Raw genomic sequence first — 57671 nt, 5'->3', positions numbered from 1 at the left:
CCGACAACCGAACGGCCCGTGCGGGACCAGAGGTCCCCACGGGCCGTTCAGCGCTGTCCGGACATCCCTCCGGAAGGGGGTCTCACGACCTGACGGGCGACACCGCTCAGACGGCGGCGAACGCGCCCTCCAGGATGTCCATGCCCTCGGCCAGGAGGTGCTCCGGGATGACCAGCGGCGGCAGGAAGCGCAGCACGTTGCCGTAGGTGCCGGCGGTCAGCACCACCAGGCCCTCGGCGTGGCAGGCCTTCGCGATGGCCGCGGTGGCCTCCGCGTTCGGCTCCTTGCCGCCCGGCTTCACCAGCTCGACGGCGATCATCGCGCCGCGGCCGCGGACCTCGCCGATGATGTCGAACTTCTCCTGCATCGCCCGCAGGCGGCCCAGCATGATCTCGCCGATCCGCTGCGCCTTGCCGTTGAGGTCCTGCTCCTTCATCGTCTCGATGGCGCCCAGCGCGGCCGCACAGGCCACCGGGTTGCCGCCGTAGGTGCCGCCCAGGCCGCCCGCGTGCGCGGCGTCCATGATCTCGGCGCGACCGGTCACCGCGGCCAGCGGCAGGCCGCCGGCGATGCCCTTCGCGGTGGTGATCAGGTCCGGGACGATGCCCTCGTCCTCGCACGCGAACCACTGGCCGGTACGGCAGAAACCGGTCTGGATCTCGTCCGCGACGAACACGATGCCGTTCGCCTTCGCGTACTCCACGATCGCCGGCAGGAAGCCCTTGGCCGGTTCGATGAAGCCGCCTTCGCCCTGGATCGGCTCGATGATGATCGCGGCGACGTTCTCGGCGCCGATCTGCTTGTTGATGATCTCGATCGCCTGCGCGGCGGCCTCGGCGGCGCAGTTCTCCGCACCCGTCAGCCAGCGGTACGGGTAGGCCACCGGCACCCGGTAGATCTCCGGGGCGAACGGCCCGAAGCCCTGCTTGTACGGCATGTTCTTCGCCGTCAGGCCCATGGTCAGGTTCGTGCGGCCGTGGTAGCCGTGGTCGAACACCACGACGGCGGTGCGCTTGGTGTAGGCGCGGGCGACCTTCACCGCGTTCTCGACCGCCTCGGCGCCCGAGTTGAAGAGCGCGGTGCGCTTGTCATGGTCGCCCGGGGTCAGCTCGTTCAGCTGCTCGGCGACGGCCACGTAACCCTCGTACGGGGTCACCATGAAGCAGGTGTGGGTGAAGGCGGCCAGCTGCTCGCTCGCCTTGGCCACCACGGCCTCGGCGCTGTTGCCGACGTTGGTCACGGCGATGCCGGAGCCGAAGTCGATCAGCGAGTTGCCGTCCACGTCCTCCAGCACACCGCCGTTGGCACGGGACACGTACACCGGCAGGGTGGTGCCGACGCCGGCCGCCACCGCACCCAGCTTGCGGGCCTGCAGCTCCTGCGACTTCGGACCGGGGATCGCGGTGACCAGGCGGCGCTCCTGCGGGAGCGGCGTTGCGGCGCTCATGGGGTTTCTCCAGACTTCTCGGCTCGGTGCTTCGCAGGCTACGGCCGCCCTCCCCGGCCGGGCATGCGCCACTCGGTAGCACTGGGCCGTCCGACTTGTCCGGCACGGCCAGCGCGGGTGGTGAGACTACCCGCAGGTCCCGCTCCACTACATTGAGCGCGGGCGTGTCGCCGGTACGGCGGCATGGGTATGGCGGCACCGACGGCGGTCGGGCCGGGCGGGCGAGGGAGCGGGGCCGTACATGGCGCAGGACGGGGCACACCACCACACCGATCGGACCACCACCAGATCCCCGGCCCCGATGCCCCACCAACGGCCCGGTACCCGCGCCGACGGGCCCCCCGCCTTCGACCTCCCCACCTGGGCCGCGGCCCCGCGCCCGGAGGCCGAGCCCGGCGTCTACCGGCTGGGCTACCGCCGGATCGACCCGGAGCGGGCGGAGGCGGCCCGGGTCGCGGCCTGGCCGCTGCTGCTGCGGGCGGGGCTCAACGCGGTGGTGGGGTGGTTGGTCTACGTCTACGGCGTCGAGCTCGCGGAGGCCGGGGCGACGGTGATCGGCGTCCTCCCGTCGAGTTCTGAGTTCGTCGCGACATCGGTCGTGCTGACCCTGAACGTCCTGGTGGCCGCGCTCGTCATCAAGCTCTTCGGCCGGATGGGCCGCTGGCCCGAGGTGTGGCGCCGGTACGTGGCGCCGCTGCTGTCACGGACGGTGACGCAGGAGCAGCCCGCCGAGGAGGCCCGGGTGGCGGCGGAGGTGACCCGGGGGACGGACCCGTGGGACGGGCTGCGGCAGGGCGGGGCGGCCGAGGCGGCCGGGCGCCTGGAGCGGGAGGCGGTCGGCGACGTCGACTACGTCCGGATCCAGCGGGCGTGGGAGTCGGCGCAGGCGGACCCGGCGTTCGTGCCGGCCTTCGTCGAGCAGGTGGCGGCGCGGGGTGGGGCGGCCTTCGCGCACCCCTCGGAGTCGCGCGAGCTGGCGGGCCGCGCCGAGCGGCACGACCTGCTGCTGGGTCAGGTCTGCCTCGGGACCGCCCAGGACGTGCCGAAGAACCCGTTGAGCCACCGGGCGGCCGGCTTCGCGCTGGATCCGGCGGTGCTGGGCACCTCGCTGCTGGCGGTGGGCCCGGCGGGGACGGGGAAGACGGCGCGGTTGGCGCGGCCGGTGGCGGAGGCGCTGTGCCTGCAGGCGCTGGCCGGTACCGCGTGCGCGGTGGTGGTCGGGGCGGCGGACGCCGACCTCGGCCCGGACGCCTGGTACGACGTGGTGATCGCGCCCGGTGACCCGGCGTCGGTGTACGGGCTGGACCTCTACGGCGCGGCGCAGGATCCGGACGAGGCGGCCGCCCGGCTGGCCGAGGCGCTGCTGCCGGACGAGCTGACGGCCCGCGCGGAGAACGCCCGGACGGCGCTGCAGCAGGTGGTGGGCCCATTCCACGCCGCGTACGGCCGCTATCCGGGGGTCCGGGAGCTGCGGGCGCTGCTGGCCGGGGAGCCGGACGCGCTGGCGGCCCTGGTGAAGGCGCTCGGGGTGGCCGGCCGGCTGGCCGTGTACGAGCGGGACCTGGAGCACCGGGAGCGCCAGCGCGGCCGGGCGGACGACCCCGGCGCGCTGCTGGCGGATCGGCTGGCACTGCTGGACCGGCCGGCCTTCGAGGGCGCCTTCGCGACGGACGGCACCGGCCGGCCCCCGTTCGCGATGCGGGTGCTGGACCATCCGCTGCGGGTGCGGGTGAAGCTGCCGGAGCGCAGCCACCCGGAGGCCGCGCGGATGCTGTCCCGGCTGGTGGTGGGTCAGTTCGTGCAGGCGGCGGGGGCCCGCGAGGACCGTTCCCTGTTCGCCGGCCTGGTGGTGGACGACGCCTCGGCGGCGCTGGACGCGACCGCGGTGCGCGGGGTGCAGCGGATGCGCGGGGCGAACGCGGGCGCGGTGCTGCTGCTGCGCACGCTGGTGGACCTGCCGGAGGCGCTGCGGGCGCCGCTGTTCGGCGCGGTCGGCTGCCGGATGGTGTTCCCGGGGATCGCGCCGTGGGACGGGCGGATGTTCTCCGAGGCCTGGGGGACGCATCTGGTGTCGGAGACCGCGGTGACCCACACCCCCGACACCTCCGGCGGCGTGGTGCGGCGGGCCGGCCGGCTGGGGCGGCGGGCGCTGTCGGGGACGGCGGCGCAGACGGAGTCGGTGACGACGCGGGAGGTGGAGCGGCTGCGGTGGTCGCCGTCGGATCTGGCGCACGCGCTGCCGGCGGGGCACGCGGTGGTGTCGTTGACGGCGGTGTCGGGGGAGCAGGTGCCGCCGCTGCTGGTGGATCTGCGGGGGTGACGGGGCGCGAGGCCCAAGCTCGCCTTCGAGGTGGATTCGGCAGTGCCGGTTGTCCGGTGCGTCCATAATGAAGGGGAGAGACTCTCACTTGTCCCATTGCCCTCTCCTCGCCCGGCCGCAACGGCGCGGTCAGGTCGATCCCCCGAAGGTGCCATGCCCCCCACACTCGCCTCCGTTGTCCGCAACAGCTCGCTCCATCTGACGGTCCTCGCCGGCGCGGACCACTTGGAGCGGCCGGTCCGCTGGGTGCACACCAGCGAGCTGGACGACCCGACGCCGTTCCTGGAGGGTGGCGAGCTGCTGCTCACCACCGGGATCAAGCTGGGCCGTACGGCGGCGCGGCTGCAGGCGTACGTGCACCGGCTGGCCGACGCCGGGGTGGTGGGACTGGGCCTGGGGGTGGGGCTGTCGCACACGGAGGTGCCGCAGCCGCTGGTGGACGCGGCCGCGCAGCGGGGGCTGCCGCTGCTGCGGGTGCCGGAGCCGACGCCGTTCATCGCGATCAGCAAGGTGGTGTCGGCGGCGCTGGCCGCGGAGCAGTACGAGGCGGTGACGACCTCCTTCGAGGCGCAGGAGGAGCTGACCCGGGCCGCGCTGGGCAAGGACGGCACGACGGCGGTGGTGCGCCGGCTGGCGGCCCGGCTGGGCGGGTGGGCCGCGCTGTACGACGGGTCGGGGGCGCTGTCGGTGGTGGCGCCCGACTGGGCGGCGCGCCGGGCGGGGCGGCTGGCGGCGGAGGTGGACCGGCTGCGCCGGCGCCCGGCGCCGTCGAGTGCCGCGCTGCAGGGGCGGGCGCCGGGGATAGACACGGCGGACGAGGACTACGTGGTGGTCCAGTCGCTGGGGGCGGACCGGCGGGCCCGGGGCTTCCTGGCGGTGGGGACCGAGGACCGGATCACCCCGACCGAGCGGTACGTGCTGAACGCGGCGGTGGCGCTGCTGACCCTGACGCTGGAGCGCTCGCGCGAGCTGCGGCAGGCGGAGGAGCGGATGGGCGCGGCGCTGCTGCGGATGGTGCTGGCGGGAGAGGTGGCGACGGCCCGCCAGGTGGCGGTGGGGCTGTTCGGCGGCCTGCCGGAGGGGACGATACGGGTTCTGGTGGCCGGGGCCGGGCCGAACGCGGAGGCCGCGGAGGCCCTCGGGGAGCTGGGGGACCGGGCCGAGCAGGCGGGCGCCCGGGTGGGCGAGAAGCTGCTGGTGGCGCGGGAGGAAGGGGCGCACGGGCCGCGGCTGATGGTGCTGGCGCTGGACAACGGCGCGGTGCACCGGGCCTGTCTGGGCGCGGTCGAGGAGCACGAGGGCCTGTCGCTGGGCGTGTCCGCGCCGGCCGCGCTGGAGGAGGCCGGGACGGCGCACGCGCAGGCCGAGCGGGCGCTGGCGGTGGCGCTGCGCGGCGGCCGGCGGTCGGTGGACCACGAGGAGGTCGGCGCGGGTTCGCTGCTGCCGCTGCTCGGGGAGGACGCCGTGACGGCGTTCGCCGAGGGGCTGCTGCGGCCGCTGCGCGAGCACGACCGGACGGCCCGCGGTGATCTGGTGGCCTCGTTGCGGGCGTGGCTGTCCCGACACGGGCAGTGGGACGCGGCGGCGGCCGATCTCGGGGTGCACCGGCACACGCTGCGCTACCGGATGCGCCGGGTCGAGGAACTGCTGGGGCGTTCGCTGGACGACACCGACGTGCGGATGGAGCTGTGGCTGGCGCTGCGCTCCGGCGAGGAGTGACCGCAGGCCCTGGACGGGATGGAGTGGCCTCGGAGTCGAACACTCCTGGTCGGCCAATCCGGTCGGCCCGCCGCCCCACCTACCCTCGGGTTCGGGTCCCACTCCCGTGGGCCTGACGACGACGAGGAGAGGGCCGGTACCACGGTGACCACCACGTACGATTTCTGGCTGGCCGGCCGCCGGGCGAGCGGCGACGCCGACTTCGAGGTGCACAACAGCTGGGACGGCCGTCTGGTCGGCACGGTGAGCATCCCGACCGAGGCCCAGGTCGAGGAGGCGCTGGACGCCGCCGTCGCCGCGCTGCCGGTGTTCGCCGCCACGCCCGCGCACCAGCGCGCCGCCGCGCTGGACCACGTGGCCAAGCGCCTGACCGAGCGTACCGAGGAGATCGCCCAGCTGATCACCGCGGAGAACGGCAAGCCGATCAAGTGGGCCCGCGGCGAGGTCGGCCGTGCCGTCTCGGTCTTCCGCTGGGCGGCCGAGGAGGCCCGCCGGACCAACGGCGAGACGATGCGGCTGGACACCGACCCGGGCGGCGTGGGCCGTTTCGCGGTGGTGCGCCGCTTCCCGCGCGGTGTGGTGCTGGGGATCGCCCCGTTCAACTTCCCGCTGAACCTGGTAGCCCACAAGGTCGCCCCGGCGATCGCGGTCGGCGCCCCGATCATCCTGAAGCCGGCCCCGGCGACCCCGCTGTCGGCGATGGTGCTGGGCGAGATCCTGGCCGAGACCGACCTGCCGACCGGTTCCTGGAGCATCCTGACGGTGCCGAACGACCGGATGCCGGCGCTGGTGCAGGACAAGCGCCTGCCGGTGATCTCCTTCACCGGTTCGGACAAGGTCGGCTACCAGATCATGGACTCGGTGCCGCGCAAGCACTGCACCCTGGAGCTGGGCGGCAACGCCGCGGCCGTGGTGCTCGCCGACTGGTCCTCGGAGGCCGACCTCGACTGGGCGGCCACCCGGATCGCGATGTTCGCCAACTACCAGGGCGGCCAGTCCTGCATCTCGGTGCAGCGGGTGATCGCCGACGCGTCGGTGTACGACGCGCTGGTGGAGAAGGTCGTGGCCAAGGTCAAGGCGCAGGTCACCGGTGACCCGAACGACGACGCGACGGACGTCGGCCCGCTGGTGGACGAGAACGCCGCGAAGCGGGTGGAGTCCTGGGTGGACGACGCGGTGGCCAAGGGCGCCAAGGTGCTCGCCGGCGGGACCCGCGACGGCGCGACCTACGCGCCGACCGTGCTGGCCGAGCTGCCGGCGGACGCGATCCTGGCCAAGGCCGAGGTGTTCGGCCCGGTCCTGTCGCTGCACCGGGTGGACGGTGTCGACGAGGCGTTCGCGGCCGCCAACGACTCGCCGTTCGGCCTGCAGGTGGGCGTGTTCACGCACGACCTGCAGACCGCCTTCCGCGCCCACCGGGAGCTGGAGGTCGGCGGTGTGATCATCGGCGACGCGCCGTCCTACCGCGCCGACCAGATGCCGTACGGCGGCGTCAAGGACTCCGGCGTCGGCCGCGAGGGCGTCCGCTACGCGATGGACGACTACACGGTCGAGAAGGTCCTGGTCCTCACCGGCCTCGACCTCTGATCGACCCCCGCTGAGCGACCCCGACGAAGGGCCCGGTCCGGTGACCGGGCCCTTCGCGCGTGTCGGGGCCGGTCCGGCGCCCCGCTCCGGCTCAGCCGTTGTGCCCGGCCGCGACGGTGACGGCCTCCTCGATCGTGGCGTTGCCGGCGACGAGTTCCAGCGTCTGCCCGGCCGTGCCCGGTTCGCGCAGCAGCGCGGCGAGCACGGCGGCGACGTCGGCCCGGTCCACGGCGCCGCGCGCGACCGAGGGGGCGAGCCGGACCAGGCCGGTGCCGGGGCCGTCGGTGAGCCGGCCGGGGCGCAGCACCGTCCAGGCCAGCCCGGTCCGGGCCCGGACGGCGTCGTCGGCGGCGCCCTTGGCCCGCAGGTAGGTCTCGAAGACCTCGTCGGCGGGGTGGTGGGCGTCGGCGTCGGCGCCCATCGAGGAGACCATCAGGTAGCGCCGGACGCCCGCGAGTTCGGCGGCGTCGGCGAGGAGGACGGCGGCGTCGCGGTCCACGGTGTTCTTGCGGGCGGCGCCGCTGCCCGGTCCGGCGCCGGCGGAAAAGACCACCGCGTCGGCGCCGGCGAGCAGTTCGGCGAGCTGCGGGGCGGTGGCGGACTCCAGGTCGAGCAGCAGCGGTTCGGCTCCGGCGTCGGCGAGGTCCTGGGCCTGTTCGGGGCGGCGGATGATCCCGGCGGGCCGGTCGCCGCGCGCGGCGAGCAGCCGTTCGAGCTTCAGCGCGATCTGTCCGTGGCCCCCGGCGATGACGGTACGCATGGCTCCGACGGTAGCCCGGGGCGGGCCCCGGCGTCCTGTGGAGAGCCGTCGCGCGGTGGCGGTCCCCTGTCGGGCGTTCGGTCGAGGGGGGTCCTGCGGAGGGCTGCGGGCAGGACACAATGGGCGCATGACTTCGCTCGCCCACCCGCAGCTGCGGTTCACGCCCATCGTGCAGGACCCTTCCGGCCCCCGGGAGCTGGTGATCCTCGGTTCGACCGGGTCGATCGGCACCCAGGCCATCGACGTGGTGCTCCGCAACCCGGACCGCTTCCGGGTGGTCGCCCTGTCGGCGGCCGGCGGCCGGGTGGAGCTGCTCGCCGAGCAGGCGCTGCGGCTGGGCGTGCACACGGTGGCGGTGGCGGACCCGGCGGCCGAGCCGGCGCTGCGCGCGGCGCTGGCGGAGAAGGCGGCCGGCGGTCCGCTGCCGGCGGTGCTGGCGGGGCCGGACGCGGCGACCGAGCTGACCGCGATGGAGTGCCACTCGGTGCTGAACGGCATCACCGGGTCGATCGGGCTGCGCCCGACGCTGGCCGCGCTGGCGGCGGGCCGGGTGCTGGTGCTGGCCAACAAGGAGTCGCTGATCGTCGGCGGCCCGCTGGTGAAGGCGGTGGCGAAGCCGGGGCAGATCGTGCCGGTGGACTCCGAGCACGCCGCGCTGTTCCAGGCGCTGGCCGGCGGCACCCGGGCCGAGGTGCGCAAGCTCGTGGTGACGGCCAGCGGCGGCCCGTTCCGCAGTCGGACCCGTGCGCAGCTGGCCGGGGTGACCCCGCAGGACGCGCTGGCGCACCCGACCTGGGCGATGGGCCCGGTGGTCACGATCAACTCGGCCACCCTGGTGAACAAGGGCCTGGAGGTGATCGAGGCGCACCTCCTGTACGACGTGCCGTTCGACCGGATCGAGGTCGTGGTCCATCCGCAGTCGGTGGTGCACTCGATGGTGGAGTTCACCGACGGTTCGACGCTGGCGCAGGCCAGCCCGCCGGACATGCGGATGCCGATCGCACTGGGCCTGGGCTGGCCGGAGCGGGTGCCGGACGCCGCCCCCGCCTGCGACTGGACCAAGGCCGCGACCTGGGAGTTCTTCCCGCTGGACAACGACGCCTTCCCGGCGGTGGAGCTGGCCCGTGAGGTGGGCACCCTGGGCGGTACCGCCCCGGCGGTCTTCAACGCGGCGAACGAGGAGTGCGTGGAGGCGTTCCTGCAGGGCCGCCTCGCGTTCACGGGAATCGTGGACACTGTTGCCAAGGTCGTCGCCGAGCACGGCACGCCCGTTCCGGGAACTTCCCTGACGGTCGAGGACGTCCTGCACGCGGAGGACTGGGCCCGCGCCCGGGCCCGCGAGCTGGCGGCGGGCTGACGGCGGCGGGTTGACGGCGTGGGGCGTTCCCGGCCGGGAACGCCCGTGCCGGGTGTCCGGCCCGGCGCGACTGCGGTAAGACAAGACGACGAGCGGAGCGGCATGGAGGACCAGCGGTGGCAATGGTTTTGACGGTGGTCGGCATCCTGGTCTTCGCGGTCGGGCTGCTCGTCTCGATCGCCTGGCACGAGCTCGGCCACCTCTCCACGGCCAAGCTGTTCGGCATCCGGGTGCCGCAGTACATGGTCGGCTTCGGCCCGACCGTCTGGTCGCGCAAGAAGGGCGACACCGAGTACGGGTTCAAGGCGATCCCGCTGGGCGGCTACATCCGGATGATCGGGATGTTCCCGCCCGGCGAGGACGGCCGGATCACCAAGCGCAGCAGTTCGCCCTGGCGGACCATGATCGAGGACGCCCGGGAGGCCTCCTACGAGGAGCTCCAGGAGGGCGACGAGCACCGGCTGTTCTACACCCGCAAGCCCTGGCAGCGGATCATCGTCATGTTCGCCGGGCCGTTCATGAACCTGATCCTGGCCTTCGGGCTGTTCCTGACCGTCATGATGGGCTTCGGCGTCTCCATGGCGGTGCCGACCATCGGCTCGGTCGCCCAGTGCGTCGTCAAGGCCGGCCAGCCCACCGACACCTGCCCCGCCGACGCGCCCAAGACCCCGGCCAACGAGGTGGGTCTGCGCCAGGGCGACAAGGTGCTCTCCTTCGACGGCGACCGGATCCGCGACTACGACCAGTTCCAGGCGGACATCCGGAAGTCGGCCGGCAAGCAGGTGGAGATCGTCGTGGACCGCGGCGGTGAGCGGCTCACCTTCAAGCCCACCATCGCCGTCAACGACGTGCAGAAGTACGACGGCAGAGGCGTGCCGGTGAAGGGCCAGACCGTTCAGGCGGGGTTCCTCGGGTTCACCCCCAAGAGCGAAACCGTCCAGCTCGGCTTCGGGCAGTCCGTCGACCGGATGTACGACATGGCCGAGAACGGGGTGAAGTCGCTGGCCGCGCTGCCCGGCAAGATCCCGGGCCTGTGGAACGCCGTGGTGGGTGACGCCCCGCGCGACCCGGACTCGCCGATCGGGATGGTCGGCGCGGCCCGGGTCAGCGGCGAGGTGTTCTCGCTCCACGAGTCGGCCACCCAGCGGGTCGCGATCTTCGTGAACCTGCTGGCCGGCATCAACCTCTCGCTCTTCCTGTTCAACATGCTGCCGCTGCTCCCGCTGGACGGCGGCCACATCGCCGGTGCGGCCTGGGAGGCGGTCCGGCGCCGCTTCGCACGGATGTTCAGGCGGCCCGACCCGGGCCCCTTCGACGTCGCCAAGCTGATGCCCGTGGCGTACGTCGTGGCCAGCGTCTTCATCGGCTTCACCCTGCTGGTGATGGTCGCCGACCTGGTGAACCCGGTGAAGATCGGCTAACGGGTCCGGGGACGGCGGGTGTGCTGGGGCCCGGCGCCGTGCCGTACCGTGGGGGCCGGGCGCGCCTCGATCGCGCGCCTGGCCTCGGCCGTCCCAACGGCCGGGCGGTCGACCACACCTCAACCCCGGGGAACCCTGCGCACATGACCGCGATCTCGCTCGGTATTCCGTCCCTGCCGCTCAAGCCGCTCGCCAAGCGCCGTGTATCCCGGCAGATCATGGTCGGCAACGTACCGGTCGGCGGCGACGCCCCCGTCTCGGTGCAGTCGATGACCACCACCGTGACCTCGGACATCAACGCCACGCTGCAGCAGATCGCCCAGCTCACCGCGTCCGGGTGCCAGATCGTCCGGGTCGCCGTCCCCTCCCAGGACGACGCCGACGCGCTGCCGATCATCGCCAAGAAGTCCCAGATCCCGGTGATCGCCGACATCCACTTCCAGCCGAAGTACGTCTTCGCCGCGATCGACGCCGGCTGCGCCGCGGTCCGCGTCAACCCGGGCAACATCAAGGCCTTCGACGACAAGGTCGGCGAGATCGCCAAGGCCGCCCGGGACGCCGGCGTGCCGATCCGGATCGGCGTCAACGCCGGCTCGCTCGACAAGCGCCTGCTGGAGAAGTACGGCCGTGCCACCCCCGAGGCCCTGGTCGAGTCCGCGCTCTGGGAGTGCTCGCTGTTCGAGGAGCACGACTTCCGCGACATCAAGATCTCGGTCAAGCACAACGACCCGGTCGTGATGATCAACGCCTACCGCCAGCTCGCCGCCGCCTGTGACTACCCGCTGCACCTGGGCGTCACCGAGGCCGGCCCCGCCTTCCAGGGCACCATCAAGTCCGCGGTCGCCTTCGGCGCGCTGCTCGCCGAGGGCATCGGCGACACCATCCGGGTCTCCCTCTCCGCCCCGCCGGCCGAGGAGATCAAGGTCGGCAACCAGATCCTGGAGTCCCTCGGCCTGCGCCAGCGCGGCCTGGAGATCGTCTCCTGCCCGTCCTGCGGCCGCGCCCAGGTCGACGTCTACAAGCTCGCCGAGGAGGTCACCGCCGGGCTGGAGGGCATGGAGGTGCCGCTGCGCGTCGCCGTCATGGGCTGCGTCGTCAACGGTCCGGGCGAGGCCCGCGAGGCCGACCTCGGCGTCGCCTCCGGCAACGGCAAGGGCCAGATCTTCGTCAAGGGAGAGGTCATCAAGACCGTCCCCGAGTCGAAGATCGTCGAGACCCTGATCGAGGAGGCGCTCAAGCTCGCCGAGCAGATGCAGGAGGCGGGCGTCGAGGCCGGTACGCCGACCGTCGTCGCCGCCGACTGACCGCGCGGGGTCCGCGCGGGTGCGCCGCGCGCAGTTTTCCGGAAGCGGGGCCGTCCGTTCGCGGACGGCCCCGCGGCCGTAGCCGGGTGGGGCCACGGAGTAGGGTGCGGCCAGATTCGTCTCAGTGAGGTGCTGTCTCGATGCTCGATCGAGGTGTGATGCTCCCCGGCTCGTTCCAGGCCGCCCGCTCCCTGGCCACCACCCGCGTGCTGGAGCCCCCCGACCTCGCGGACGCCCTGGCGGTCCTCCACCGCGACCCGGTCGCCAACGCCTTCGTCGCCACCCGGGTCGAGGCCGTCGGCCTGGACCCGTGGCGGCTCGGCGGCGAGATGTGGGGCTGGTACGACGGGGCCGGCACCCTGGCCGCGCTCTGCTACGCCGGAGCCAACCTCGTCCTGGTCGACGCCGGGCCGCAGGCCGTCGCCGCCTTCGCCGAGCGGGCCCGTCGGCAGGGCCGCCGCTGCTCCTCGATCGTCGGACCGGCCGAGGCCACCGCCGCCTTCTGGGCGCTGCTGGAACGCAGTTGGGGCCCGGCCCGCGAAGTCCGCGCCCACCAGCCGCTGATGGCCACCACCGCGCCCTCCGCCGAGATCGCCCCCGACCCGCTGGTGCGGCGGGTACGGCGCGACGAGGTCGAGGCGCTGCTGCCCGCCTGCGTGGCGATGTTCACCGAGGAGGTCGGGGTCTCCCCGCTGGCCGGCGACGGCGGCCTGCTCTACCAGGCCCGGGTCGCCGAACTCGTCACCACCGGGCGGTCGTTCGCGCGTTTCACCGAGGACGGCCAGGTGGTCTTCAAGGCCGAGATCGGCGCCGTCACCGAGGGCGCCTGCCAGGTCCAGGGCGTCTGGGTCGCCCCCGCGTACCGGGGCCAGGGCCTCTCCGAGAGCGGCATGGCCGCCGTCCTGGACATCGCGCTGCGCGAGGTCGCCCCGGTGGTCTCGCTCTACGTCAACGACTTCAACCTGCGGGCCCGGGCGGCGTATCGGCGGGTGGGGTTCCGCGAGGTGGGCGTCTTCATGAGCGTCCTGTTCTGACTCCGGGCCCCGGGTGTTCGGTTCCGATCCTCGCCCGCGCCACCGGCCCGCTAGTAGTAACGTCCGGGGCATGGATCAGCTGACCGGGGTGACGATCGAGGCCATCGACCTTGCGGCCTGGGCGCCGCAGGCGCTGGAGGTCCAGGCGGTGGCGTTCGGCCTGACGTCCGAGGAGGTCGCGGTCCGGCTGCACATCGTCGGACGGCACGCCCGCCAGGCCGGGGTGATCGCGTTCGGCGCGATGAGCGACGATCGGCTGGTCGGCTTCGGCTACGGGATGCCCAACCAGCGCGAGCACTGGTGGAGCACGGTGATCGAGCCCTACCTGAGCGCGGGCGGCCACGGCGGCTGGCTGGACGACGTGTTCGCCGTCACCGAGCTGCACGTGCTGCCCGAATTCCAGGGCCAGGGCGTCGGCTCCCGGCTGATCCGCACCCTCTGCGAGCACTCCGGGCTGGACCGCAGCATCCTCTCCGCGATCGACGCGGAGACCCCCGCGCGACGCCTCTACCGGGCGCTCGGCTACCAGGACCTCGCCCGCGCGGTGCGCTTCCCCGCGACGGACCGGCTGTACGCGGTGATGGGGGCGCGGCTTCCGCTGCGCGAGCCCGGCGCGTCCAGGGCCTAGCCAGGGCGGGTCCGACGATGCGCGTCGCACGCCCGGCGGGAATCGTCGGACCCGCCCTAAAGCGCCCTGGCGAACTCCAGGTAGAGCTCGGCGTCCTCCTGCCGGCCGGCCGCCAGGGCCCGCAGGGCGAGGTCGACGGCCCGGAACAGCGTCCAGCCGCGCAGCCGCTCCCGGTCCACCTCCAGCGCGTCCGCGAGCTGGTGCAGCCGGCGGCGGACGGCCGCGGCCACGCCCGGGGAGCCGACCAGGGTGTCCGCCCGGTCCAGGGCCAGCCGGGCCAGGTCGAAGGCGCGCTCGCCGGCCAGCGGGCGCGGGTCGATCGCCAGCCAGGGTGCCCGGTCGGCGGCGAGCACGTTGCCGTGGTGGAAGTCCCCGTGGAGCAGGAAGGTCTCGGTGGCGGAGCCGGCCAGGCCGTCGGCCGTCTCCAGCGCCTCGGTGACCAGCGACTGGGCCTCGGCCGCTCCGGGAAGGGCGCGGAGTCCTTGCAGCCGCTCCGAGGTATCGGCGGTCCGTGTCGCGAGCGACGGGAACGGGTGGCCCTCCGGCAGGTCGGACCAGAGCCGGTGCAGCAGGCTGGTCGCTTCCAGCATCGCCTTCGCCTCGGCGAGCGAGCGCAGCGGGATCTCCCCGTGCAGCCGCTCCAGCAGCAGGACGCCCTCGGCCGGGTCGGAGTCCAGCAGCAGGACGGCCCCGCGGCCGGCCCAGTGGGCGAGCGCCGCGTGCTCCAGGGCGGTCTCGGGGGTGCGCAGTCCGGTCTTGAGGACGGCGGGGGAGAGGTCGTCACGGTGGACGTACCCGACCAGGCTCAGGCTGCCGCCGGGGTCGAGCACCCGCTCCAGGGTGAGGTCCCAGCGCGCCAGGTACGTGGCCACCCGCGCGGGGAGCCCGGCCAGCCACTGCCGGCCCGGCTCGCCCTGGCTCGCGGTGACGCTGTGCGCCAGCCAGGTGGGGACGGTGATCTGCGGTGCTGCTCCCGACATGCCGGCCTTCCGGTTGACGCTCCCCCGTTGGTACTACCCGTCCATTGTCGGCCATGGACGGGAAACCGCAGGTCAGCGGCGCGGCCCGGACAGACCCTAAGGCCGGGTGGCCGTAGGGGCGGCGGTGGGAGTGGGGAGGGGCTCGGGAATGCCGGGGAAGGCGGTGTCGGCGGCGCCCCAGCGGTGGGCGCGCAGGGCGCACTCGCGCAGGGCGTCGGCGGCGGCGCTCCGCTGGGGGCCGGGGACGGCGGCGACGAGGTCGGCGTAGACGGCGGTGAGCCGGGTTTCGAGGTGGGCGGCGAGCCGGGTGGCGCCGGCCGTGTCGGTGACGGCGAACGGGAGCTGGTAGCCGCCGGCGGCGGCGGTCGGGGTGGCGCCGAGGGAGGCGAGCAGCCGCTGCCAGGAGTCCCGCCGGGCCTCGTGGGCGGCGTAGGCGGTGCGGGCGTCGGCGCGCTGCTGGTCCTCGGGGAGCCGGGCGCCGACCACGCCGTAGCCGTAGACGGCGGCGTGTTCGGCGCCGAGCGCGCCCTGGAGGGCGGTGACGGCCGCGGCGGTGGAGGGAGTGGCCGAGGGGGAGGGGGAGCCGGTGGGCTTGTCGCCCGGGGGCGCGGTCGGCGTTTCGGTGGGCGTGCCGGCGGCCGCGGGCGGGGTGGCCGACGCGGTGGTGTCGCCGAGTGCGACGGCGTGCAGGACGTCGGAGGCGGCGACGGAGGTGAGCAGGCGGGCGAGCGGCGGGCTGGCGGCGGCCAGGTCGGCGAGGCGGGTCTGGGCGGTCTGCCGTTCGAGCGCGGCGAGTGCTGCGGGGGTGGTCACCGGCGCGGCGGTCGGGGTGGCGGCCGGCGTGCCCGAAGGCGTGGATGGGCCCGACGGTGTGGCCGGGCCCGAAGGTGTGGGCGTGGCCGGGGGCGCCGGGGGGATCGAGGCGGCGGGCAGGCCGTAGGCGAGCGCGGCGCGGTGCTGGGCCACCTCGGCCCGCAGCGGCTGGAGCAGGGCGGCCTGGGCGCCGCCAGGGCCGGCGAGCAGGGTGTCGTAGCCGCTGAGCAGGGTGTCGGTGGCGGCGATGGAGCGCAGGACGACCGGTTCGTCCGGGTTCGGCAGCGGGCCGCGGTTGCCGGGCGCGGCGTCGTTGCCGTCGTAGCCGCTGGTACATGCGGTGAGGACGAGCAGCCCGAGGGCCAGCAAGCTCCGTCGGCTGGGCGGCTGCATCGGTGTCACTCCGGGGCGTGTGCGGGAGGGCGGCCTCCCCGCCGGTCCTCGTTGGCGTGAATGATTACAGAATCCCCACGATTTCGGGCCTGGTTTCGGATCTCGGGGCTCGGCGGGGGCCGGTGTGAGCTTGCTCGCAGTGGGTGGCGTGCGACCGGTCGGCGGTGGTCCGGAATCGGTGGTTCCCGGCTTCACCGGCTAGGCTTTGGGCCGAGCTGCCGTGACCCGGTGTGCGCCGGACCGGCGCCGGAGGGTGCGGAGCGACCTTCTGACAACAGCAGACGCGGCCGAGGAGTCCACCCGGATGAGCACCACCCACACCGACCGGCTGCGCGCGTTGCTGGAGCCGCTGGCCGTGCAGGCCGGACTGGACCTCGAGGACGTCAAGGTCACCAAGGCGGGCAACCGCCGCCAGGTGCAGATCGACGTCGACACCGACGGCGGCGTGGACATGGACGCCATCGCCGAGTTCAGCCGGGTGGTCGGTGAGGCCCTGGACGAGTCGGACCTGATGGGTGACGAGCCCTACCTGCTGGAGGTCGGTTCGCCGGGCGCGGAGCGCCCGCTGGACCTGCCCCGGCACTGGCAGCGCGCCGAGGGCCGGCTGGCCAAGATCCACCTGGTCGACGGCGGGGAGATCGTCGCCCGGGTGCTGGAGGCGGACGAGGACGGCGCGCTGGTCGAGGTGCAGCCGGTGAAGGGCCGCGGTCGTCCGAAGGAGCGCCGTCTGGCGTACGCCGAGGTGGCTCGGGCGCGCGTCCAGGTCGAGTTCAACCGCAAGGACGACGAGCTCCTCGACGAGGCCGCGGACTTCGCGGACGCCTCCGAGGAGGGGGACGACGGTGCGGAGTGACCTGCGCACCGCCTGGACCATGACGAACGTGACGAAAGACGAGGAGGCGTAGCCGTGGACATCGACATGAGTGCCCTGCGCACGCTGGTCAACGAGAAGAACATCCCCTTCGACCTGCTGGTCGAGTCCATCGAGTCCGCCCTCCTCACCGCGTACCACCGCACCGAGGGCTCGCGCCGTCGCGCCCGGGTGCACCTGGACCGCAAGTCCGGCCACGTCACCGTGTGGGCGATGGAGGACCCGGCGGAGCTGGACGAGGGCGTCGAGCCGAAGGAGTTCGACGACACCCCGAACGGCTTCGGCCGGATCGCGTCCAGCATCGGCATCCAGGTGATGATGCAGCGCCTGCGCGACGCCGCCGACGACCAGACCTTCGGCGAGTACGCCGGCAAGGAGGGCGACATCGTCACCGGTGTCGTCCAGCAGGGCAACGACCCGAAGAACGTGCTGGTCGACATCGGCAAGCTGGAGGCCATCCTGCCGCCGCAGGAGCAGGTCCCGGGCGAGGACTACCGGCACGGCACCCGGCTGAAGTGCTACGTGGTGGCGGTGCGCCGCGGTGTCCGCGGGGCCTCGGTGACGCTGTCGCGGACGCACCCGAGCCTGGTGAAGAAGCTGTTCGCGCTGGAGGTCCCGGAGATCGCGGACGGCAGCGTGGAGATCGCCGCGATCGCCCGTGAGGCCGGCCACCGCACCAAGATCGCGGTCTGGTCGCGCCGGCAGGGCCTGAACGCCAAGGGCGCCTGCATCGGCCCGATGGGCAGCCGGGTGCGCGCGGTGATGGGCGAGCTGCACGGCGAGAAGATCGACATCGTCGACTGGTCGGAGGACCCTCGCGAGATGGTCGCCGCGGCGCTGTCCCCCGCACGGGTGACCAGCGTGGAGATCGTCGATTTCGCCCAGCGCTCCGCCCGGGTGATCGTGCCCGACTACCAGCTGTCGCTGGCGATCGGCAAGGAGGGGCAGAACGCCCGCCTCGCCGCCCGCCTCACCGGCTGGCGGATCGACATCCGGCCGGACACCGAGGGCCAGCCGGAGGACGGCGGCCGGGACGCTGACCGGGACATCGACCGGGACGCCGACCGTTAAGTGCGGCGCTGACCGGCCGCTCGCTCTGTCCAAAGGCCCCCCGCCGCTCCCCCCGGGATCGGCGGGGCGGCGCCATGTCCCTTCGGAGGGGTAGACTTGCCTTCGTCTGGCCGGACGCATGTCCGAGCACGCCCGGAACGCACCTGCGTGGGCTGCCGCAAGCGAGCGGCCAAGCACCAGCTGTTGCGTGTCACGGCGGTCGAGGGCGTCTGCGTCCCTGATCCCCGTGGCGCACTGCCGGGCCGGGGCGCGCACCTGCACCCCGATCCGGCCTGCCTCGACCTCGCGGTCCGCCGTCGGGCGTTCCCCCGGGCCTTCCGGCTCCAGGGCACGCTCGACACGGAGCGGCTCCGCGAGTTCATCGGGGAGCGGGCAGGCGACACCCCGGAGCCCTGAGTCCACTCAGGCCCGCCCGGGGAACCTCCCGCTACGGCCGTCGCTCTGCGCGACGGAGAACCACCGCAACAAGCACAGCGCGCGGGCAGCCGCACGCCGTGCACCAGTCAGGTACCTCGCGAAGTGGAAGTAGGTCGAGATTGCGATGAGCACTCGATGAGTACGCGATGAGTACGCGATGGGTACGCCCATGAAGTAGCGACGGTCCGGCGGACGAGACACCCCGGACTCATAGATCAGGAGTGAAGTGGCTAAGGTCCGGGTTTACGAACTCGCCAAGGAGCTTGGCTTGGAGAGCAAGGCCGTCATGGCCAAGCTCACCGAGCTCGGTGAGTTCGTCCGTTCGGCGTCCTCGACCATCGAGGCGCCGGTCGTACGCAAGTTGACTGACGCTCTGGGAGTGGCCCCCACCACCGGTGGTTCCGCTGCCAAGCCGGGCCCGCGCAAGCCCGCGGCGCCCCAGCCCGCCGGTGGCTCCGCCGCCGGCGCGGCCGCACCCAAGCCGGGTGCCCCGACCCCGGGTCCGCGCCCTGCCGCGACCCCGGGCCCCCGTCCCACCCCGGCCGCAGCGGCTCCCGCCGCCCCGGCCGCGCCCGCCGCCCCGCGCCCCGCGGGTGCGCCGACCCCGGGCCCGCGCCCGGCGGCCCGCCCCGCCGCACCTGCGGCTCCGGCGGCCGAGTTCTCCTCCCCGGCTCCGGCCGAGGCCCCCGCCGAGCGCCCGGCCGCCCAGGCCCAGCGTCCGGCGTCCGCCCCCGCCGCTGCCGGCGGCAGCGCCCGTCCGGGCCCGCGTCCGGCCGGTCCGCGTCCGGGCAACAACCCGTTCACCTCGGGCAGCGCCACCGGCATGGCCCGCCCCGGCGACCGTCGTCCGGCCGCGCCGGGTGCCCGTCCGGGTGGCGGCGCTCCCTCCGGTGACCGTCCCCGTCCGGGTGGCGACCGTCCGCGTCCGGCCGGTGCTCCCGGTGCCGACCGTGGCGCCCCGCGTCCGGGTGGCGACCGTCCGCGTCCGGCCGGTGCTCCCGGTGCCGACCGTGGCGCCCCGCGTCCGGGTGGCGACCGTCCGCGTCCCGCTGGTGCTCCCGGTGCCGACCGTGGCGCCCCGCGTCCCGGTGGCGACCGTCCGCGTCCGGATGGCATGCCCCGTCCGGCCGGCCCGCGTCCCGGCGGCCCGACCCCGTCCGGCATGCCGCGCCCGAACCCGGGCATGATGCCGCAGCGTCCGGCTCCCGGCCCGCGTCCGGGCCCCGGTGGCCGTGGCCCGGGTGGCCCCGGCGGCCGTCCGGGTGGTCCGGGTGGTGCCGGTGGCGCCCGTCCGGGCTTCCAGGGTCGTCCGGCCGGTCCGGGCTCGCGTCCGGCCGGTGGCGGCGGCTTCGGCGGTCCGCGTCCCGGTGGCGGTGCCCCGGGTGGCGGCGGCGGCTTCGGCCCGCGCCCCGGTGGTTTCGGTGGTCGTCCCGGCGGCCCGGGTGCCCGTGGTGGCACGCAGGGCGCCTTCGGCCGTGGCCCGGGCGGTCGCCCGGCGCGTGGCCGCAAGTCGAAGCGGGCGAAGCGCCAGGAGTACGAGGCCATGCAGGCCCCGTCCGTCGGCGGTGTGATGCTGCCCCGCGGCAACGGCCAGACCGTTCGCCTGTCGAGCGGCGCCTCGCTGATGGACTTCGCGGAGAAGATCAACGCCAACCCGGCCGCGCTCGTCTCCGTCATGTTCAACCTCGGTGAGATGGTCACCGCGACCCAGTCGGTCTCCGACGCGACCCTCGAGCTGCTGGCCGGCGAGATGGGCTTCCAGCTGGAGATCGTCAGCCGGGACGACGAGGACCGCGAGCTGCTGGAGTCGTTCGACATCGACTTCGGCGCCGACGAGGGCGACGAGGACCAGCTGGCCCCGCGCCCGCCGGTCGTCACCGTCATGGGTCACGTCGACCACGGTAAGACCCGCCTGCTGGACGCCATCCGCAAGTCCAACGTGGTGGCCGGCGAGGCCGGTGGCATCACCCAGCACATCGGCGCCTACCAGGTGGCCACGATCGTGAACGGCGAAGAGCGCCCGATCACCTTCCTGGACACCCCGGGTCACGAGGCGTTCTCCGCCATGCGTGCCCGTGGTGCCAAGTCCACCGACATCGCGATCCTGGTGGTCGCGGCCAACGACGGTGTCATGCCGCAGACGGTCGAGGCGTTGAACCACGCCAAGGCCGCGGGTGTGCCGATCGTGGTCGCCGTCAACAAGATCGACGTCGAGGGCGCCGACCCGACCAAGGTCCGCGGTCAGCTGACCGAGTTCGGTCTGGTGGCCGAGGAGTACGGCGGCGACACCATGTTCGTCGACATCTCCGCGCGCCAGGGTCTGAACATCGACCAGCTGCTGGAGGCCGTGGTCCTCACCGCCGACGCCTCGCTCGACCTGCGGGCCAACCCCGAGCAGGACGCGCAGGGTATCGCCATCGAGGCGCACCTCGACAAGGGCCGCGGCGCCATGGCGACCGTGCTGGTCCAGCGCGGTACGCTCCGCGTCGGCGACTCGATCGTCGTGGGCGACGCCTACGGCCGCGTCCGCGCGATGCTGGACGAGAACGGCAACCACCTCACCGAGGCCGGCCCGTCCCGTCCGGTGCTGCTGCTCGGTCTGACCTCGGTGCCCCGCGCCGGCGACAGCTTCATCGTCGTCGACGAGGACCGCACCGCCCGCCAGATCGCCGAGAAGCGCTCGGCCCGCGACCGCAACGCCGCCTTCGCGCAGCGTCGGGTCCGGGTGTCCCTGGAGGACCTGGACAAGGCCATCGCCGCCGGCTCCATCGAGCAGCTCAACCTCATCATCAAGGGTGACGTCTCCGGTTCGGTCGAGGCCCTTGAGGACGCCCTGGTCAAGCTGGACGTGGGCGAGGAGGTCGAGCTCCGGGTGCTGCACCGCGGCGTCGGTGCGATCACCGAGTCCGACGTCGACCTGGCGATGGGCTCGGACGCCATCATCATCGGCTTCAACGTGCGCGCCGAAGGCCGTGCGCGCGCTGCGGCCGACAAGGAAGGCGTGGACGTCCGGTACTACTCGGTCATCTACCAGGCGATCGAGGAGATCGAGAACGCCCTCAAGGGCATGCTCAAGCCCGAGTACGAGGAGGTGCGCCTCGGCTCCGCGGAGATCCGCGAGGTGTTCCGTTCCTCCAAGTTCGGCAACATCGCCGGTGTGCTGGTCCGCGAGGGCCTGCTGCGCCGCAACGCCAAGGCCCGCCTCATCCGCGACGGCAAGGTCGTGGCGGAGAGCCTCACCATCGAGGGTCTGCGCCGCTTCAAGGACGACGCGACCGAGGTCCGCGAGGGCTTCGAGGCCGGTGTGACCCTGGGGTCGTTCAACGACATCAAGGTCGACGACGTCATCGAGACCTACGAGATGCGCGAGAAGCCGCGCGCGTAAGCGGGTGGCCGCCGGGGCCGGTCGACGGGTGGTATTTCCGTCGACCGGCCCCGGTCTCGCTGTGTAGGGTCGGTCCTCGTACGCCAGCCCGGTTCCGGGCGGCTTCCCCCGAGGCCTTCCAGGTCGGCTAGACCTGTCACACATGTTCGTGGGAACACTCACCTTCGACCTGCTGCTGGGCGACGTCCACTCGCTCAAGGAGAAGCGTTCGATCGTGCGGCCCATCGTGGCCGAACTGCAGCGCAAGTACAGCGTGTGCGCTGCCGAGACCGGGAACCAGGATCTGCACCGCAGGGCCGAGATCGGCCTCGCGGTGGTGTCCGGCGAGGCCGGGTACGTCACCGAGATCCTGGACAGCTGTGAGCGGTTGGTCGCCGGCCGCCCCGAGGTGCAACTCCTCTCCGCGAGGAGGCGCTACCACAACGACGACGACGAATGAGAGCCGTGGAGACGGTCGGCGGAAGTCGCCGTTCTCACACGGATCAGGACCCAGAGCGCCCGCAAGGCCGGGCGCGGGCCGGTACTTTGGGGCTTGGGCCCCGACGGGCGCGCAGCCGCCCGGATGCCGGACCCACTGCACGAGGAGGCAACGTGACCGACACCGCAAGGGCGCGCAAGCTCGCCGACCGCATCCAGGTGGTCGTCGCCCAGACCCTGGAGCGGCGGATCAAGGACCCGCGACTGGGGTTCGTGACCATCACCGACACCCGGGTGACCGGGGACCTGCGCGAGGCCACCGTCTTCTACACCGTCTTCGGCGACGAGACCGAGCGCGAGGCGACCGCCGCCGCGCTGGAGAGCGCCAAGGGCGTGATCCGCTCCGAGGTCGGCAAGATCGGGGTGCGCTTCACCCCGACGCTGACCTTCGTCGCGGACGCGCTGCCGGACAACGCCCGGAACATCGACGACCTGCTCGACCGGGCCAAGGCCATCGACGCGGCGGTGCGCACCACCGCCGCGGGCGCGACCTACGCCGGCGACGCGGACCCGTACAAGGTTCCGGCGTCCGAGCGTGACGACGAGGACGAGTAGTCATGGCGGGTGAGCCGGCGAAGGCCGCCTCGCGAGCCGGTTCGACCACGGGGGCGTCCTCCACCAGCACGGTGGAGGGTGCCCTCGCGGCGCTCCCGGGGCCGCGCGCCGAGGAGAGCGGCTTCGAGCTGCTCTGGCAGCAGGTGGTGGCGGAGATCGGGCGGGCGCGTTCGATCGACCTGATCTGCCACATCTGCCCGGACGGCGACGCCCTGGGCTCCTCGCTGGCGGCCGCGCTGGCGCTGCGCGGGCTCGGCAAGCAGGTGCGGGTCTCCTTCGGCGACGACCCGCAGATCGTGCCCGAGTCGCTGGCCTTCCTGCCCGGTCAGGAGCTGATCGTGCCGGCCGCCGAGGTGCCGGACGTCCCCGAGCTGGTGCTCTGCTTCGACGTGGCCGCGGAGAGCCGGCTCGGCCTGCTGCACGGCAAGGCCTTCGCCGCGCCCGCGCTGGTGGTGATCGACCACCACGCCTCCAATCCGGGCTTCGGCACGCACCAGCTGATCGATCCGACCGCGCCGGCCACCGCCGTCCTGGTCGACGAACTGCTGCGCCGGCTCGGCGTCGAACTCGACCAGGACCTGGCCACCTGCCTCTACACCGGCGTCGCCACCGACACCGGCTCGTTCAAGTACCGGGCCACCACGCCCGCCACCCACGAACTCGCCGGGCGGCTGCTGGCCACCGGCATCCGGCACGACCTGATCTCCCGGCAGCTGTGGGACACCTCCTCCTTCGGCTACCTCAAGGTGCTCGCGGGCGCGCTGGACCGGGCCGTCTACGAGCCGGACGCGGCCGGCGGGCTGGGCCTGGTGTGGACCTGGGTGCCGTACCAGGACCTGGTGCTGTTCAGCGTCACGGTCGAGGAGATCGAGGGGCTGATCGACATCCTGCGCCGCCCGGCCGAGGCCGAGGTGGCGCTGGTGCTCAAGCAGGACCCGGACGGCACGCTGCGGGGCTCCTCGCGTTCCAAGGGCGCGGTGGACGTCGCCGCGGCCTGCGCCGAACTGGGCGGCGGGGGGCACGTCTTCGCGGCCGGGTTCAGCGCGCGGGAGGACGTGGCCGCGGTGGTCGAACGGTTCCGGGGCGCGCTGCGACCGGTACGTTGATCATCTCTTGACCGTTTTTTAGAGAAAGAACTTGATGAAGCGCAAAGGCACCGGCCCGGACGGCCTGGTGATCGTCGACAAGCCCGAGGGCATCACCTCGCACGGGGTCGTCGCCAAGCTGCGATGGCTGGCCGGGACACGGAAGGTCGGGCACGCCGGGACGCTGGACCCGATGGCCACCGGCGTGCTGGTGATCGGCGTCGAGCGGGCCACCCGGCTGCTCGGGCACCTGATGCTCACCGCCAAGACGTACGAGGCGACCATCCGGCTCGGCCAGACCACCGTCACCGACGACCGGGAGGGCGAGGTCACCGCCGCCACCCCGGCCGACGGGGTGACCCGGGAGGCGATCGACACCGGGATCGCCGCGCTCACCGGCGAGATCATGCAGGTGCCCTCCAAGGTCAGCGCGATCAAGATCGACGGCAAGCGGTCGTACGCGCGGGTGCGCGAGGGCGAGGACTTCGAGCTCGCGGCCCGGCCCACCACGATCCACTCCTTCACCGTGCACGGGCAGCGCGCGGCGGTGGCCGAGGACGGCACGCCGGTGGTGGACCTGGACGTGACCGTCGAGTGCTCCTCCGGCACCTACATCCGGGCACTGGCCCGCGACCTGGGCGCCGGGCTCGGCGTCGGCGGCCACCTGACCGCGCTGCGGCGGACCAGGGTCGGGCCGTACTCGGTGGAGTCGGCGCACACCCTGGAGCAGCTGGAGGCCGCCGTCACCGGCGACTCCGCCGCGGGGCTGCAGGTGCTGCCGATCGCCGAGGCCGCGGCGGCCGCCTTCCCGCGCTGGGACCTGGACGAGGCGGCGGCGGAGAAGCTGTCGCACGGCGCCCGGCTCAAGGCGCCCGGGCTGGGCGTGGACGGGCCGATCGCGGTGTTCGGGCCGGACGGGCGCTTCCTCGCGCTGGTCGAGGAGAAGGGCGGGCAGGCGAAGCCGGTCGCGGTCTTCGTCGGCTGAGGCCCCTCGCCGCAGTTCACCCCCGTCGGGAGTCATCCCGGCGGGGGTTTCACTCGTCCGGGGGGGCGCGCGAGGTGAACGGCCGTGGTGAGCGGCGCGGGCGCGGTCGGGCCCGCTCCCGGGCGGGCAGGCTCCCCGGCGGCGAGCAGGTCGCCGTGACGAGTCCGCTCCCGGGCTGCCCGGCCCTGCGGGGAGGGCAGTGCGAATGCCGGGATTCCTGGACGGCGACGGTGTGGCGGGGGAGCCCGGGCGGTACCTGCTGCGGATCCGCGACCTCAACGGGCGGCTGCACGGCTTAGGGTTCGTCGCCGATCCGCAGGGCACCGTCCTCACCGCGCACGAGAGCGTCACCGGCCTGGACCGGATCGTCCTGCACACCCCCGGCGGGCAGACCCGGGTGGTGGGCCCGGACGCGGTGCTGCCGCTGCCCGAGCACGGGCTCGCCCTGGTGCGCACCGAGGCGGTCGGCGGGCTGCCCGTACCGCCGCTGCCGGTCGCCGCGCTCGGGGCCGGGCCCGAGGTGCTGGTGCCCGCGCTGGCCGGTGAGGAGGAACGGGCGGTGGCGCTGCGCTGCGGCCTGCTGGGCGTCACCGGCGCCGGGTACGTCCGGCCGGACGGCGGCCACCTGCCGGGCGGGCTGCTGCTGCTCGACCCGCCGGTGCTCGCCGGCGTAGCGGTGCCGGCCGGCGCGCCGGTGCTGGACGCCCGCAGCGGCGCCGTGGTGGCGCTGGCCGTGCCCGCGCTGCGCGACCCGCAGTACGGCGGCGCGCTGCCCGCGGTACCGGCCGGTGGCGGCGCGGTCGTCGCCCCGCCGCTGGCCGAACTGCTGGCTCGCAACGCCGCGGCCGTGCCCGCCTACGGGACCGCGCTCAACCTGGCCGGGGTGCTGCGGCTGACCGCCGCGCAGCTGGCCGCCGCCGGGGCCGGACCCGGCCGGGTGGCCGGGCTCGCCGCCGACCGGGTCGACCGGCCCGACGGGCTGACCGGGGACGAACCGCCGGCCACCGTCACCGCGCTGGTCGGCGCCCCCGGCAGCGGGCGCTCCACCGAACTCGCCGCCCTCGCCGCCCGCCGCGCCGACGGCGCCCGGCCGCTGCCCACCCTCTGGCTGCGCGGCGCCGACCTGCTGGCCGAGGACCGCTCGCTCGCCGCCCCGGTGGAGCGGGCGCTGGCCGCCGCCGCGGCCGAACTGGGCATCCCGGCGCCCGCGCCGGAGCCGGTGGCGGCGCTGTGCGCGGCGGCCGGGCGGCCGCTGCTGGTGGTCCTGGACGGCCCCGAGGAGTCCCCGGCGCCGCAGGACCCGCGCTGGCTGCGCGGCGCCGGGGACTGGCTGACCGGCTGCGGGGCGCGGCTGCTGACCGCCTGCGGCGAGGAGGCCTGGGAGCGGCTGGCGGCCCAGAAGTGGGGCAGCGGCACGGACCGTACCCGGTGCGCGGACCAGCCGGAGCCGGGCGGCGACCTGGCCAGCGCCCCCACCGTCCGGATGGACGGCGCCGGCCCGGGCGCCCCGACCCTCGGCGGGCACCGGCTCGGCCCGCTGCCCGCCGAGGCGGCCGAGCGGGTGCGCCGCCGGTACGGGCTGCCGCCGGGCTGGCCGGCCGCCGCCGACGCGCGGCACCCGCTGGCCGCCCGGCTGGCCGGTGAGCTGTGGGCGGAGGGCCTGCGCGGGGAACCGGCGCGCCGGGGCGAGCTGTTCGGTGCCTACCTGGACCTGCGCTGCCTGCGGGTGGCCCAGCGGCTGGCCGAGGACGGCCGGCCGCGCCGCCCGGGCGCCCACCGCCGGGGCTCCGCCCGGCCCGCCGGGCCGTCTAACGGGCGGGTGCGGCGGCTGGCGGCGGCGGTGGCCGGGCGGGTGCACGAGGCGGCCCGGCGGATGCTCGGCGCCGAGCCGGGCGGGCTGGGCCGGGCCGCGTTCGAGGAGCTGTTCCCGGCGTCCGGCGGCTGGGCCACGGCCGTCCTCGCCGAGGGCCTGTTCGTCCCCGCCGGGCCCGGATTCCGGTTCGCGCACGGGGAGTTCGCGGACTGGCTGCAGGGTCTGCACCTGGACCTGGACGCCGCGCTGCGGATGCTGCTGGGCGAGACCGAGGACACGCCCCCCTCGCCCGCCGACGGGCTGGGGGCGTCTCCCGGCGGCCGGGCCGGGGGAGCGGGGACCCACCCGAGCGGCGCGGTGCGCGCCGTCCCCCGGCACCGGATCGGCCCGGTCGCCGCCGCGCTGCGCCGGCTGGCCGAGACCTGGGGCGCGCCCGCCCTGGACCCGTGGCTGCACCGGCTCTGGCGCGCCCTGGACCTGCGCCCGTCGGGCAGCGAACCGGCCTGGTGGGCCTGCCGGTTGCTCACCGCCGGGCTGGCCGCCAGCCCCGATCCCGCCGAACACCGGGCACTGCTCGACCAGTTGGCGGGGCGGATCGCCGAACAGGCGGCCGCGGCGGGCGGGGTGGACGGGCTGCCGACGGCGGGGCTCGGGGCGTTCGGCCCGGCGTTCTGGACCGGGCTCGGCCTGCCCGTCGAGGCCGAACTCGCACTGCTGCGCCGCCTGGTGGCCGCCGACGGGCCCGGGCAGCCGTTCCTCGGCGCGGCGGCCGAGCGGCTGCGCGCCGACCCGGCCGCGGTGTTCCCGCTGCTCTGCGCCTGGTTCGACGACCCGCGCGGCCTGCCCGGCCGTCCCGGCCGCACCGTCGCCGACCTCGCCCACGACCTGCTACACGCCCACCGCAGGCTCGCCCTGGACGAATTGGCCGACGCGCTGGCCGACGCCGCGCACCCGAGGGCGGACGCGCTGCTCACCGTGCTCGCGGTCGAGGAGCCCTCCGCGCTCTGCCGGGCGGTGGACCGCTGGAGCCACGACCGGCGGCCCGAGCGGCACGTCGCCGCCGCCGTGCACGCCCTGCGGGTCGCCCCGTACGCCGCCGGAGCCGCCGCCGGACTGCTGCGGTTCACCGCGCTGACCCTGCTCGCCCGCGAGGACGAACCGGGCCTGCACGGCGCCGCGCTCGCCCTGCTGGTCGGCGATCCGGAGACCCGGGCCGAGCACCTCCCCGCCGCGCTCGCACTGCACCGGGCGGGCGGCGACGCCTTCCTCACCCCCCGGGCGCTCGCCCCGGCCCTGGAGAGCGACCCGGAGCCCGTGCTGGCCGCGCTCGCCGACCGGCTGGCGGCCCCGGGCGCGGCCGCCGCCGAGACCCTGCGGGTACTGGCCGAGGCCCGCACCCCGGTGGCCACCCGGCGGGGCGCCGAACTGGCCGCCCGGCTGCTGCGCGACCACCCGGCGCTGGCCGGGCCGGTCGCCGTCGACTACCTGGGCCGCCGCCTGGAGCGCGCCGCGACCGCCGGCCCGGCCGCCCGGCTGGAGCTGCGGGTGCTGCTCGGCGGCGCGCTGGCCGCCCGTGCGGCGGGCGTGCGGCGGCCGTTCGCGCAGGTGCTGTCCGTCCCGGTGGCGGACCCGGCGGCGGACGCGCTGCGCTGCGAGTTGCTGGACACCCTGCTCGCCACCGAGACCGACCCGGCGGTGCTGACCGCGGCCGTGGAGCGGTTGGCCGAGCACTGCGCGGCCGAGAAGCCCGCCCGGGCCCGGGCGGTGCTGGCCCGGGCGACACCCGGCCTGCCGACCGCCGACGAGCTGCTGGTGCGCTGCGCGGGCCGCTCGGCGGCGTTCGCGCAGCTGCTCACCCAGTGGCCGCGGGAGGCCGCCCCGACCCGGCCGGACGGCCCCCGGCTGGCCCGGATGCGCGCCCTGGCGGCGGCCGGCCGCGACCCGCAGTACGCCGCCGCCGAGGCGGAGCGGACCGCGCTCGGGCGGGCCGTACGGCCGCCGGTGCGCCCAACCCGTATTCCGGTGCCGGAGCAGGAGCAGGCGCATGGCACGCTATAGGGGTTCGGGTTTGAGCGTTTGAGCGTACAGAGGGTACGCGCCGTACGGAACAAGGAGCGGTCAGGGTGCAGCGCTGGCGTGGCCTGGAGGAGATCCCCGGTGACTGGGGACGCAGCGTCGTCACCATCGGCTCGTTCGACGGGGTGCACCGCGGGCATCAGCTGATCATCGGCCGGGCGGTCGAGCGCGCCCGCGAACTCGGCCTCCCCGCGGTCGTGGTGACCTTCGACCCGCACCCGCGCGAGGTCATCCGTCCGGGCAGCCACCCGGCGGTGCTCGCCCCGCAGGCGCGCCGCGCCGAGTTGATGGCGGGCCTCGGCGTGGACGCGGTGCTGGTGCTGCCGTTCACCCCGGAGCTGTCCCAGGAGTCGCCGGAGACCTTCGTCCGGCAGGTCCTGGTCGACGCGCTGCACGCCCGGGCCGTCGTCGAGGGCCCCAACTTCCGCTTCGGGCACCGGGCCGCCGGGGACGTCGCGCTGCTCGCCGAGCTGGGCCGGTCGGCCGGCTTCGACGTCGAGGTGGTCGACCTCCAGGTGAGCGGCACCGCCGGGGCCGGCGAGCCGTTCTCCTCCACCCTGACCCGGCGGCTGGTCGAGGCCGGGGACATGGCCGGCGCCGGCGAGGTGCTGGGCCGCCCGCACCGGGTCGAGGGCGTGGTGGTGCGCGGCGCGCAGCGCGGCCGTGAACTCGGCTACCCGACCGCCAACGTCGAGACCGTGCCGTACAGCGCGATCCCGGCCGACGGCGTGTACGCGGGCTGGCTGACCGCGGACGGCGAGCGGATGCCCGCCGCCATCTCGGTCGGCACCAACCCGACCTTCGACGGCACCGCGCGCACCGTCGAGGCGTACGCCATCGACCGGGTCGGCCTGGACCTGTACGGGCTGCACGTGGCCGTGGACTTCCTGGCCTACCTGCGCGGGATGGAGAAGTTCGACTCCATCGAGGCGCTGCTCGACCGGATGGCCGACGACGTCAAGCAGGCCCGCGAGCTGACCGACGGCGCCTGAGCGCCGCCGCGCCACGGGGAAGGGCCCGCCGACCTGGTGTCGGCGGGCCCTTCGGCGTCACTGCTGCGGGGGGCCGTAGCCGGGCGGCGGCTGGTAGCCGTCCGGCTGGGCCGGCGGGGCGGGCTGCGGCGGCTGGCCCTGGGCGGGCGGGTAGCCGTAGCCCGGGCCCGGCTGCGGCGCGGGCGGCTGCTGGGCGCCCGGCTGCGGCCAGGCCGCCGGGGCGGGGGGCTGCTGCGGGTAGCCGTACCCGGGCGGGGGCGGCGGGGCCTGGCCGGGCTGCGGCGCCCACGGCGCCCCGGGGGCCGGCTGGGCGGCCTGCCCCGGCTGCCCCGCGTACGGCTGTGGTTGCGGCTGCGGCTGGCCGGCCTGCGCCGGGTACGCCGCCGCCTGCGCCTGCTGCTGCCACCCGGCCTGCTGGGCGGCGGCCTGCTGGGCCCGGATGATGTCCTCGCCGACCAGGGTGGCCAGCTCGAAGTAGGCCTCGCGGACCTTGGGCCGCATCATGTCGAGGTTGACCTCGGCGCCGGCCGCCAGGCTCTCGTCGAACGGCACCACGACCACCCCGCGGCAGCGGGTCTGGAAGTGCGCGACGATGTCCTCGACCTTGATCATCTTGCTGGTCTCGCGCACCCCGGAGACCACCGTGATGCTGCGCTGCACCAGGTCCGCGTAGCCGTGCGCGGAGAGCCAGTCCAGCGTGGTCGAGGCGCTGGAGGCGCCGTCCACGCTCGGGGTGGAGACGATGATCAGCTGGTCGGCGAGGTCCAGCACCCCACGCATCGCGCTGTACAGCAGGCCGGTGCCGGAGTCGGTCAGGATGATCGGGTACTGGCGGCCCAGCACCTCGATGACCTGGCGGTAGTCCGAGTCGTTGAACGTGGTCGAGACCGCCGGGTCGACGTCGTTCGCCAGGATCTCCAGGCCCGAGTTGAGGTCCTGCGAGGTGAACTGACGGATGTCCATGTAACTGCGCAGGTGCGGGATGGCCGTCACCAGGTCGCGGATGGTCGCGCCGGTCTGGCGCTTGACCCGGCGGCCCAGGGTGCCGGCGTCCGGGTTGGCGTCGATCGCGATCACCTTGTCCTGGCGCTCGCTGGCCAGGGTCGCGCCGAGCGCGGTGGTGGTCGTGGTCTTGCCGACCCCGCCCTTGAGGCTGATCACGGCGATCCGGTAGCAGCTCATCACCGGGGTGCGGATGATCTCCAGCTTGCGGGACTTCTCGGCGGCCGCCGCCTTGCCGCCGAACTGGAAGCGCGGCTGCTGGCGCTGCTGCTTGGGCTGGCTGCGCAGCAGCCGGTCCGAGGACAGCTCGACCGCGGCGGTGTAGCCGAGCGGCGCGCCGTGCGCGACCTGCTGCGGGGCGGCGGACTGCTGGAACGCGACGGGCGGCGGCACGGCGGCGTCCTGCGCCGGCCACGGGTGCGCGGCGCCGGGCTGCGGGCCGGGCTGGGGCTGGGCCGCCGGCGGATAGCCGGCGGGCTGCGGCCAGCCGCCCTGGCGCGGGTCCACCGGCGCGGCGGGCTGCGGCTGCTGCGGCTGTACGGGCTGCGGCTGGGCGGCCCACGCGGCGGCCTGCGGGTCCTGCGGTTGCTGCTGCGGGGGCAGGTGCTGCGCGGGCGGCTGCGCGTACGACTGCGGCGGGACCGGCTGGGCGGGCTGCACCGGCTGCGGGGCCGGGCTCGGGTACGCGTACGGCTGCGGCGGTTGCTGCGGAGCCGGGACGGGCTGCGGCTGCGCCAGGGCCTCCGCCGTCGGCCAGCCCGGGGTGGGGCCGGGTGCCGGGAACGGGACGTGCTGCGCCTCGGCCTGGGCGGGCTGGACGGGCGGTGCGGGCTGGACGGGCGGTGCGGCCTGGACGGGCGGTGCGGCCTGGACGGGCGCGGGCGCCTGATCCGGCGTCGGGGCCGGGGCCGGGGCCTGAGCCGCCAGGGGGGTCTGGGGCGCCGGGGTCTGTGCCGCCGGTGCGGCCTTGTCCACGTGCGGAGCCTCGGCCACCGGGGTCGGCGGCTGCGGCGGCGTCTGCACGGCGTCCGTCTGGACGTACCAGGACGGGGGAGTGTAGTCGGGCGCGTCGGACCAGTCGTCGTCGTCCTCCGCCGCGTTGTCGCCGACGTAGACGCCGTCCCGATCGCTGCTCACTAGGGCTCCCTCGTGTTCGCCGCCGCTGGTTTCCGCGGTGCCGTTGCCGCATCAAAGACTAGGCCGTGCGGCAACCCCCCTTGAAGGCGGCGTCGGATCCGGAGCGGACCTCCGGGCCCGGCGCCGCCGCTCAGTCCATCCGGCGCGGACCGCCGAGAACCTGCTGCTCGGCCTGCCCGGCCACGGCCCGTACGTACTGGCGCCGCATCCGCGTGGCCCACAGCGTCAGGTCGTCGCCGAGGGTGGGCAGCGCGGCGACGTCCTCGGGGGGGAGGGACAGCACCCGGCCGGTCAGTTCCGCCTCCTGCGGGGAGATCCGCTGCACGCCCACCAGGTCGGCCGCGTTGAGCACCCGGGCCGCGTTCGGGCCCAGGTACGGCAGCAGGGTCAGGGTGGTCTGCCAGGGAGCCGCGGAGAGCCGGCTGCGCGGCGGGCGGGCGCCGAGGTCGCGCACCACCAGCACCGGCGAGGTCACCGAGGCGCCCTGCGGGCCGAGCCGGCCGACCTGGTGGACCGTCACGCACGGCTGCCCGCCGCCGGCGGCCTGCGCCAGCGGGCCCCACAGCTGCCCGCGCGCGGTCTCCACCGCGACCCGGGCGCCGATCGCGGCCGCCCGCAGCGCGATGACCTGCGCCGTCCACACACCGCCGACCAGCACCAGGTCGTACGCGCTGGGCCGGAACAGGCCGAGCACCGCGGGCAGCCCCTGCGGGTCGGCGCCGATCACCACGCCGTCGTCGCCGACCGGGAAGGCCAGCGCCCCGAGGTCCGCGGCGTCGAGCACGTGCTTCTCCCGGCGCGGGCCGCGCAGCCCGAAGCCGGGCAGGATCCGCGTCCGCACCCGGGGCTGCTCGGCGCCGCGCTGCGGCCCGGGGGTCGGATAGGTCTGGTACGCCATCAGGACGCTCCTCCCAGCGGCAGGGTGGCGAGCACCCCGGGGGCCTGCTCCAGGTCGAGCCGGACCAGGCCGAGTCCGGCGCCCTGCGCCCGGGCCTCCACCTGGCGGCCGACCTGCGTCACCTCGCTCTCGCTGCGCCCGGTCACCCGCAGGTGCCCGCTGACCGTCACCGAGCCGCCGGTGCCGTGGCCGGCGGTCAGGCTGAAGGTGCTGGCCAGCGCGGGGGAGCCGGTGATCAGGTTGACCAGGTCCGGCGCGGCGATCCGGCCGGGGGTGCCGCCGGGGCGGCTGAGCTGCGGCCAGCGGGAGATCCAGTAGGTGCTGTGCCAGCGGTCGTCGATCCGCCAGAACCGGTTGCTCTCCTGGGTGCGGCGGGTGGTGCCGCCGCCGCTGCCGGTGCCCTGGCGCCCGGCCACCGCGAGCGGGTTGGCGCAGGTGGAGATGGCCAGCGCGGCGATCAGCTCGCGCTCGTCCAGCACGGTCGCGTTGAACCCGGCGCTGTTGAGCCGCCCGGCCAGCTGGTCGGTGACCCGCTGCAGCGCCTTGCGGGCGCCCTCCTCGCCGCCGCCGCGGGCCCGGACGGCGGTCGCGGCCCGCTCCGGGTCGAGCTTGAGCGCCACCCAGGTCAGCCGCAGCCCCGGGGTGGCGGTGCCGTCCGGCAGCTCCCGGTAGGCGCGGGCGGCCAGCGACTGCTCGGGCAGGTGCGGGGCCGGGGCCGGCTGGGTGTGCTGGACGAGCTGCACCGACTCCAGGGTGATGTCGTCCACCTTCAGCGCCGAGCAGATCACGTCCAGGGGCAGCGGCAGCGCGGTGCGCACCGGGCGCAGCGGCTGGTCCTTGGCCTGGACGAGCAGCACCGAGCTGAGGAAGGTGCCGTCGCCGACCATGCCGGTCTCCCGGCGGACCGGGCGGCCCCCGAAGTCGGCCTCGGTGGCGTGGGTGCAGGTGCGCAGCGCCGGTTCGAGCTCCAGCGTCGGGGCCAGCGCCGGGTCGGTGCCGGCCGGCGGCAGCGTGCTGCGGGCCCGCCGGCGGCGGGACTTGAGGGCGGCGCGCACCCGCAGCAGTTCGGGGATGGTCCGGCCGCGCAGCGGGATCACGGCGAGGACGACCAGGACCAGCGCGACGGCGCCGAAGCCGGCGGCGACCGGCCGGCTGATCGTCCAGCCCATCGCGACCAGCGCCGCCGCGACCTCGACCAGGACGAGCTGTTGGAGCTTCAGCCGGCCGCCGAGCAGGCCGGGCCGGGGGTTGACCGGGATCTGGACCGGCCCGCCACCGCCACCGCCGGGCTGCTGCGTGGGTGCGGTCCCGGTTGCGGGGCCGCCGCGCTGCGCCCGGCCGGAGCGGCGCGACCGCCCGCCCGTTGCCGAGTCGCGGCGTCCTGGAGCGGTCTGGTTTGGCATCCCCCGGGTGACCCTCTCTGCTCAGTTGCCGCGGCCCGGCTGGATGGTTCGCGGACCGTACCCGTACCGTACTCACCGTCTGCTGCCGCATCGTAGAGGGTTCGTGCGGGTTCGCGCCCGGCGGGTGCGGGCGGCGGGGCAGGCCGGTCCGACAATGTCCGACAAGGGGGACGACGAGGATGGCATCGCGCCGGGACGAGCTGAACGCGTACACCTTCGCCCGCAAGCGCACGGTGGGGGCCTTCCTGCTGCCCGGTGGCGGCGGCAGCGACGAGGACGCGCCGCGTCCGGTGAAGGCGGTGCTGCCGAGCGTCCTGGCCGGGGCCGTGGTGGTCGCCGGGTTCGGGCTGTGGGGGGTGTTCAAGCCCAGCGCGCCGCTGCACTGGGACGACGGCAAGAACGTCGTCCAGGGCAAGAAGTCGACCACCCGGTACGTGGTGCTGATCGACCCGGACGGCAAGACCAAGCGCCTGCACCAGGTCCTCAACATGTCCTCGGCGCGGCTGGTGCTGCCGGCCGACGCCAAGGTGGTGGTGGTCGACGACGGGGTGCTCGACAGCTACCCCAACCACGGCCCGACCATCGGCATCCCGTACGCGCCGGACAAGCTGCCGACGAGGGACAACGCGGACAAGCCGATGAAGTGGTCGGTCTGCGACCGCCCGGGCTCGGACGACAAGCAGGAGACCGTCAACCAGGCGGTGTTCGTGGCGGCCGGTCCGGACGCGGCGGCGCTGGGGGCCAAGGGCCGGATGCTCGGCCAGGACCAGCTGCTGCTGGTGCAGCAGGCGGACGAGCAGCAGGTCTCCGCGCAGCCGGCGCCGGGCCAGCCCGCCGCCAAGCCGGGGGACGCGAAGGTCTTCCTGGTCGACGCGCAGGGCCGCAAGCACGGGATCGGCTCGGCGCAGGCGGACGACAAGGAGCGCAAGGCGCTGATCACCGCGGTCTTCGGGCCCAACGCGGTGCCGCAGCGGGTCAAGCGCGAGTGGCTGGACACCCTGGTGACCGGCAGCCCGATCGCCTTCCCGAAGATCGACGGGGTGGCGGACAGCCCGAACCCCAACTCCTCGGTGGCGCTGGGCAACCAGTCCGACCGCCGGATCGGCCGGCTGGTGCACTACCAGGACCGCCACTACGTGGTCGGCAAGGACAGGCTCTACCTGGTGACGCCGTTCCAGGCGGAGCTGATCCGGCAGAACCCGGCCTACCAGGACCTCTACAAGTACGACGCCGACAAGAGGCCTCGCAGCGACGAGATGACCCCGGCCGACCACGCCTCGCTCGGTAGTGACACCCGGTTGCCGAACACCGGGGACGACTGGCCGCTGAAGTCCGGTGCGCCGGCCAACAACTGGCAGGACCGGCAGGACGCGCGCCTGGTCGTCTGCAGCACCTTCGACGGCGTCGCCGAGGACGGCCGCACGCCCCGGCGCAGCGTCTGGGCCGGGACGTCCTACCCGGCGGCGTACAACAACGGCGCGGGCGCCGCGTACGTGACGCCCGGTCACGGCCTCTTCTACCGCGCGCTGGACAACACGGCGGGCGGCTCCGGCACCGACTTCCTGATCACCGAGACCGGCCTGCGCTACTCCGTCCCGTCCAACGGCGACGGCGGCCGCGGTGCCACCGCCTCGCCGGGCGCGCAGCCGGGCCAGGGCGGCGCCCCGAGGACGCCCACCCCGCAGCCGAGCACCACCGCGCCGGACCAGCAGCAGCCCCCGCAGGACGAATCGGGCGCCAACCAGGCCCGGTTGGGCTACAAGGAGGTCCAGCCGCTCCCGGTTCCGCGTGAGTGGTCGGACCTGGTCCCGGCCGGTCCGCCGCTGACCGCGAAGAGCGCCGCCCAGCCGCAGAACGCCTGATCGGTCAAGCCCGGCAACGGACTTGGCGTCCGTGTCATGGTCTGGTAACTCCTCCGTGCTCGGTGTTGGGTGAGCTGCGTGTGCCGACTACAGTGCTCCTGGACATCACTCGGGTGATGTGGCAGGCGGGCTGCAAGGCCCTCCGCATACGCAATGTTTGTCTCATGGGGGACGGTGGAGCATGGCTCAGGGTCAGTTCACGATGACTGCGCAGGAGATGCTGGCTTTCGCCAAGCGGATCGAGGACGCGATCGGGAAGATCGAGGCCGAGCGGCAGAAGCTCATCAGCACGGTCGACGGCATCACCGGTGGCTGGCAGGGCCAGGCGGCGACCGCCTACAAGACCCTGCAGGACCAGGTCAACACCGACATCGCGAAGCTGAAGGAGTCGCTGAGCGCGATCCAGCACGCGATCGAGCTGACCACCAAGCACTACGCGAGCACCGAAGAGGAGCAGAAGGCGCTGTTCTCCAACGCCCAGAGCTGATCGGCCGCACCGCGCTGATCACCGTTCTGTTCCGACCTTCCGCTCGGTGGGGCGCCCGCGGCTGAGCGCGGGGCGCTCCGCATCCTCGTCAAGGGAGACATCGTGTCCGACCACATCCTCGTCAACTTCGAGACCGTCCACCACGCGGCCGAGGAGGTGCGCGCCTCGGCCGGCCGCATCGACCACCTGCTGAACGACCTCAAGGGCGACGTCAACCGCATCGCCTCCAGCTGGCAGGGCGCGGCCCAGCAGGGCTACCAGGCCCACCAGGCCCAGTGGGACGCCCGCGCCTCCGACCTGCAGAAGGTCTGCGCGCAGATCGCGACCTCGCTGGACAACGCCGCGCAGAGCTACAAGACCACCGAGAACAACAACGCCAAGCTCTGGCAGAACTGACCGCGCGTTCCAGGCGGGAACGTCAGGGGGCGGGTGCCCGGACTCCGGGTGCCCGCCCCCGACGCGCGGCACGGGGTGGACGACATGAGGGGTGGCAGGGTGTCCGGACGCGGGTACCGGAAGGCGGCGGCGGCACTGGCCGCGCTCGCCGTGCTGGGCGGTCCGCTCGCGGCCCCGGCGTACGCCGACGGCCCCGGCCTGGCCGCCGCCGGCGACTGCCCCAAGTCCGCGCCCGACGTCCCGACCGTGCCGTGGTCGCTGCAGCGACTGCTGCTCGACGAACTCTGGCAGGGCGGGCGGACGACCGGCGTGGGGGTGACCGTCGCGGTCATCGACACCGGCGTGGACGACCAGAACCCGCAGCTGGCCGGCAAGGTCGTGGAGGGCGCCAGCCTGCTGGTCAACCGGGAGACCAAGGAAAGGGTCCCGGGCACTTCCAAGGACGACCCGGTCGGCCACGGCACCAAGGTCGCCGGCATCATCGCCGCCCGCCGTTACGACAAGACCGGCTTCGTCGGGCTCGCCCCCGACGCCATGATCCTGTCGATCCGCCAGAACGACAGCGACGGCAACGGCGACGTCTCCACGCTCGTCCAGGCCATCAACGAGGCGATCAAGGCCCAGGCCAAGGTCATCAACATCTCCCAGGACGTCCGCGGCGCCGGCACCGCGGGCTTCGGCGGCTACCAGGAGCTGAAGGCCGCCGTCCAGGCCGCCGAGGACAACGGCATCGTGGTGGTCGCCTCCACCGGCAACGACGGCAAGGAGGGCGACACCTACCCCGCCGCGTTCCCGACCGTGCTCGCCGTCGGTGCCTCCGACCGCAACAACGAGCGCGCCCCGTTCTCCCAGTACGGCTCCTTCGTGAAGGTCGCCGCACCCGGCGTCGACATGCTCTCCACCGTCCCCAGGGGCGGCCAGTGCGTCGACAACGGCACCAGCTTCTCCGCCCCGTACGTCTCCGGGCTCGCCGCGCTGCTGGTCGGCGCCCACCCGAACTGGAAGCCGGCCCAGGTGCGGGCCTGGATCGAGCAGACCGCCCAGCGCACCCAGCGCGACCCGGACCAGTTCATCGGCTGGGGCGTGGTCGACCCGGTCAAGGCCGTCACCAAGGCGCCCGAGAGCGCGCCGTTCACCGCCACCCCGGACGCCCCCGTCCGACTGGCCGCCGCTCCGATCGTGCCCCGGCCGGTCGGCTTCGGCGAGACCCAGGCCGACCGCGACGGCCGCACCGCGACGTACGTCCTCGGCGTCGGGGCGCTGCTGGTCGCGCTGCTCATCGGCGGCGGCGTCGTCCTGCGTGACCACCGCCGCAGGTCCGCCGACTGATCCGGGTGCACGGCACCTGACCGGTGCCCGGGGAGTGCGCGGAAGAATCCTCTGAAACGCCTGTAACACCGTGGGCCGCTCGCCGCATCCAAGAGGTGTCAGGGAGCGCGGACACGGGGGCGGGGCACGCATGGGGCGGATCGGGGCGGGCCGGGAGGCCAAGGACGCCGAGTTCCTGGAACTGGTGTCCAGTCGTACCGGCCGCCTGTACCGCTCGGCCTGCCTGCTGACCAGCGGCGACACCCACTACGCCGAGGACCTCGTCCAGGAGGCCCTCAGCCGGATGTACGTGCTCTGGCGGCGCAGCGCCTGGACGGGCGGCCGGGACCGGATCGACAACCCGGCCGCCTACACCCACACCGTGATGGTGCGCACCTTCCTCGCCCAGCAGCGCCGTCGCTCCAGCGGCGAGCGCCCCACCGAGGCCCTGCCCGAGCCGGCGGGGCGGGAGGCGGACAGCACCCTGCGGCTGACCCTCCTCGACGCCCTCGGCCGGATGCCGGCCAAGGACCGCGCCGTCCTGGTGCTGCGCTACTGGGAGGACCGCAGCGTCGAGGAGACCGCCGAGGTGCTGCGCGTCTCCTCCGGCGCGGTCCGCACCCGTACCAGCCGGGCCCTGGCCCGGCTGCGCACCCTGCTCGGCGACTCGCTGGCCGAGTTCGCCGCCCGCTGACCACTTTCGTAATCCGTGACGCAAGGAGACGGTGATCACCCATGTCCGAACCGGACAAGTTCGAGGACGATCTTCTCTACGCCATCACCCGCACGGGTGAGGGTTTCCGCACCGAGCAGTCCGACCTGGTCGCGGGCGGGTACCAGCGCGGCCGCCGCCGCTGGCGCCGCCGCTCGACCGTCGCGGTGGTGGGCGGCGCGGCCGCGCTGGCCCTGGTGGGCACCGGCGCGGTGTACCTCACCGGCTCCTCCCCGTCGAGCACGGCGACGGTGAGCGCGGCCGCCGCCCCGAGCACGGCCGGCGGCGCGGGCAGCGCCACCGGCTCGGCGACCCCGGCCTCCGCCTCGTCCGCCTCGGCGGCGCCCGCGGTCACCGGCGACGAGGTGCTGGCCGCCTTCCAGGCCCTGCTCCCCAAGGGCGAGACCACCGAGGCCAAGGGCCGAGGCACGAACGACGGGCCGGCGAAGGGCACCTTCGCGGGCGCGGACCTGGTGTTCGACGACGGCCACGGCAAGTCGCTGCTCCAGATCGGGATCCAGAAGCACCGCAAGGGGCAGACCCAGGACCGCTCCTGCCCGGACCCCAAGATCAACCGGATCGACTCGTGCGCGGTCACCACGCTGGCGGACGGCTCCAAGCTGTTCCTCAGCCAGGGCTACGAGTACCCGGACGGCCGTGCCACCACCAAGGAGTGGCTGGCGGTGCTGACCGGGCCGGACGGCCGGGAGATCATGATGAGCGAGTGGAACGCGGCGCAGGAGAAGGGCTCGCCCGACAGCCGCCCCAACCCGCCGCTCACCCTGGACCAGTTGAAGGCCGTCGTCACCGACAAGTCCTGGGACCGGATCGTCGCGGCGCTCCAGCCCGACGGTGTCGACAACTCGCAGCAGGACCCCGGGCTGTCCCTGGACGACCGTAAGGCGGTCCTGGCCAAGCTGCTGCCCGCCGGCGTGACCGTGACCAAGATCGACGGTAACGAGGTCCTCGCCGAGGTCCAGCTGGCCCAGGGGACGACCACCGGATCGCTGCTCCTGCGGGTGCAGAAGCTGGTCCAACAGCCGGGCGATCCGACGACGGAGAAGCTGTTCGAGGGCGCGACCGTCCTTCCCGAAGGGGGCAGGCTCAAGCTCTACGGCCCGGGCACGTCCAACCCGAAGAACCAGCAGATGGCGGACCTCCTGCGGGGTGACCTGCGCGTCATGGCCGCCCAGGGGTCGACCGGCAAGCCGCTGCTCACCCTGGATCAGCTGAAGGCGATCGCCACCAGCCCGGAGTGGAAGCTCAAGAAGTAACGCGAGACGAGAAGTGGCGGTGCCCCGGGCCGGGGGAGCCCGGGGCACTGCCGTGTGGGGGAGGGGTGGGGGTCAGGACTGCTGGTCCTCGGGGAGGCTGATCACCCAGCGGGTGTCCTGCCGGGGGCGCAGGTAGAACAGCCAGTAGAGGGTGGCGGCGGCGGTGATGCCGCCGGTCCACAGCAGGGGCTCGGTGTCCAGCTGGGTCATCACGTACACCAGGACGGCGATCAGCACCACCGGGACGGCCGGCCACAGCGGCATCCGCCAGGCGGCGGCGTGCTTGTGGTGGGCGCGGCGGGAGAGCAGCGCGGCGATCGCGACCAGCAGGTACATCCCGGTGACGGCGACGCCGGTGATGTTGCTGAGCAGCGCGCCCTTGACGAAGCAGAGCGCGGCGCCGGGCAGGCCGACGGCCAGGGTGGCGACCCACGGGGAGCCGAACCGGCCGAGGGTGCCGAAGGCCTTGTTGACCGGCTCGGGCCAGGCCTTGTCGCGGGCGGAGGCGAACAGCACCCGGGAGTTCTGGATGACCATGACGATGCCGGCGTTGATGATGGCCAGCGCGACGCAGAGGCTGATGAAGGTGCCGACCGCGGAGTTGCTCCACGCGGTGACCATGCCGGAGATGTCGCCGGAGCTCAGGGTCTGCAGGTCGGGGGCGCCCATGGTGATGGCGACGACCGGGACCAGGATGACGGCGGAGGAGATGCCGAGCGTCCACAGCACGGTGCGGGAGACGTTGCGGCGGGGGTTCTCCAGCTCCTCGGAGAGGTAGACGGCGGTGGAGAAGCCCTGGGTGATGAACAGGGCGATGCCGAGCGCGCCGACGATGGCGCCGATGCTCACCGTGGTGGTGGCGCCGCCGTCCCCGGTGACCACGCCGTGCAGCAGGCTGGGGGCGCCGCTGTTGGCGTGGGAGAAGCCGAGCACCGAGACGACGCCGGCCGCGATGACCTCCAGGACCAGGAAGACGCCGGTGATCCAGGCGTTGGCGCGCAGGTCGAGCAGGCCGGCCAGGGTGGCGGCGAGCATCACGGCGGCGCCGGTCATGGCCTTGTCGAGGTGCAGCACGGGGGCGAGGTAGTCGGCGGTGCCGAGGGCGATGACCGAGGGGACGATCATCACCACGATCAGCGAGAGCACGAAGACCAGCCAGCCGGCCAGCCGTCCGGCCAGGGTGCCGACCATCGCGTACTCGCCGCCGGCGCTGGGGATCAGGGTGCCGAGCTCGGAGTAGCAGAACGCGACGGCGACGCACAGGACGGTGCCGATGGCGATGGCCAGGGCGGTGGCGCTGCCGATGCTGGAGAACAGCTCAGGCACGATCACGAAGAGTGTGGAAGCCGGGGTGACGCAGGACAGGGTGAGCAGTGTCCCGCCCACGACGCCGATCGAGCGCTTGAGCTGCTGGGGCGCGGCGCCGGTGTCGGCCGTCGCGGTGGTCGCGGCGCGTGGCGGGCGAAGCGTGTCGGTCATGTGGCTTCCGATCGACTCTGTGCGGTCCTGTGGGTGGGAGCGGTATCGCCTCCGCTGGCTGGCTGCTCGGGTTCTGGTCCGGTCGCTCCTGGGGCGCAATGGAACCTTGGCGTATTGATTGCGTCAATGGCTCGAATGCTTCGGAATCCGTTGCGCGGAAGGGCATAAACATGCGATCCGATGATCACGCACGGTCATTGTGAGGTTTGTCCGACTTGTTACCTCTGCCACATTGCACTTGAATCCAAGGTGAACGGAGTGTTGCAGACCGCCATTCAAAGGTGCTGGCGGAGTCGGAAGGCGATACGTCCAGGCGCCCCCGCGGGCCGCCGCAACCCTCGGGCGGGGTACGAGAACCGCAGCCCCGACCCGGAAAGATCTAGGTAACGTTTCGACACCTGGGACGCGAAAGGGGCCGGGCTCCTGCGAGCCCGACCCCTCCATCACTGTCCGTAGTCGTCGGCGCGGTGGCGCCGGCGTCCTCACACCAGCGGCAGCCAGCCCGTCTGGACCATCTGCCCGCCGGTCGCCCGGCGCGACACGTACACCCCGCGGCCCGGCGGCAGCGGCATCGGCTTGACCGTCCCCAGCAGCGCGCCCTCGTCCCGGTTCCCGGAGAGGATCACGCCCTGCCCGCCCAGCTCGCGCATCCGCTGCAGCACCGGCTCGTACAGCGAGCGGCCGGCGCCGCCCGCGCTGCGGGCCACGATCACCCGCAGGCCGATGTCCCGGGCGAACGGCAGGAACTCCGCCAGCGGCGCCAGCGGGTTGCCCGAGCTCGTCGCGACCAGCTCGTAGTCGTCCACGATCACGAACATGTCCTTGCCGCTGTACCAGCTGCGGTTGCGCAGCTGCTCGGCGGTCACGTCCGGGCCCGGCAGGCGGCGCGCGCAGGCCCCGCGCAGCATGTCCACGATGGTCGCCATGGCCGGCTGCGCGGCCGCGTACTCCACCAGGTACTCCGGCGGCACGGTGCCCAGCAGCGCGCGCCGGTAGTCACCGACCACGATGCCCGCCTGGTCCGGGGTGTACCGCTCGGTGATCTGCTTGATCAGCATCCGCAGCAGCGCGGACTTCCCCGACTCGGTGTCGCCGAAGACGATGAACAGCGGGTCGGTCTCGAAGTTCACGAACGCCGGCGCCAGCTCGGCCTCGTCCACGCCGAAGGCGATCCCGCGCTCCGGGTGCTCGAAGCCCTTCGGCAGCGAGGCCCCGTCCAGGACGGCCGGCAGCATCCGCACCTGCGGCGCGCGCGGGCCGGTCCAGGCCCCGGCGACGGCGGTGACCAGGCCGGCCACCCCGTCCTGCAGGTCCTCCACCGTGGAGGCGCCGTCCAGCCGCGGCAGGCCGGACAGGAAGTGCAGCCGCTCCGGGGTGATGCCGCGCCCGGCCAGCGCCGGGACGTTCTGCGCCACCCGGCGGTCGACCTCGGACTCCATCGCGTCGCCGAGCTTCAGCTCGGTCCGGTTCTGCAACAGGTCCTTCAGCGCCGGACGCACCTCCGCGTACCGGGCCGCGGTGACGATCAGGTGGACGCCGTAGCCGAGGCCGCGCTGGGCGATGTCGCCGATCACCGGCTCCAGCGCCTCGAACTCCTGCTTGAAGGTGTTCCAGCCGTCGATCACCAGGAACACGTCGCCGAACGCCTCGTCCGGCAGCTGCCCGGCCGCCCGGCGGGCCCGGTACGTCCCGATGGTGTCGATGCCCGCGGCGCGGAACAGCTCCTCGCGCCGGTTCAGCACCCCGTGCACCTCGGAGACCATCCGGCGCACCTTGTCGACGTCCAGACGCCCGGCCACCCCGCCGACGTGCGGCAGCCCGGCCAGCGACTGGAAGCTGCCCGCGCCGAAGTCCAGCAGGTAGAACTGCACCTCCAGCGGGGTGTGGGTGAGCCCGAACGAGGCCACCGTGGTGCGCACCACCGTCGACTTGCCCGAGCGCGGGCCGCCCACGATCAGGCCGTGGCCGGCCGCCCCCGCGTAGTCGACCGCCAGGATGTCGGTCTTCTGCTCGCGCGGCTTGTCCACGATGCCGATCGGCACCCGCAGCCGGCCCACCGGGAAGCCGGGCGCGGTCAGCCCGCGCTCCGGCACCACCTGCAGCGGCGGCAGCAGGTGGTCCATGCTCGGCGCCTCCTCCAGCGGCGGCAGCCACACCTGGTGCGCGGCCGGGCCCTGGCCCGCCATCCGCTGCACGAACACGTCCAGCACGGTGTCGACCAGCGCGTCGTCCTGCTCCGGGGCCCGCGGCGCCTCCTCCTCCACGGTCGGCTCCGGCAGGTCCACCCGGGCCGCGGTGAACAGCACCGGGCGGGCGTTCACCCGCCGCCCGCCGGTCGACCGCTGCTGCCCCGGCGCCCGGTAGGGCCCCGAGACGTACGCGGCCTTGAACCGGTCCATCACGTCCTCGCCGAACTTGAGGTAGCCGACCCCCGGCACCGGCGGCAGGTGGTAGGCGTCCGGCACGCCGATCGCCGCCCGGGACTCGGCCGCGGAGAAGGTGCGCAGGCCGATCCGGTAGGAGAGGTAGGTGTCCAGGCCGCGCAGCTTGCCCTCCTCCAGGCGCTGCGAGGCCAGCAGCAGGTGCACCCCCAGGGACCGGCCGATCCGGCCGATCTGGATGAACATCTCGATGAAGTCCGGCTTGGCGGTGAGCAGTTCGGAGAACTCGTCGATGATCAGCACCAGCGAGGGCAGCGGGTCCAGCGCCGCGCCGGCCGCCCGGGCCCGCTCGTACTCGTGGATGTTGGCGTAGTTGCCCGCCGAGCGCAGCAGCTCCTGGCGGCGGTGCAGCTCGCCCTCGATCGCGTCCCGCATGCGGTCGACCAGGGTGAGCTCGCCCTCCAGGTTGGTGATCACCGCGGAGGTGTGCGGCATGTCCGTCATGCCGGAGAAGGTCGCACCGCCCTTGAAGTCGGCGAGGACGAAGTTCAGGATCTCCGAGGAGTGCGTCATCGCCAGCGCCAGCACCAGGGTGCGCAGCAGCTCCGACTTGCCGGAGCCGGTCGCGCCCACGCACAGGCCGTGCGGGCCCATGCCCTCCAGCGCGGCCTCCTTGATGTCCAGGTAGACGTGCTCGCCGTTCGCGCCGACCCCGATCGGCACCCGCATCCGCTCGTGCTGCGCGCGCGGCCGCCAGCTGCGCGTCACGTCGAAGGAGCCCGGATCGCCCGAGCTCATCAGGTCGGTGAAGTCCAGGTTCGACAGCAGCGGCTCGTCGTCCCCGCCGGCCGAGATCCGGTACGGCGCCAACTGCCGTGCCAGCGCCTCGGACTGCCAGACCGAGAGCAGGTCCGGCTTGCCGGTGTACGTCGCGCCGGAGGCCGAGCGCAGCTCCAGCTCCTGCGGGCCGACCGTCACCATCAGGTGCCCGCTCGGCTCGTCCAGGTCGCCCGGCACCACCTCGATGACGGTCACCCCCTGCACCCCCTCGGGGCTCGCCAGCAGCGAGTCGTGCGGCACCCCGGCGCCGTCCATCACCACCACCAGGTGCGGCTGGTCCGGCGCGGGCGCCGCGTCCCGGACGAACCGCTGGCGGCCGGCCAGCTCGTCCTGCAACAGGAACTCCAGCTCGGCCAGATCGGTGGCGATCAGCCGGCGCGAACCCGCGCCGTCGGCCTCCTTGCGGTGCTGGTTGTGCGGGAGCCACTTGGTCCACTCCCACTCCTCCGCCGCGCCCGGGGCCGCGGCCACCGCGACCAGCAGGTCGTCCGGCGAGTGCAGAGTGGTCAGTTGGGCGATCATCGCGCGCACGTTGCCGTACACCGAGTCCGCGTCCCCGCACACCGTGATGTGGTAGAAGGCGCGCAGCGACACCGCCAACGGCAGGTCCTGCAGCGTGCCGTGCGCCTTCAGGAAGGAGTGCATCGCGGCGGCCGACAGCGGCTCCAGCTCGTCCATCGGCGCGGTCTGCGGAGCCACCAGCGGCGTCGACAGCTGCACCGGGCCCAGACCCACCCGGATCTGCGCGAAGTCGCCGTCCCCGGTCCGGCGCTCCCACAGCCGCCGGCCGTCCGCCACGATCGACCACAGCTGGTCCGGCGCCGGGTTCAGGAACAGCAGTGCGCCGCGCTGGCGCTCCGCCGTGCGGCGCACCTGGCGGCGCATCTGCTGCAGGTACTTGAGGTAGTCGCGCCGCTCGTCCGCCATCGCGGTCGAACCGCCCCTGCGGGCCCGCATGATCTGCGCCAGCACCATGCCGACCGTCGAGGCGATCATCAGACCGCCCATGATCTTCATCGGGGCCGCCGCGCCCGGCGAGAAGAAGAACACCGCCGAGCCGCCCATGCCGAGCATCGGCAGGATGCTCATCAGCCAGTCCTCGCGGCCCTGCCGGGGCAGTTCGGGCGGGGTCACCAGCTCCACCGGCTCGTCCGGCACCGCCGGCGGATAGGCCCTGGCCGGGCGCTTGACCGTGATCACACCCATGTGTCATCCACCCCGCGGCGTCGATCGATCACTTCGGCATCAGCCCTCATGCAACTGGACCCGTACGGTTCGTACGGGTTTCACGCGGGCGAGGACGCGCCACACGGCGCCGCCCCCCGTACCGCGCGCAGGGGCCGATCCTAACGGTCGCCCCCGCACCGCCCGCCAGGCCCCGACCCCGTACCGCCTACCCGGGCCCCGGCCCGGACCGGCGCCGGGCACGAACCGACCGGGTAGGGTAACGCCGCGCCAACTGGTGGCCCGCCCGGGCCGGTTCCACGGACCGCCGGCCACCGCGCAGCAGCCGTACCGACCGCCGCCGTGCCGCGGCACCGCCGACCAGCGGCACCGTCAACAAGGGGGAGCGCCCAGTGCGTCGAAGGATCGAGGTGCGGCGATGAGCAGTCCCGCCGCGACCGGCTACTGCCGGGTCACCGTCGTCGCCCCGGACCGCCGGATCGACGTCGCCCTGCCCGAGGACGTCCCGCTCGCGGACGTCTACCCCGAGGTGCTGCGCCTGGCCAACCAGACCCAGCCCGACGGCGCACCCACCGGCTTCCACCTGGTCCGCCGCGACGGCACCGTCCTCGACAGCGGCCTGCCGCTCGCCGCCCAGCAGGTCCGCGACGGAGACCTGCTCGCGCTGCGCCCCTTCGCCGAGTCCCTCCCGCCGGCCGTCTACGACGACGTCGCCGACGCGATCGCCAGCGCCGTCGAGACCGACCGCCGGTTCTGGAGCGCCGAACTCATGCGGGCCTTCGGCCTGATCGGCGCCGGAGTGCTGCTCACCCTGCTCGGCTTCGCGCTCTGGTTCGCCGACCTGCGCCACGACATGCACGGCCTGCCCGGGGTCCTGGCCGGCGTCACCGCCGTCGTCCTCACCGCGCTGGCCGCCGTCCGCGCCCGGGTCTACCAGGACGCCCACGCCGCCCTCGCGCTCGGCCTCGGCGCCCTGCCGCACGCCATGATCGGCGGCAGCGGCCTGCTCCCCGTCGCCCACCCGTGGGACGGCCCCGGCCGGCTCCAGTTCCTGGCCGGCTGCGTCACCGTCCTCGTGGTCGCCGTGCTGCTCGTCGGCCTGCTGCCGGAGAAGGACGCGGTGTTCGTCGCCGCCGCCCTGGTCGCGGCCGCCGGCGCGCTCGCCACCTTCGCCGCCGTCCTGCTGCCGGACACCCCGGCCGGGCACATCGCCGCCGTCACCGGCGTCACCGCCGTCGCGGCCGTCGGCTTCCTGCCCAGCCTCTCCGCCCGCTTCGCCCGGCTGCCCGTCGGCTTCAGCGCCCCCGGCCAGACCCGCACCCGCAGCCGCGACTACGACGAGCAGGCCGAGCGCGCCGAGGCCGTCCAGTACGAGCGGATCGCCCACCAGGCCCGCCGCGGCCACGAGGTCCTGGTCGGCCTGGTCGGCGGTTGCTCCGCGGTCGTGGTCGGCTCCTGCGCCGTCCTCGGCTTCACCGACAAGACGTTCCCCGAGCTGCTCGCGCTCGCCCTGGGCCTGGCCACGATGCTGCGCGCCCGGCTGTTCCGCTACACCGCGCAGGTCTTCAGCCTCACCATCGCCGGACTGCTCGGCCTGTCCCTGCTGATCGTCGGCCTGTCCCTGCACACGCCGCAGTTCATCCTGCGCGCCGCCAGCTCCACCGAGGTCGACCTGCGCACCATCTGGCTGGCCGCCTCCATCGCGTTCGGCGCCGCACTGCTCGCCGCGATCGCCCTGGTGGTGCCGCGGCTCGGCGTCTCCCCGTTCTGGGGGCGCATCCTGGACCTGGTCGACAGCCTCACCCTGATCTCCCTCGTCCCGCTGGCGCTCGCCGTCCTGGACATCTACCGGCTGGTCCGCGGCGCCACCAGCTGACCGCCCCGACCGCCCGGCTGCCCGCCCACCCGGACCGGACCGGCCCGGGTGGGCGGCACTGGTACCCTTGGCCTTCGAGCGCAGCCGTGTGTCCGCCCCCGGTGGGTCGCAGACCGCCGGCCGTGCTCCGTCACGACACCGAGTTCTCGATGAGTCCTGTGTTGTCGACCAGGACCGCTCGGTAGACCTTGAAGGAGTTGCAGTGGCTCTCGCCTCTGACGTCAAGAAGCAGATCATCGCCGAATTCGGCACCAAGGAGGGCGACACCGGCTCCCCCGAGGTCCAGGTGGCCATGCTCTCCCGTCGTATCTCGGACCTGACCGAGCACCTCAAGACCCACAAGCACGACCACCACTCGCGTCGTGGCCTGCTGATCCTGGTCGGCCAGCGTCGCCGCCTGCTGCAGTACCTGGCCAAGAAGGACATCGAGCGCTTCCGTACGCTCGTCGACCGTCTCGGCATCCGCCGCGGTGCCGCCGGCGGCGCCCGCTAAGCACGCCGCTCGGGGCGGCTCCCCACACCGGGGAGCCGCCCCTCGCGCGTATGCCGCGGCCGTGCCGGACCGCGGCGCCCGGACATAACAACTCGCGCGCACCTCCCCTGGTGGCCGAGGATTGCACCGTAGGGTTGTGGGCATGCCGGGTGATGGCGCACCAGCGCGCCACCCGGGCAGAAGGACCCGAACCCCCCGCGGGCCGAAGGCTTCAAACGGAAGCCGCCCGCATCCGAGAGAGCGTCCAGACGCGGACCGCCCGCCCCGGCCCGGCAGCCGTGAGGCGCCGGTCCTCGGTAGTGGCCCCCGGAAGCCCCGCAGACCGAGCGGAGCACCCCGGAGGCTTCGATCGAAGACCGGCCCGACTGCCACCTCCCTGACGGGAGGACCCAGGGCCAGCCGGCAGGCAGCGCGGGGACGCTCTCCCGGAGACGTACGAAAGAGGAGATCTTCCAGGTGGAAGAGAACGTGTTCTACGCCGAGGCCGTGATCGACAACGGTTCCTTCGGCACCCGTACCATCCGCTTCGAGACCGGCCGTCTGGCCCGTCAGGCCGCCGGCTCCGCCGTGGCCTACCTGGACGACGACACCATGGTGCTGTCGGCCACCAGCGCGTCCAAGCAGCCGAAGGAGCACTTCGACTTCTTCCCGCTGACCGTGGACGTCGAGGAGCGGATGTACGCCGCGGGCCGGATCCCCGGCTCGTTCTTCCGTCGTGAGGGCCGGCCCTCCGAGGACGCGATCCTCACCTGCCGCCTGATCGACCGCCCGCTGCGCCCGTCCTTCGTCAAGGGCCTGCGCAACGAGGTTCAGGTCGTCTGCACCGTGATGGCGCTCAACCCCGACCACCTGTACGACGTGGTGGCCATCAACGCCGCCTCCGCGTCCACCCAGCTGGCCGGCCTGCCGTTCTCCGGCCCGATCGGCGGCGTCCGCGTCGCGCTGATCAAGGGCCAGTGGGTGGCCTTCCCGACCCACAGCGAGCTGGAGTCGGCCGTCTTCGACATGGTCGTCGCCGGTCGCGTCCTGCCGGACGGCGACGTCGCGATCATGATGGTCGAGGCCGAGGCCACCGACAAGACCATCAAGCTGGTCGCCGACGGCGCCGAGGCCCCGACCGAGGACGTCGTCGCCGCCGGTCTGGACGCCGCCAAGCCGTTCATCAAGGTGCTGTGCGCCGCCCAGGCCCAGCTCGCCGCCCAGGCCGCCAAGCCGACCGGCGAGTTCCCGGTCTTCCTGGACTACCAGGACGACGTGCTCGCCGCGCTGACCGCCGCCGTCAAGGACGAGCTCGCGCAGGCCCTCACCATCCCGGGCAAGCAGGAGCGCAACAACGAGCTGGACCGCGTCAAGGCGCTGGCCGCGGAGAAGCTGCTCCCCGAGTTCGAGGGCCGCGAGAAGGAGATCAGCGCCGCCTACAACGCGCTGACCAAGAAGATCGTCCGCGAGCGCGTCATCAAGGACAAGGTCCGCATCGACGGCCGCGGTGTCACCGACATCCGCACCCTGGCCGCCGAGGTCGAGGCCATCCCGCGCGTTCACGGCTCGGCCCTGTTCGAGCGTGGCGAGACCCAGATCCTGGGCGTCACCACCCTGAACATGCTGCGCATGGAGCAGCAGCTGGACACGCTCTCCCCGGAGACGCGTCGCCGCTACATGCACAACTACAACTTCCCGCCGTACTCGGTCGGCGAGACCGGCCGCGTGGGTGCGCCCAAGCGCCGCGAGATCGGCCACGGCGCGCTGGCGGAGCGGGCGATCATCCCCGTGCTGCCCTCCCGCGAGGAGTTCCCGTACGCCATCCGCCAGGTCTCCGAGGCGCTCGGCTCCAACGGCTCCACCTCGATGGGCTCGGTCTGCGCCTCCACCATGTCGCTGCTGAACGCCGGTGTGCCGCTGAAGGCCGCCGTCGCCGGTATCGCCATGGGCCTGATCTCCCAGGAGGTCGACGGTGAGACCCACTACGTCGCGCTGACCGACATCCTCGGTGCCGAGGACGCGTACGGCGACATGGACTTCAAGGTCGCCGGTACCCGCAACTTCATCACCGCGCTGCAGCTGGACACCAAGCTCAACGGCATCCCGGCGTCGGTGCTCGGCGCCGCGCTGAAGCAGGCCCGCGACGCCCGCCTGCACATCCTCGACGTGATGAACGAGGCCATCGACTCCCCGGACGAGATGTCCCCGAACGCGCCGCGCATCATCACCATCAAGATCCCGGTGGACAAGATCGGCGAGGTCATCGGCCCCAAGGGCAAGATGATCAACCAGATCCAGGAGGACACCGGCGCCGAGATCACGATCGAGGACGACGGCACCATCTACATCGGTGCCGCCGACGGACCGGCCGCCGAGGCCGCCCGCACCACGATCAACCAGATCGCCAACCCGACCATGCCGGAGGTCGGCGAGCGCTACCTGGGCACCGTGGTCAAGACCACGACGTTCGGCGCGTTCGTCTCGCTCATGCCGGGCAAGGACGGCCTGCTGCACATCTCGCAGATCCGCAAGCTGGCCGGCGGCAAGCGCGTCGAGAACGTCGAGGACGTCCTCGGTGTCGGCGCCAAGGTCCAGGTCGAGATCGCCGAGATCGACCCGCGCGGCAAGCTCTCCCTGATCCCGGTCGTCGAGGGCGAGGAAGGCGGCGAGGCCGCTTCCGAGTGAAGCGCCGCTAGCTGACCCCTTGCGGCCCGTACGCCTCCCGGCGTGCGGGCCGCACCCTGTTGCCCCGCGTTCGTCCGTGCGTTCCCACGCGCGTTTCCTCTGGAGGTACCCCCCGTGGCTCAGGCCCCGGCGGCGAAGCAGCGCCCCGGCACCACCCGGACCCTGCTCAAGGGCGCCGACGGCGCCGGCACGGTGCGCCGCACCGTCCTCCCCGGCGGCCTTCGGGTCGTCACCGAAACCCTGCCGACGGTGCGCTCCGCGACCTTCGGCATCTGGGTCGGCGTCGGCTCGCGGGACGAGACCCCGCAGCTGAACGGCGCCACCCACTACCTGGAGCACCTGCTCTTCAAGGGCACCGAGCGGCGCAGCGCGCTGGACATCTCGGCCGCCCTGGACGCGGTCGGCGGCGAGATGAACGCCTTCACCGCGAAGGAGAACACCTGCTACTACGCCCGGGTCCTGGACACCGACCTGCCGCTGGCCATCGACGTGGTCTGCGACATGGTCACCGGCTCGCTGATCCGCTCCGAGGACGTCGACTCCGAGCGCGGCGTCATCCTCGAGGAGATGGCGATGGCCGAGGACGACCCGGGCGACGTGGTGCACGACCTGTTCGCCAAGGTGATCTTCGGCAGCGGCCCGCTCGGCCGCCCGATCCTCGGCACCCAGGAGACCATCAAGGCGCTCACCCGGGACCAGATCGCCGGCTTCTACCGCCGCCGCTACCGGCCCGAGAACCTGGTCGTCTCCGCCGCCGGCAACCTCGACCACCGCAAGGTGGTCAAGCAGGTCGAGCAGGCCTTCGCGCCGGTGCTGGCCCAGTCCACCGCGGCCCCCGCCGAGGCCCGCCGCGGCGTCAAGACGCTGCGCACGGCCGGCCGGGTCGAGGTGCTCAACCGCTCCACCGAACAGGCCCACCTGGTGCTGGGTCTGCCCGGGGTGCCGCGGCACGACGAGCGCCGCTGGGCGATGGGCGTGCTCAACGCGGCCCTCGGCGGCGGGATGAGCTCCCGGCTGTTCCAGGAGGTCCGGGAGAAGCGCGGCCTGGCGTACTCGGTGTACTCGTACTCCTCGTCCTACGCGGACAGCGGCCTGTTCGGCATCTACGCCGGCTGCCAGCCCAAGCGGGTCGAGGAGGTGCTGCGGATCTGCCGCGAGGAGCTGGCCAAGGTGGTCGCCGAGGGCATCACCGAGGAGGAGCTGCAGCGGGCGATCGGCCAGATCTCCGGCTCCACCGTGCTGGGCATGGAGGACACCGGTTCGCTGATGAACCGGATCGGCAAGGCCGAGCTGAGCTACGGGCACCACCTGTCGGTGGACGACATGCTGGCGCGGATCGCGGCCGTGACCCTGGACGACGTCCAGGCGGTGGCCCGTGATGTGCTGGGCGCGTACCGGCCGTCGCTGGCGCTGATCGGCCCGGTCAACGACAAGCGGGCCGCCAAGCTCGTCGATCTGCTGGTGTGAGAGGACATTTCACTATGACGCTGCGTGTCGCCGTGATCGGAGCCAACGGCCGGATCGGCTCCGAGGCGGTCAAGGCCGTCGAGGCCGCGCCGGACCTCGACCTGGTCGCCACCCTCGGCCGCGGGTCCGCGCTGGAGGAGCTGACCGCGGCCGGTGTCCAGGTCGCCGTCGAGCTCACCCACCCGGACTCGGTGATGGGCAACCTCGACTACTGCCTGCACCACGGCATCCACGTGGTCACCGGCACGACCGGCTGGACGGACGAGCGGCTGGCCACCGTCCGCGGCTGGCTCGACCAGGCCCCGGAGCTGGGCCTGCTGATCGCGCCGAACTTCTCCATCGGCGCGGTGCTCGGCATGAAGTTCGCCCAGACGGCGGCGAAGTACTTCGAGTCGGTCGAGGTGGTCGAGCTGCACCACGACCGCAAGGCCGACGCCCCCAGCGGCACCGCCACCCGCACCGCGCAGCTGATCGCCGCCGCCCGCGCCGAGGCCGGCCGGCCGCCGCAGCAGGACCCGACCACCCACAGCCTGCCCGGCGCGCGCGGCGCCGACGTGGACGGGGTGCCGGTGCACGCCGTCCGGCTGCGCGGGCTGCTCGCCCACCAGCAGGTGATGTTCGGCGACACCGGCGAGACGCTCACCATCCGGCACGACTCGCTGCACCACAGCAGCTTCATGCCGGGCATCCTGCTGGGCGTGCGCAAGGTCGTCGAGACGCCGGGCCTCACCCTGGGCCTCGAACACTTCCTGGATCTGTGAGCCCGTCATGACGTCCCGTACCGGTTTCTTCGTCCTGTCCGGCGTACTGCTGCTGGTCGCCCTGCTCTGTGTCGGGGAGGGCGTCCAGCTGGTCGCCACCGGCAAGCCGCTGGGCATCGGCATCGGCCTCTGCGCCTTCGTCATCCCGGTGATCGGCGTCTGGTTCCTGCGCCAGACCGTCCGCTTCGGCCGGGCCAGCGAGCAGCTCGCCCGGGAGCTGGAGGCCGAGGGCGGCCTGCCGGTGGACGAGCTCAAGCGCACCACCGGCGGGCGGATCGACCGGGCCTCGGCCGACGCGGTGTTCGCCCGCCGCCAGGGCGAGGCGGAGGCCGCGCCGGGCGACTGGCGGGTCTGGTTCCGCCTCGCGGTGGCGTACGCCGACGCCGGCGACACCCCGCGCGCCCGCAAGACCATGCAGCACGCCATCAAGCTGCACAGCACCGAACCCGCAAGGAGTAACGCGTGAGCGACGAACCGACGGCCCCCAGCTTCCGCAGCGACGTGACCGTGGAACTGGTCCGCAGCGCGGCCGCCGACTCGGACGTCATCTGGGCGGCCCGCGTCTCGACCGCGGGGGAGCAGTCCCTGGAGGCGGTCCAGCAGGACCCCGAGAAGTCCAAGGGCCTGATCAACTTCCTGATGCGGGACCGGCACGGCACCCCCTTCGAGCACAACTCGATGACCTTCTTCATCAGCGCGCCGATCTTCGTGTTCCGCGAGTTCCACCGGCACCGCAGCGGCTGGTCCTACAACGAGGAGTCCGGCCGCTACCGCGAGCTGCAGCCGGTCTTCTACGTCCCGGCGGAGGAGCGCAAGCTCGTCCAGCAGGGCCGCCCGGGCCGCTACGAGTTCGTCGACGGAACCCCCGAGCAGCACAAGACCACCACCGAGGCGATGGAGGCCGCGTACCGCGAGGCCTACGCGCGCTACCAGGAGATGCTGGCGGCCGGCGTGGCCCGCGAGGTGGCCCGCGCGGTGCTGCCGGTCGGCCTGTTCTCCTCGATGTACGCGACCTGCAACTCCCGCTCGCTGATGCACTTCCTGTCGCTGCGGACCAAGCGAGAGAACTCGGCGGTGCCGTCCTTCCCGCAGCGCGAGATCGAGATGGTCGCCGAACAGATGGAGCAGGAGTGGGCGCGGCTCATGCCGCTCACCCATGCGGCCTTCGAGAAGCACGGCCGGGTCGCTCCCTGACCTGGGACGATAGGCATATGGACCGAGTGTCGGGCATGTCTGGATTGCGGCTTTTCTGGCCGCTCCCTACATTCGTGAACACGGATTCCGGTGCTGCCCGAACCCCCGAGCGGGCAGCACCGGGATCCCACCCACCGCCTGTTTCCGCCGCTCACCGCGCATGCCCTGTCCGAACCCTGGACCGGCATGGGTACCGTCCCACCGCCTACGAGTAGCTTTGGACGCATGGCTCCGACCTCCACCCCCCAGACCCCGTTCGGCCGGGTCCTGACCGCGATGGTCACCCCGTTCACCGCCGACGGCGGACTCGACCTCGACGGCGCCCAGCGCCTCGCCACGCACCTCGTGGACTCCGGCAACGACGGCCTCGTCGTCAACGGCACCACCGGGGAGTCCCCGACCACCAGCGACGCCGAGAAGGCCCAGCTCGTCCGCGCCGTGGTGGAGGCGGTCGGGGACCGCGCCCACGTGGTGGCGGGCGTCGGCACCAACGACACCCACCACAGCGCCGAACTGGCCCGGCAGGCGGAGGCCGCCGGAGCCCACGGCCTGCTGGTCGTCACGCCGTACTACAGCAAGCCCCCGCAGGAGGGCCTGTACCGGCACACCGTGCACATCGCCGACGCCACCGGGCTGCCGGTCATGCTGTACGACATCCCGGGCCGCAGCGGCGTCGCGCTGAGCCACGAGACGCTGGTCCGGCTCGGCGAGCACCCGCGGATCGTCGCCAACAAGGACGCCAAGGGCGACCTCGGCGCCGCCGCCTGGGCCATCGCCCGCTCCGACCTCGCCTGGTACTCCGGGGACGACATCCTGAACCTGCCGCTGCTGTCCGTCGGCGCCGCCGGCGTGGTCAGCGTCGTCGGACACGTCGTGGCCGGTGAACTGCGTGCGATGATCGAGGCCTACCTGGCCGGCGATGTGGCCAAGGCCACGGCGATCCACCAGAGCCTGCTCCCGGTGTTCAGCGGTATGTTCCGCACGCAGGGAGTCATCCTGGCCAAGGCCGCCCTGGAGCTCCAGGGACTGCCGGCCGGTCCGCTGCGGCTGCCCCTGGTCGGTGCGACTCCCGAGGAGATCGCGCAATTGACGAAGGATCTCGCCGCCGGCGGGGTACACCTGTAGCAGACAAAGACGTGCGCGCCCCGGCTCGCCGGACCCTCACGGGCCCGCCGCTGGACCGGATCGAAGGCGCGAGAGCACAGACCCGGTAGGAAAACGACACTGAGTACGCACGCCATATGTCTCCAGGGGGAGGACCCCGGGCATGTGGCGTGCGTCGTGAGGAGAGTCTTTTGAGCCACCCGCATCCCGAACTCGGCGCGCCCCCGGCCCTGAAGGAGGGCGCCCTCCGCATCACTCCGCTCGGCGGCTTGGGCGAGATCGGCCGCAACATGACGGTCCTCGAATTCGGGGACCGCATTCTGATCGTCGACTGCGGCGTCCTCTTCCCCGAGGACGAGCAGCCCGGCGTGGACCTGATCCTCCCGGACTTCAGCTACATCCGGGACCGCCTCGACAAGATCGACGGCATCGTCCTCACCCACGGGCACGAGGACCACATCGGCGCCGTCCCGTTCCTCCTGCGGGAGAACCCGGACATCCCGCTGATCGGCTCCAAGCTGACCCTCGCCCTGATCGAGGCCAAGCTCGTCGAGCACCGCATCCGGCCGTACGTGCTGGAGGTCAAGGAGGGCGAGCGCGAGCGCATCGGCCCCTTCGACTGCGAGTTCATCGCGGTCAACCACTCCATCCCGGACGCGCTCGCGGTCGCCGTGCGCACGCCCGCCGGCATGGTCGTCGCCACCGGTGACTTCAAGATGGACCAGTTGCCGCTCGACGGCCGCCTCACCGACCTGCCGACCTTCGCCAAGCTGGCCGAGGAGGGCATGGACCTGCTGCTGGTGGACTCCACCAACGCCGAGGTCCCCGGCTTCATCCCGCACGAGCGCGACATCTCGGCCGCGCTGCGAAACGTTTTCGCGAACGCGGACAAGCGCATCATCGTCGCCTCCTTCGCCAGCCACGTGCACCGCATCCAGCAGGTGCTGGACGCCGCGCACGAGTACAAGCGCAAGGTCGCCTTCGTCGGCCGCTCGATGGTCCGCAACATGGGCATCGCCCGCGACCTCGGCTACCTGAAGGTCCCCGGCAACATGGTCGTGGACGTCAAGCAGCTGGACGACCTGCCGGACAAGGAGGTCGTGCTGATCTGTACCGGCTCGCAGGGCGAGCCGATGGCCGCGCTGTCCCGGATGGCCAACCGCGACCACCAGATCCGCATCGTCGAGGGCGACACCGTCGTCCTGGCGTCCTCGCTCATCCCGGGCAACGAGAACGCCGTCTACCGGGTGATCAACGGCCTCACCCGCTGGGGCGCCAAGGTCGTGCACAAGGGCAACGCCAAGGTGCACGTCTCCGGCCACGCCTCGGCCGGCGAGCTGCTGTACTTCTTCAACATCTGCAAGCCGCGCAACCTGATGCCGGTCCACGGCGAGTGGCGCCACCTGCGGGCCGCCGCCGAGCTGGGCATCGCCACCGGCATTCCGCGCAACCGCGTGGTCATCGCCGAGGACGGCGTCTGCGTCGACCTGGAGAAGGGCGTCGCCCGGATCGTCGGCAAGGTCCAGGCCGGGTACGTCTACGTGGACGGCGCCTCGGTCGGCGACATCACCGAGGCCTCGCTCAAGGACCGCAGGATCCTCGGCGAGGAGGGCTTCATCTCGGTCTTCGTCGCGGTCGACTCGACCAACGGCAAGATCGTGGGCAGCCCGACCATCCAGGCGCGCGGCTCCGGCATCGAGGACAGCGCGTTCACGCCGGTCGCCGCCAGGCTCCAGGAGGCCCTGGACCGCTCGGCGAGCGACGGTGTCCTGGAGCCCCGTCAGGTGCAGCAACTGGTCCGCCGGACCATCGGCAAGTGGGTGGCGGACAACTACCGCCGCCGGCCGATGATCCTGCCGGTCGTCGTCGAGGTCTAAGCACCCCGGCGGCCGGTCCACGGCTGGTTTGACGTGGGGCAGCCCGGTGCGTAATGTTCTCCGGGTTGCCCCACGGGACGGCCCCGCAGGAAGCCCTCGAATATGAATTCGAGAAGGACCGCGGAAAACGGCCCGAGAAACTCTGATAGAGTTCGGGAGCGCCGAAAGGCGAAAGCCGATCAGGTAAATGAAACTCCGGAAAACGGAGCGGAAAACATCTGATAAGCTGGAAACACGAAAGAACGAAGCGCCCGGAGGGCCCGCTGGAAGGCGGTCCGAAGGAAGTGTCCGTTCCTTGAGAACTCAACAGCGTGCCAAAAGTCAACGCCAGATATGTTGACATCCCCGGCCTCAGATTCTTCTGGGGTTGGAGATTCCTTT

The 57671-nt window shown here is 73.5% G+C and carries 43 protein-coding genes; 33 read left to right on the top strand and 10 right to left on the bottom strand.

Annotation, left to right across the window (positions count from 1 at the left end; genetic code table 11):
* Window positions 1-106 precede the first annotated feature (106 nt).
* Window positions 107-1447 (bottom strand): 4-aminobutyrate--2-oxoglutarate transaminase, encoded by a 1341-nt coding sequence (gene gabT / locus P3T27_RS35375; RefSeq protein WP_280685404.1) that lies wholly within the window; start codon window positions 1445-1447, stop codon window positions 107-109.
* Between the two features lie 241 nt (window positions 1448-1688).
* Here gabT and P3T27_RS35370 point away from each other — a divergent pair, with 241 nt between their 5' ends.
* The 3 genes from P3T27_RS35370 to P3T27_RS35360 all read left to right on the top strand — a co-directional run bounded on the left by P3T27_RS35370 (window position 1689) and on the right by P3T27_RS35360 (window position 7073).
* Window positions 1689-3767 carry an ATP-binding protein gene (locus P3T27_RS35370; RefSeq protein ID WP_280685403.1) on the top strand — a complete coding sequence of 693 codons (2079 nt, stop codon included), beginning with the start codon at window positions 1689-1691 and terminating at the stop codon, window positions 3765-3767.
* A gap of 153 nt (window positions 3768-3920) precedes the next feature.
* Window positions 3921-5486, top strand: coding sequence for a PucR family transcriptional regulator (locus P3T27_RS35365; RefSeq protein WP_280685402.1), 1566 nt, complete (start codon window positions 3921-3923; stop codon window positions 5484-5486).
* A 144-nt stretch (window positions 5487-5630) separates the two neighbouring features.
* Window positions 5631-7073: an aldehyde dehydrogenase family protein gene (locus tag P3T27_RS35360; protein ID WP_280685401.1), complete on the top strand. Its 1443-nt coding sequence runs from the start codon at window positions 5631-5633 to the stop codon at window positions 7071-7073.
* A gap of 91 nt (window positions 7074-7164) precedes the next feature.
* Here the strand turns inward: P3T27_RS35360 and P3T27_RS35355 are convergent, their stop codons facing one another.
* On the bottom strand, window positions 7165-7833 hold the full coding sequence (locus P3T27_RS35355; RefSeq protein ID WP_280685400.1) for an SDR family oxidoreductase: 669 nt from the start codon (window positions 7831-7833) through the stop codon (window positions 7165-7167).
* Window positions 7834-7960: 127 nt separating this feature from the next.
* Between P3T27_RS35355 and dxr the strand changes: the two genes are divergently transcribed.
* The 5 genes from dxr to P3T27_RS35330 all read left to right on the top strand — a co-directional run bounded on the left by dxr (window position 7961) and on the right by P3T27_RS35330 (window position 13577).
* The gene (dxr, locus tag P3T27_RS35350) at window positions 7961-9190 is read left to right on the top strand and encodes a 1-deoxy-D-xylulose-5-phosphate reductoisomerase (RefSeq protein ID WP_280685399.1); all 1230 of its coding nucleotides are present in this window, start codon (window positions 7961-7963) and stop codon (window positions 9188-9190) included.
* Window positions 9191-9306: 116 nt separating this feature from the next.
* Window positions 9307-10611, top strand: a complete 1305-nt coding sequence (locus P3T27_RS35345; protein WP_280685398.1) for a site-2 protease family protein — start codon at window positions 9307-9309, stop codon at window positions 10609-10611.
* 143 nt (window positions 10612-10754) lie between these two features.
* On the top strand, window positions 10755-11915 hold the full coding sequence (gene ispG, locus P3T27_RS35340) for a flavodoxin-dependent (E)-4-hydroxy-3-methylbut-2-enyl-diphosphate synthase (protein WP_280685396.1): 1161 nt from the start codon (window positions 10755-10757) through the stop codon (window positions 11913-11915).
* A gap of 158 nt (window positions 11916-12073) precedes the next feature.
* Window positions 12074-12949 carry a GNAT family N-acetyltransferase gene (locus P3T27_RS35335; RefSeq protein WP_280685417.1) on the top strand — a complete coding sequence of 292 codons (876 nt, stop codon included), beginning with the start codon at window positions 12074-12076 and terminating at the stop codon, window positions 12947-12949.
* 70 nt (window positions 12950-13019) lie between these two features.
* Window positions 13020-13577, top strand: a complete 558-nt coding sequence (locus P3T27_RS35330; protein WP_280685395.1) for a GNAT family N-acetyltransferase — start codon at window positions 13020-13022, stop codon at window positions 13575-13577.
* 56 nt (window positions 13578-13633) lie between these two features.
* Here P3T27_RS35330 and P3T27_RS35325 read toward each other — a convergent pair whose 3' ends face one another.
* Window positions 13634-14557, bottom strand: coding sequence for an aminoglycoside phosphotransferase family protein (locus tag P3T27_RS35325; RefSeq protein ID WP_280685394.1), 924 nt, complete (start codon window positions 14555-14557; stop codon window positions 13634-13636).
* Between the two features lie 96 nt (window positions 14558-14653).
* Window positions 14654-15763: a ferritin-like domain-containing protein gene (locus tag P3T27_RS41105; protein WP_348534188.1), complete on the bottom strand. Its 1110-nt coding sequence runs from the start codon at window positions 15761-15763 to the stop codon at window positions 14654-14656.
* A gap of 304 nt (window positions 15764-16067) precedes the next feature.
* Between P3T27_RS41105 and rimP the strand changes: the two genes are divergently transcribed.
* The 10 genes from rimP to P3T27_RS35270 all read left to right on the top strand — a co-directional run bounded on the left by rimP (window position 16068) and on the right by P3T27_RS35270 (window position 29490).
* A complete protein-coding gene (rimP, locus tag P3T27_RS35315) occupies window positions 16068-16616 on the top strand; it encodes a ribosome maturation factor RimP (protein WP_280685393.1) in 549 nt (182 codons plus the stop codon).
* 54 nt (window positions 16617-16670) lie between these two features.
* Window positions 16671-17705: a transcription termination factor NusA gene (gene nusA, locus P3T27_RS35310; protein ID WP_280685392.1), complete on the top strand. Its 1035-nt coding sequence runs from the start codon at window positions 16671-16673 to the stop codon at window positions 17703-17705.
* A 147-nt stretch (window positions 17706-17852) separates the two neighbouring features.
* On the top strand, window positions 17853-18101 hold the full coding sequence (locus tag P3T27_RS35305; RefSeq protein ID WP_280685391.1) for a YlxR family protein: 249 nt from the start codon (window positions 17853-17855) through the stop codon (window positions 18099-18101).
* A 247-nt stretch (window positions 18102-18348) separates the two neighbouring features.
* Window positions 18349-21507 (top strand): translation initiation factor IF-2, encoded by a 3159-nt coding sequence (gene infB / locus P3T27_RS35300; protein WP_280685390.1) that lies wholly within the window; start codon window positions 18349-18351, stop codon window positions 21505-21507.
* Between the two features lie 142 nt (window positions 21508-21649).
* The gene (locus P3T27_RS35295; RefSeq protein WP_030397729.1) at window positions 21650-21946 is read left to right on the top strand and encodes a DUF503 domain-containing protein; all 297 of its coding nucleotides are present in this window, start codon (window positions 21650-21652) and stop codon (window positions 21944-21946) included.
* Window positions 21947-22098: 152 nt separating this feature from the next.
* Window positions 22099-22539 carry a 30S ribosome-binding factor RbfA gene (gene rbfA, locus P3T27_RS35290; RefSeq protein ID WP_280685389.1) on the top strand — a complete coding sequence of 147 codons (441 nt, stop codon included), beginning with the start codon at window positions 22099-22101 and terminating at the stop codon, window positions 22537-22539.
* Between the two features lie 2 nt (window positions 22540-22541).
* Window positions 22542-23645, top strand: coding sequence for a bifunctional oligoribonuclease/PAP phosphatase NrnA (locus P3T27_RS35285; RefSeq protein WP_280685388.1), 1104 nt, complete (start codon window positions 22542-22544; stop codon window positions 23643-23645).
* A gap of 34 nt (window positions 23646-23679) precedes the next feature.
* Window positions 23680-24609 (top strand): tRNA pseudouridine(55) synthase TruB, encoded by a 930-nt coding sequence (gene truB / locus P3T27_RS35280; protein WP_280685387.1) that lies wholly within the window; start codon window positions 23680-23682, stop codon window positions 24607-24609.
* A gap of 205 nt (window positions 24610-24814) precedes the next feature.
* A complete protein-coding gene (locus tag P3T27_RS35275) occupies window positions 24815-28480 on the top strand; it encodes a serine protease (RefSeq protein WP_280685386.1) in 3666 nt (1221 codons plus the stop codon).
* A gap of 65 nt (window positions 28481-28545) precedes the next feature.
* Window positions 28546-29490, top strand: coding sequence for a bifunctional riboflavin kinase/FAD synthetase (locus P3T27_RS35270; RefSeq protein ID WP_280685385.1), 945 nt, complete (start codon window positions 28546-28548; stop codon window positions 29488-29490).
* A gap of 57 nt (window positions 29491-29547) precedes the next feature.
* On the opposite strand, the gene P3T27_RS35265 is transcribed toward P3T27_RS35270, so the two are convergent.
* From P3T27_RS35265 to eccE, 3 genes are all read right to left on the bottom strand, one after another.
* Window positions 29548-31629 (bottom strand): MinD/ParA family protein, encoded by a 2082-nt coding sequence (locus tag P3T27_RS35265; protein WP_348534187.1) that lies wholly within the window; start codon window positions 31627-31629, stop codon window positions 29548-29550.
* A gap of 130 nt (window positions 31630-31759) precedes the next feature.
* Window positions 31760-32527 (bottom strand): hypothetical protein, encoded by a 768-nt coding sequence (locus P3T27_RS35260; RefSeq protein WP_280685384.1) that lies wholly within the window; start codon window positions 32525-32527, stop codon window positions 31760-31762.
* The gene (gene eccE / locus P3T27_RS35255) at window positions 32527-33930 is read right to left on the bottom strand and encodes a type VII secretion protein EccE (RefSeq protein WP_280685383.1); all 1404 of its coding nucleotides are present in this window, start codon (window positions 33928-33930) and stop codon (window positions 32527-32529) included. The genes P3T27_RS35260 and eccE overlap by 1 nt, the downstream gene beginning before the upstream one ends.
* Before the next feature lie 179 nt (window positions 33931-34109).
* On the opposite strand from eccE, the gene P3T27_RS35250 reads away from it, so the two are divergent.
* The 6 genes from P3T27_RS35250 (at window position 34110) to P3T27_RS35225 (ending at window position 39969) form a co-directional block, all read left to right on the top strand.
* Complete coding sequence (locus tag P3T27_RS35250) at window positions 34110-35792, top strand: type VII secretion protein EccB (protein ID WP_280685382.1); 1683 nt, start codon at window positions 34110-34112, stop codon at window positions 35790-35792.
* Window positions 35793-35973: 181 nt separating this feature from the next.
* A complete protein-coding gene (locus P3T27_RS35245; RefSeq protein ID WP_280685381.1) occupies window positions 35974-36279 on the top strand; it encodes a WXG100 family type VII secretion target in 306 nt (101 codons plus the stop codon).
* Window positions 36280-36381: 102 nt separating this feature from the next.
* On the top strand, window positions 36382-36675 hold the full coding sequence (locus P3T27_RS35240; protein WP_280685380.1) for a WXG100 family type VII secretion target: 294 nt from the start codon (window positions 36382-36384) through the stop codon (window positions 36673-36675).
* Window positions 36676-36774: 99 nt separating this feature from the next.
* A complete protein-coding gene (gene mycP / locus P3T27_RS35235) occupies window positions 36775-38004 on the top strand; it encodes a type VII secretion-associated serine protease mycosin (protein ID WP_280685379.1) in 1230 nt (409 codons plus the stop codon).
* 130 nt (window positions 38005-38134) lie between these two features.
* Complete coding sequence (locus P3T27_RS35230) at window positions 38135-38677, top strand: SigE family RNA polymerase sigma factor (protein WP_280685378.1); 543 nt, start codon at window positions 38135-38137, stop codon at window positions 38675-38677.
* A gap of 41 nt (window positions 38678-38718) precedes the next feature.
* Window positions 38719-39969, top strand: coding sequence for a hypothetical protein (locus tag P3T27_RS35225; protein WP_280685377.1), 1251 nt, complete (start codon window positions 38719-38721; stop codon window positions 39967-39969).
* A 72-nt stretch (window positions 39970-40041) separates the two neighbouring features.
* Here P3T27_RS35225 and P3T27_RS35220 read toward each other — a convergent pair whose 3' ends face one another.
* Both P3T27_RS35220 and eccCa read right to left on the bottom strand, forming a co-directional pair.
* Entirely contained in the window at window positions 40042-41448 is a 1407-nt protein-coding gene (locus P3T27_RS35220) for an APC family permease (protein ID WP_280685376.1), read from the bottom strand.
* A gap of 482 nt (window positions 41449-41930) precedes the next feature.
* Entirely contained in the window at window positions 41931-45875 is a 3945-nt protein-coding gene (gene eccCa / locus P3T27_RS35215) for a type VII secretion protein EccCa (protein ID WP_280685375.1), read from the bottom strand.
* 397 nt (window positions 45876-46272) lie between these two features.
* Here eccCa and eccD point away from each other — a divergent pair, with 397 nt between their 5' ends.
* The 9 genes from eccD (at window position 46273) to P3T27_RS35170 (ending at window position 57290) form a co-directional block, all read left to right on the top strand.
* Window positions 46273-47730, top strand: coding sequence for a type VII secretion integral membrane protein EccD (gene eccD / locus P3T27_RS35210; RefSeq protein ID WP_280685374.1), 1458 nt, complete (start codon window positions 46273-46275; stop codon window positions 47728-47730).
* 202 nt (window positions 47731-47932) lie between these two features.
* Window positions 47933-48223 (top strand): 30S ribosomal protein S15, encoded by a 291-nt coding sequence (gene rpsO, locus P3T27_RS35205; RefSeq protein ID WP_280685373.1) that lies wholly within the window; start codon window positions 47933-47935, stop codon window positions 48221-48223.
* Window positions 48224-48679: 456 nt separating this feature from the next.
* On the top strand, window positions 48680-50887 hold the full coding sequence (locus tag P3T27_RS35200) for a polyribonucleotide nucleotidyltransferase (RefSeq protein ID WP_280685372.1): 2208 nt from the start codon (window positions 48680-48682) through the stop codon (window positions 50885-50887).
* Window positions 50888-51001: 114 nt separating this feature from the next.
* Entirely contained in the window at window positions 51002-52354 is a 1353-nt protein-coding gene (locus P3T27_RS35195) for a pitrilysin family protein (protein WP_280685371.1), read from the top strand.
* A gap of 14 nt (window positions 52355-52368) precedes the next feature.
* Entirely contained in the window at window positions 52369-53115 is a 747-nt protein-coding gene (dapB, locus tag P3T27_RS35190; protein WP_280685370.1) for a 4-hydroxy-tetrahydrodipicolinate reductase, read from the top strand.
* A gap of 7 nt (window positions 53116-53122) precedes the next feature.
* The gene (locus P3T27_RS35185; RefSeq protein WP_280685369.1) at window positions 53123-53581 is read left to right on the top strand and encodes a tetratricopeptide repeat protein; all 459 of its coding nucleotides are present in this window, start codon (window positions 53123-53125) and stop codon (window positions 53579-53581) included.
* Window positions 53578-54309: an FAD-dependent thymidylate synthase gene (gene thyX, locus P3T27_RS35180; RefSeq protein WP_280685368.1), complete on the top strand. Its 732-nt coding sequence runs from the start codon at window positions 53578-53580 to the stop codon at window positions 54307-54309. The genes P3T27_RS35185 and thyX overlap by 4 nt, the downstream gene beginning before the upstream one ends.
* A 225-nt stretch (window positions 54310-54534) precedes the next feature.
* Window positions 54535-55434 carry a 4-hydroxy-tetrahydrodipicolinate synthase gene (dapA, locus tag P3T27_RS35175; RefSeq protein ID WP_280685367.1) on the top strand — a complete coding sequence of 300 codons (900 nt, stop codon included), beginning with the start codon at window positions 54535-54537 and terminating at the stop codon, window positions 55432-55434.
* 170 nt (window positions 55435-55604) lie between these two features.
* Complete coding sequence (locus P3T27_RS35170; RefSeq protein WP_280685366.1) at window positions 55605-57290, top strand: ribonuclease J; 1686 nt, start codon at window positions 55605-55607, stop codon at window positions 57288-57290.
* Between the two features lie 179 nt (window positions 57291-57469).
* On the opposite strand, the gene P3T27_RS35165 is transcribed toward P3T27_RS35170, so the two are convergent.
* A partial coding sequence (locus P3T27_RS35165) for a hypothetical protein (protein ID WP_280685365.1) occupies window positions 57470-57671 on the bottom strand: 202 nt, incomplete at its 5' end.

The sequence above is a fragment of the Kitasatospora sp. MAA19 genome, from assembly GCF_029894125.1.
In the GTDB taxonomy this organism is placed as follows: domain Bacteria; phylum Actinomycetota; class Actinomycetes; order Streptomycetales; family Streptomycetaceae; genus Kitasatospora.
Note: the sequence above shows the minus strand (reverse complement) of the source record. Positions and strands in the feature narration are given on the sequence as shown.

Bases quoted from the DNA above. Each gene is read 5' to 3' on its own strand.
- gabT (WP_280685404.1), bottom strand. From the start codon at position 1,447: ATGAGCGCCGCAACGCCGCTCCCGCAGGAGCGCCGCCTGGTCACCGCG.
- P3T27_RS35370 (WP_280685403.1), top strand. From the start codon at position 1,689: ATGGCGCAGGACGGGGCACACCACCACACCGATCGGACCACCACCAGA.
- P3T27_RS35365 (WP_280685402.1), top strand. From the start codon at position 3,921: ATGCCCCCCACACTCGCCTCCGTTGTCCGCAACAGCTCGCTCCATCTG.
- P3T27_RS35355 (WP_280685400.1), bottom strand. From the start codon at position 7,833: ATGCGTACCGTCATCGCCGGGGGCCACGGACAGATCGCGCTGAAGCTC.
- dxr (WP_280685399.1), top strand. From the start codon at position 7,961: ATGACTTCGCTCGCCCACCCGCAGCTGCGGTTCACGCCCATCGTGCAG.
- ispG (WP_280685396.1), top strand. From the start codon at position 10,755: ATGACCGCGATCTCGCTCGGTATTCCGTCCCTGCCGCTCAAGCCGCTC.
- P3T27_RS35335 (WP_280685417.1), top strand. From the start codon at position 12,074: ATGCTCCCCGGCTCGTTCCAGGCCGCCCGCTCCCTGGCCACCACCCGC.
- P3T27_RS35330 (WP_280685395.1), top strand. From the start codon at position 13,020: ATGGATCAGCTGACCGGGGTGACGATCGAGGCCATCGACCTTGCGGCC.
- P3T27_RS35325 (WP_280685394.1), bottom strand. From the start codon at position 14,557: ATGTCGGGAGCAGCACCGCAGATCACCGTCCCCACCTGGCTGGCGCAC.
- P3T27_RS41105 (WP_348534188.1), bottom strand. From the start codon at position 15,763: ATGCAGCCGCCCAGCCGACGGAGCTTGCTGGCCCTCGGGCTGCTCGTC.
- rimP (WP_280685393.1), top strand. From the start codon at position 16,068: ATGAGCACCACCCACACCGACCGGCTGCGCGCGTTGCTGGAGCCGCTG.
- P3T27_RS35295 (WP_030397729.1), top strand. From the start codon at position 21,650: ATGTTCGTGGGAACACTCACCTTCGACCTGCTGCTGGGCGACGTCCAC.
- P3T27_RS35285 (WP_280685388.1), top strand. From the start codon at position 22,542: ATGGCGGGTGAGCCGGCGAAGGCCGCCTCGCGAGCCGGTTCGACCACG.
- truB (WP_280685387.1), top strand. From the start codon at position 23,680: ATGAAGCGCAAAGGCACCGGCCCGGACGGCCTGGTGATCGTCGACAAG.
- P3T27_RS35275 (WP_280685386.1), top strand. From the start codon at position 24,815: ATGCCGGGATTCCTGGACGGCGACGGTGTGGCGGGGGAGCCCGGGCGG.
- P3T27_RS35260 (WP_280685384.1), bottom strand. From the start codon at position 32,527: ATGGCGTACCAGACCTATCCGACCCCCGGGCCGCAGCGCGGCGCCGAG.
- eccE (WP_280685383.1), bottom strand. From the start codon at position 33,930: ATGCCAAACCAGACCGCTCCAGGACGCCGCGACTCGGCAACGGGCGGG.
- P3T27_RS35250 (WP_280685382.1), top strand. From the start codon at position 34,110: ATGGCATCGCGCCGGGACGAGCTGAACGCGTACACCTTCGCCCGCAAG.
- P3T27_RS35245 (WP_280685381.1), top strand. From the start codon at position 35,974: ATGGCTCAGGGTCAGTTCACGATGACTGCGCAGGAGATGCTGGCTTTC.
- P3T27_RS35230 (WP_280685378.1), top strand. From the start codon at position 38,135: ATGGGGCGGATCGGGGCGGGCCGGGAGGCCAAGGACGCCGAGTTCCTG.
- P3T27_RS35225 (WP_280685377.1), top strand. From the start codon at position 38,719: ATGTCCGAACCGGACAAGTTCGAGGACGATCTTCTCTACGCCATCACC.
- P3T27_RS35220 (WP_280685376.1), bottom strand. From the start codon at position 41,448: ATGACCGACACGCTTCGCCCGCCACGCGCCGCGACCACCGCGACGGCC.
- eccCa (WP_280685375.1), bottom strand. From the start codon at position 45,875: ATGGGTGTGATCACGGTCAAGCGCCCGGCCAGGGCCTATCCGCCGGCG.
- eccD (WP_280685374.1), top strand. From the start codon at position 46,273: ATGAGCAGTCCCGCCGCGACCGGCTACTGCCGGGTCACCGTCGTCGCC.
- dapB (WP_280685370.1), top strand. From the start codon at position 52,369: ATGACGCTGCGTGTCGCCGTGATCGGAGCCAACGGCCGGATCGGCTCC.
- P3T27_RS35185 (WP_280685369.1), top strand. From the start codon at position 53,123: ATGACGTCCCGTACCGGTTTCTTCGTCCTGTCCGGCGTACTGCTGCTG.
- dapA (WP_280685367.1), top strand. From the start codon at position 54,535: ATGGCTCCGACCTCCACCCCCCAGACCCCGTTCGGCCGGGTCCTGACC.